The sequence below is a fragment of the Spirulina sp. CCNP1310 genome, from assembly GCF_034932185.1.
Classification (GTDB): Bacteria; Cyanobacteriota; Cyanobacteriia; order Cyanobacteriales; family Spirulinaceae; genus Spirulina.
This window is the reverse complement of record NZ_JAYGHW010000095.1, coordinates 1-57671: the sequence shown is the minus strand read 5'-3', so window position 1 is coordinate 57671 and position 57671 is coordinate 1. Positions and strand designations below refer to the sequence as shown.

The 57671-nt window shown below is 51.4% G+C and carries 50 protein-coding genes, 1 pseudogene and 2 CRISPR repeat arrays (1 of these 53 running past the window's edge); of the genes and pseudogenes, 25 read left to right on the top strand and 26 right to left on the bottom strand.

Annotation, left to right across the window (positions count from 1 at the left end):
• The 4 genes in view from VB712_RS18035 to rpsP are tightly spaced (each overlapping or abutting the next) and all read right to left on the bottom strand, a layout consistent with a single transcriptional unit that may run on beyond the window.
• On the bottom strand, positions 1 to 446 hold the 5' portion of the coding sequence (locus tag VB712_RS18035; protein ID WP_323257280.1) for an FkbM family methyltransferase. It extends 406 nt beyond the left edge of the window; 446 of the gene's 852 nt are visible here — the first part of the coding sequence; it begins with the start codon at positions 444 to 446; the stop codon falls past the left edge of the window.
• Positions 446 to 1402 carry a PhoH family protein gene (locus VB712_RS18030; RefSeq protein ID WP_323257278.1) on the bottom strand — a complete coding sequence of 319 codons (957 nt, stop codon included), beginning with the start codon at positions 1400 to 1402 and terminating at the stop codon, positions 446 to 448. Before VB712_RS18030 ends, VB712_RS18035 begins: the two co-directional genes overlap by 1 nt.
• Positions 1399 to 1803: a KH domain-containing protein gene (locus VB712_RS18025; protein ID WP_323257276.1), complete on the bottom strand. Its 405-nt coding sequence runs from the start codon at positions 1801 to 1803 to the stop codon at positions 1399 to 1401. Before VB712_RS18025 ends, VB712_RS18030 begins: the two co-directional genes overlap by 4 nt.
• Positions 1803 to 2054: a 30S ribosomal protein S16 gene (gene rpsP / locus VB712_RS18020; RefSeq protein ID WP_323257274.1), complete on the bottom strand. Its 252-nt coding sequence runs from the start codon at positions 2052 to 2054 to the stop codon at positions 1803 to 1805. Before rpsP ends, VB712_RS18025 begins: the two co-directional genes overlap by 1 nt.
• 232 nt (positions 2055 to 2286) lie before the next feature.
• Between rpsP and VB712_RS18015 the strand changes: the two genes are divergently transcribed.
• The 5 genes from VB712_RS18015 to VB712_RS17995 all read left to right on the top strand — a co-directional run bounded on the left by VB712_RS18015 (position 2287) and on the right by VB712_RS17995 (position 6219).
• Entirely contained in the window at positions 2287 to 2904 is a 618-nt protein-coding gene (locus VB712_RS18015; protein WP_323257272.1) for a TVP38/TMEM64 family protein, read from the top strand.
• An 89-nt stretch (positions 2905 to 2993) separates the two neighbouring features.
• Complete coding sequence (locus VB712_RS18010; protein ID WP_323257270.1) at positions 2994 to 3398, top strand: response regulator; 405 nt, start codon at positions 2994 to 2996, stop codon at positions 3396 to 3398.
• Positions 3388 to 4626 (top strand): sensor histidine kinase, encoded by a 1239-nt coding sequence (locus VB712_RS18005; RefSeq protein ID WP_323257268.1) that lies wholly within the window; start codon positions 3388 to 3390, stop codon positions 4624 to 4626. The genes VB712_RS18010 and VB712_RS18005 overlap by 11 nt, the downstream gene beginning before the upstream one ends.
• Before the next feature lie 82 nt (positions 4627 to 4708).
• Positions 4709 to 5344, top strand: a complete 636-nt coding sequence (locus VB712_RS18000) for a DedA family protein (RefSeq protein ID WP_323257266.1) — start codon at positions 4709 to 4711, stop codon at positions 5342 to 5344.
• A 74-nt stretch (positions 5345 to 5418) separates the two neighbouring features.
• Positions 5419 to 6219 (top strand): choice-of-anchor K domain-containing protein, encoded by an 801-nt coding sequence (locus VB712_RS17995; protein ID WP_323257264.1) that lies wholly within the window; start codon positions 5419 to 5421, stop codon positions 6217 to 6219.
• Here VB712_RS17995 and VB712_RS17990 read toward each other — a convergent pair.
• On the bottom strand, positions 6195 to 7151 hold the full coding sequence (locus tag VB712_RS17990; protein ID WP_323257262.1) for a glycosyltransferase family 2 protein: 957 nt from the start codon (positions 7149 to 7151) through the stop codon (positions 6195 to 6197). The genes VB712_RS17995 and VB712_RS17990 overlap by 25 nt on opposite strands.
• Positions 7152 to 7161: 10 nt before the next feature.
• Positions 7162 to 8181 (bottom strand): ligand-binding sensor domain-containing protein, encoded by a 1020-nt coding sequence (locus VB712_RS17985; RefSeq protein WP_323257260.1) that lies wholly within the window; start codon positions 8179 to 8181, stop codon positions 7162 to 7164.
• A 176-nt stretch (positions 8182 to 8357) separates the two neighbouring features.
• Here VB712_RS17985 and recF point away from each other — a divergent pair, with 176 nt between their 5' ends.
• The 5 genes from recF to VB712_RS17960 all read left to right on the top strand — a co-directional run bounded on the left by recF (position 8358) and on the right by VB712_RS17960 (position 16773).
• Positions 8358 to 9470, top strand: a complete 1113-nt coding sequence (gene recF / locus VB712_RS17980; RefSeq protein ID WP_416236392.1) for a DNA replication/repair protein RecF — start codon at positions 8358 to 8360, stop codon at positions 9468 to 9470.
• A 366-nt stretch (positions 9471 to 9836) separates the two neighbouring features.
• The gene (locus VB712_RS17975) at positions 9837 to 12242 is read left to right on the top strand and encodes an ATP-binding protein (RefSeq protein ID WP_323257256.1); all 2406 of its coding nucleotides are present in this window, start codon (positions 9837 to 9839) and stop codon (positions 12240 to 12242) included.
• Between the two features lie 36 nt (positions 12243 to 12278).
• Complete coding sequence (locus VB712_RS17970) at positions 12279 to 13763, top strand: CheR family methyltransferase (RefSeq protein ID WP_323257255.1); 1485 nt, start codon at positions 12279 to 12281, stop codon at positions 13761 to 13763.
• A 273-nt stretch (positions 13764 to 14036) separates the two neighbouring features.
• The gene (locus tag VB712_RS17965; RefSeq protein ID WP_323257254.1) at positions 14037 to 15164 is read left to right on the top strand and encodes a chemotaxis protein CheW; all 1128 of its coding nucleotides are present in this window, start codon (positions 14037 to 14039) and stop codon (positions 15162 to 15164) included.
• A gap of 100 nt (positions 15165 to 15264) precedes the next feature.
• Entirely contained in the window at positions 15265 to 16773 is a 1509-nt protein-coding gene (locus tag VB712_RS17960; protein WP_323257252.1) for a methyl-accepting chemotaxis protein, read from the top strand.
• A gap of 63 nt (positions 16774 to 16836) precedes the next feature.
• On the opposite strand, the gene VB712_RS17955 is transcribed toward VB712_RS17960, so the two are convergent.
• Complete coding sequence (locus VB712_RS17955) at positions 16837 to 17559, bottom strand: 16S rRNA (uracil(1498)-N(3))-methyltransferase (RefSeq protein WP_323257249.1); 723 nt, start codon at positions 17557 to 17559, stop codon at positions 16837 to 16839.
• Positions 17560 to 17649: 90 nt separating this feature from the next.
• The gene (gene fabG, locus VB712_RS17950; protein WP_323257247.1) at positions 17650 to 18414 is read right to left on the bottom strand and encodes a 3-oxoacyl-[acyl-carrier-protein] reductase; all 765 of its coding nucleotides are present in this window, start codon (positions 18412 to 18414) and stop codon (positions 17650 to 17652) included.
• A 90-nt stretch (positions 18415 to 18504) separates the two neighbouring features.
• Between fabG and VB712_RS17945 the strand changes: the two genes are divergently transcribed.
• The 13 genes from VB712_RS17945 (at position 18505) to VB712_RS17885 (ending at position 30955) form a co-directional block, all read left to right on the top strand.
• Positions 18505 to 19890 (top strand): IctB family putative bicarbonate transporter, encoded by a 1386-nt coding sequence (locus VB712_RS17945; protein ID WP_416236391.1) that lies wholly within the window; start codon positions 18505 to 18507, stop codon positions 19888 to 19890.
• A 25-nt stretch (positions 19891 to 19915) separates the two neighbouring features.
• Positions 19916 to 21094, top strand: a complete 1179-nt coding sequence (locus tag VB712_RS17940; RefSeq protein WP_323257243.1) for a class I SAM-dependent methyltransferase — start codon at positions 19916 to 19918, stop codon at positions 21092 to 21094.
• Between the two features lie 481 nt (positions 21095 to 21575).
• The gene (locus VB712_RS17935; protein WP_323257240.1) at positions 21576 to 21932 is read left to right on the top strand and encodes an ATP synthase subunit I; all 357 of its coding nucleotides are present in this window, start codon (positions 21576 to 21578) and stop codon (positions 21930 to 21932) included.
• Positions 21933 to 22000: 68 nt separating this feature from the next.
• Positions 22001 to 22759 (top strand): F0F1 ATP synthase subunit A, encoded by a 759-nt coding sequence (gene atpB, locus VB712_RS17930; RefSeq protein WP_323257238.1) that lies wholly within the window; start codon positions 22001 to 22003, stop codon positions 22757 to 22759.
• Between the two features lie 113 nt (positions 22760 to 22872).
• Entirely contained in the window at positions 22873 to 23118 is a 246-nt protein-coding gene (gene atpE, locus VB712_RS17925) for an ATP synthase F0 subunit C (protein ID WP_137906356.1), read from the top strand.
• 80 nt (positions 23119 to 23198) lie between these two features.
• A complete protein-coding gene (locus VB712_RS17920) occupies positions 23199 to 23678 on the top strand; it encodes a F0F1 ATP synthase subunit B' (protein WP_323257235.1) in 480 nt (159 codons plus the stop codon).
• Positions 23679 to 23727: 49 nt separating this feature from the next.
• A complete protein-coding gene (locus VB712_RS17915; protein ID WP_323257233.1) occupies positions 23728 to 24249 on the top strand; it encodes a F0F1 ATP synthase subunit B in 522 nt (173 codons plus the stop codon).
• Positions 24250 to 24251: 2 nt separating this feature from the next.
• Positions 24252 to 24800, top strand: coding sequence for an ATP synthase F1 subunit delta (gene atpH, locus VB712_RS17910; protein ID WP_323257231.1), 549 nt, complete (start codon positions 24252 to 24254; stop codon positions 24798 to 24800).
• A gap of 41 nt (positions 24801 to 24841) precedes the next feature.
• Positions 24842 to 26359, top strand: a complete 1518-nt coding sequence (gene atpA, locus VB712_RS17905) for a F0F1 ATP synthase subunit alpha (RefSeq protein ID WP_323257229.1) — start codon at positions 24842 to 24844, stop codon at positions 26357 to 26359.
• A gap of 71 nt (positions 26360 to 26430) precedes the next feature.
• Positions 26431 to 27375, top strand: coding sequence for a F0F1 ATP synthase subunit gamma (locus VB712_RS17900; RefSeq protein ID WP_323257227.1), 945 nt, complete (start codon positions 26431 to 26433; stop codon positions 27373 to 27375).
• A gap of 72 nt (positions 27376 to 27447) precedes the next feature.
• A complete protein-coding gene (locus VB712_RS17895) occupies positions 27448 to 27918 on the top strand; it encodes a phosphate-starvation-inducible PsiE family protein (protein WP_323257225.1) in 471 nt (156 codons plus the stop codon).
• A 61-nt stretch (positions 27919 to 27979) separates the two neighbouring features.
• Positions 27980 to 28300 carry a 2Fe-2S iron-sulfur cluster-binding protein gene (locus tag VB712_RS17890; RefSeq protein ID WP_323257223.1) on the top strand — a complete coding sequence of 107 codons (321 nt, stop codon included), beginning with the start codon at positions 27980 to 27982 and terminating at the stop codon, positions 28298 to 28300.
• 186 nt (positions 28301 to 28486) lie between these two features.
• The gene (locus tag VB712_RS17885; protein WP_323257221.1) at positions 28487 to 30955 is read left to right on the top strand and encodes a glycosyltransferase family 39 protein; all 2469 of its coding nucleotides are present in this window, start codon (positions 28487 to 28489) and stop codon (positions 30953 to 30955) included.
• Between the two features lie 202 nt (positions 30956 to 31157).
• Here VB712_RS17885 and VB712_RS17880 read toward each other — a convergent pair whose 3' ends face one another.
• The 12 genes from VB712_RS17880 to VB712_RS17825 form a co-directional block, all read right to left on the bottom strand.
• A complete protein-coding gene (locus VB712_RS17880) occupies positions 31158 to 31709 on the bottom strand; it encodes a type IV pilin-like G/H family protein (RefSeq protein ID WP_323257219.1) in 552 nt (183 codons plus the stop codon).
• Positions 31710 to 31939: 230 nt separating this feature from the next.
• Positions 31940 to 35997: direct repeats of the CRISPR family, unit length 36 nt; unit sequence GTTTCCAATCAATTAGGGTCTCCAGCGAGTGGAGAC.
• A gap of 177 nt (positions 35998 to 36174) precedes the next feature.
• Positions 36175 to 36453 (bottom strand): CRISPR-associated endonuclease Cas2, encoded by a 279-nt coding sequence (gene cas2, locus VB712_RS17875; protein ID WP_323257217.1) that lies wholly within the window; start codon positions 36451 to 36453, stop codon positions 36175 to 36177.
• Positions 36453 to 37427 (bottom strand): CRISPR-associated endonuclease Cas1, encoded by a 975-nt coding sequence (gene cas1, locus VB712_RS17870; RefSeq protein WP_323257215.1) that lies wholly within the window; start codon positions 37425 to 37427, stop codon positions 36453 to 36455. Before cas1 ends, cas2 begins: the two co-directional genes overlap by 1 nt.
• A 2-nt stretch (positions 37428 to 37429) precedes the next feature.
• Entirely contained in the window at positions 37430 to 37696 is a 267-nt protein-coding gene (gene csx18 / locus VB712_RS17865) for a CRISPR-associated protein Csx18 (RefSeq protein WP_323257213.1), read from the bottom strand.
• A 137-nt stretch (positions 37697 to 37833) separates the two neighbouring features.
• Positions 37834 to 38955: a WYL domain-containing protein gene (locus tag VB712_RS17860; RefSeq protein ID WP_323257211.1), complete on the bottom strand. Its 1122-nt coding sequence runs from the start codon at positions 38953 to 38955 to the stop codon at positions 37834 to 37836.
• 43 nt (positions 38956 to 38998) lie between these two features.
• Entirely contained in the window at positions 38999 to 40252 is a 1254-nt protein-coding gene (locus tag VB712_RS17855; protein WP_323257209.1) for a hypothetical protein, read from the bottom strand.
• A gap of 23 nt (positions 40253 to 40275) precedes the next feature.
• A complete protein-coding gene (locus VB712_RS17850) occupies positions 40276 to 42195 on the bottom strand; it encodes an RAMP superfamily CRISPR-associated protein (RefSeq protein WP_323257207.1) in 1920 nt (639 codons plus the stop codon).
• Positions 42196 to 42243: 48 nt separating this feature from the next.
• Positions 42244 to 42702 (bottom strand): hypothetical protein, encoded by a 459-nt coding sequence (locus tag VB712_RS17845; protein ID WP_323257205.1) that lies wholly within the window; start codon positions 42700 to 42702, stop codon positions 42244 to 42246.
• Positions 42703 to 42726: 24 nt separating this feature from the next.
• Positions 42727 to 43542: a type III-B CRISPR module RAMP protein Cmr4 gene (gene cmr4, locus VB712_RS17840; protein ID WP_323257203.1), complete on the bottom strand. Its 816-nt coding sequence runs from the start codon at positions 43540 to 43542 to the stop codon at positions 42727 to 42729.
• Between the two features lie 44 nt (positions 43543 to 43586).
• A complete protein-coding gene (locus VB712_RS17835; protein WP_323257201.1) occupies positions 43587 to 44729 on the bottom strand; it encodes a type III-B CRISPR module-associated Cmr3 family protein in 1143 nt (380 codons plus the stop codon).
• 69 nt (positions 44730 to 44798) lie between these two features.
• Positions 44799 to 47942, bottom strand: coding sequence for a type III-B CRISPR-associated protein Cas10/Cmr2 (gene cas10, locus VB712_RS17830; RefSeq protein WP_323257199.1), 3144 nt, complete (start codon positions 47940 to 47942; stop codon positions 44799 to 44801).
• Between the two features lie 61 nt (positions 47943 to 48003).
• A complete protein-coding gene (locus tag VB712_RS17825) occupies positions 48004 to 48498 on the bottom strand; it encodes a hypothetical protein (protein ID WP_323257197.1) in 495 nt (164 codons plus the stop codon).
• A 586-nt stretch (positions 48499 to 49084) separates the two neighbouring features.
• Positions 49085 to 51489: direct repeats of the CRISPR family, unit length 36 nt; unit sequence GTCTCCACTCGCTGGAGACCCTAATTGATTGGAAAC.
• 412 nt (positions 51490 to 51901) lie between these two features.
• On the opposite strand from VB712_RS17825, the gene VB712_RS17820 reads away from it, so the two are divergent.
• Positions 51902 to 52372 (top strand): hypothetical protein, encoded by a 471-nt coding sequence (locus VB712_RS17820; protein ID WP_323257195.1) that lies wholly within the window; start codon positions 51902 to 51904, stop codon positions 52370 to 52372.
• Between the two features lie 467 nt (positions 52373 to 52839).
• Here VB712_RS17820 and VB712_RS17815 read toward each other — a convergent pair whose 3' ends face one another.
• Positions 52840 to 54228, bottom strand: a complete 1389-nt coding sequence (locus VB712_RS17815; RefSeq protein WP_323257193.1) for a flavin monoamine oxidase family protein — start codon at positions 54226 to 54228, stop codon at positions 52840 to 52842.
• A gap of 233 nt (positions 54229 to 54461) precedes the next feature.
• The gene (locus tag VB712_RS17810) at positions 54462 to 55397 is read right to left on the bottom strand and encodes a histone deacetylase (RefSeq protein ID WP_323257190.1); all 936 of its coding nucleotides are present in this window, start codon (positions 55395 to 55397) and stop codon (positions 54462 to 54464) included.
• A gap of 115 nt (positions 55398 to 55512) precedes the next feature.
• Here VB712_RS17810 and VB712_RS17805 point away from each other — a divergent pair, with 115 nt between their 5' ends.
• Positions 55513 to 55761, top strand: coding sequence for a hypothetical protein (locus tag VB712_RS17805; protein ID WP_323257188.1), 249 nt, complete (start codon positions 55513 to 55515; stop codon positions 55759 to 55761).
• 6 nt (positions 55762 to 55767) lie between these two features.
• On the opposite strand, the gene VB712_RS17800 is transcribed toward VB712_RS17805, so the two are convergent.
• From VB712_RS17800 to VB712_RS17785, 4 genes and pseudogenes are all read right to left on the bottom strand, one after another.
• On the bottom strand, positions 55768 to 56196 hold the full coding sequence (locus VB712_RS17800; protein WP_323257186.1) for a hypothetical protein: 429 nt from the start codon (positions 56194 to 56196) through the stop codon (positions 55768 to 55770).
• 128 nt (positions 56197 to 56324) lie between these two features.
• Positions 56325 to 56753: a type II toxin-antitoxin system VapC family toxin gene (locus VB712_RS17795; RefSeq protein WP_323257184.1), complete on the bottom strand. Its 429-nt coding sequence runs from the start codon at positions 56751 to 56753 to the stop codon at positions 56325 to 56327.
• Complete coding sequence (locus VB712_RS17790) at positions 56746 to 56952, bottom strand: hypothetical protein (protein ID WP_323257182.1); 207 nt, start codon at positions 56950 to 56952, stop codon at positions 56746 to 56748. Before VB712_RS17790 ends, VB712_RS17795 begins: the two co-directional genes overlap by 8 nt.
• A gap of 96 nt (positions 56953 to 57048) precedes the next feature.
• A pseudogene (locus VB712_RS17785) lies at positions 57049 to 57546 on the bottom strand (CHAT domain-containing protein); the annotation flags it as partial.
• Positions 57547 to 57671: the final 125 nt, after the last annotated feature.

Genomic DNA, 57671 nt, shown 5'->3' with positions numbered 1-57671 from the left:
TTAGCGCGGTTGATTAAGAATTCCAAAGTTTCTGTCTGATTACTAGCAGCGATATTAATCGCCTGGCAATTGGTGATGTGATTTAAAGCCAGATTCATCGTCAATAAACCATAGGTCGCGGGATTTGCCTCAACAGCCACCACCTCAGCCACCTGATGGGCAATGGGGATAACCAATGTGCCAATATGAGCGCCAACGATTAAGACTCGGCTTTGGGGCATTAAATAAGGTTTGAGGGTTTCAACTTCGGTTTGACCGTATCGCCCTTTTTTCCGCAACGCTTTGCCAATCTCATAGTCATCTGGGGCAATGGCAAACTGGCCATTCTCAGTTTTAACCACTAAGGCAGTGACATGAGGCCCCAGCATTTTTTGAAGCAATCGCCCCATCCAGACCTGATTGAGGAGAACTAACTTTAACTTCAAGGCCGCCAAGAGTTTACGCATTATTTCCCACGGGTTTCGTGCTGTTCATAGGCGGCGACAATGCGCTGCACCAAAGGATGACGCACCACGTCCGCTGCTGAGAGTTGGCAAAAGGCAATGCCTTCTACAGATTTTAAAATCCTTTGGGCCACGACTAAACCGGAATCCTGTTGTTGGGGGAGGTCGGTTTGGGTAACATCCCCCGTCACCACCATGCGCGAACTTTGCCCCAAACGGGTTAACACCATTTTCAACTGGGCGGGGGTGGTGTTTTGGGCCTCATCGACAATGACAAAGGCATTTTTGAGCGTCCGCCCCCGCATATAGGCCAGGGGAGCCACTTCGATTTTGCCCCGCTCCATCAGATCGGGGATCTTTTCGGGATCGATAAATTCATACAGGGCATCATAAAGGGGACGTAAAAACGGGTCTACCTTTTGTTGCAAATCCCCCGGTAAAAACCCCAACCGTTCCCCCGCTTCCACAGCGGGCCGGGTGAGGATAATTCGCTCACATTCATCCTTGAGGAGAGCTTGCACCGCTAACACGGCAGCGAGAAAGGTTTTGCCCGTTCCCGCCGGGCCGATGCAAAACACCACATCATGACTGCGGATCGCTTGGATATATTGCCGCTGACGAAAGGTTTTCGCACGAATGGGAATCCCTCGCCGGGTGGTGGCGAGGATATTTTTTTGTAAATCTTGATAGTCTTCCTCGCGGCCCGTATCGACGGCGTGGAAGGCGGTGAGAATATCCGGCTCCCCTAGGGTTTGGCCCGTTTCCCACAGGGGTTGGAGCGATCGCACCACCGCCGCACAACGGGCGATCGCCTTCGGTTGCCCCGTCATCACCAAATCCTGACCCCGCAACACCAAGTTCACCCCGGTATGGCGGGCCAAGAGTTTTAAATGGCTTTCCCCAATCCCAGCAAAGGCGATCGCACTTTCAGGACTGGGGAACGAAATCATCTCGCTCATTGTGATTCGGCATCGAGGCGGCGAGGTTTGGTGGGCCGCTCCGTTAAGGGCCGTTTAACCTGGATTTCGCGATCTGGTGAATTTCCATCGGGGCGATGGTGATGGTCTCGGTCTTCCCTTTCCGGTCGGGGACTGCCAAACACCTCCAGGCGAGCCGTTTGACCAGCATTTTCAGCGGTTGCCGTTAAAACCGTGCGCACCGCTTCGATATTCCGGCCGCCCCGTCCCAGCACCCGACCCTGATCCGCTTCTCCAAAGGCAACCCTCACCAACACCGCCGTTTTGCCCCGGACATATTCACAGTTAATCCGTAGGGTATCGGGGCTATCCAGGAGGGGAGCAATCAGAAACTCCACCAATGCCGCATAATCTGGTAATTCTGTTGTGAGCCGATCCGTCATTATGCGGTTTTTAATTGTTCAAACACCTGAGCCTTGGTGAGAATGTCACGGACGGTTTCCGTGGGTTGGGCCCCTTGCTTGAGGCGCTCCACGATCGCCGGCACATTCAAACGAGTTTCATCGGTGCGGGGGTTATAAAAGCCCAACTCTTCCAGGGGGCGGCCATCCCGGCGGACGCGGCTGTCCATGGCCACAATCCGATAGCTGACTTCCCGTTTCTTGCCGTACCGCTTCAGTCGAATCTTGATCATTGCAGGGTAATGAGTTTGTATAAACAGTTTTGCCTTACGATTGTACGGGATTTTGCCCGGAAAAGAAAACTCACAGGGACAAGATCGGGGGCTGTGTTGATCCAGGGGCCCTGTTTCGCTACAACAGGGGGGATTCCATCGGTGGCTAGAAGGATTGGGGTTATCGTGATTTTTGAGGATAGAGAGCATGGGGCGATCGCCAAGGCGGTGGAAATGGATCGGGTTGATAGTCATGGCCATGGGGTTGATCACCTTCTGGGGTTCTCCCTTGCGCCCTTGGCTGACGGATCATCAACGGTGGGTTCATCTCATTGAAGAGGGGGGCATGGGGGCTTTTTTGGCGGCCCATGTGACGTTAACGGTGATGGGCATTCCCGGCACAGTGTTGGCGGTGACGGGGGGATTGGTATTTGGAGCGGCTTGGGGGACGGTGCTGTCGGTGGTGGGGGGAACCCTGGGGGCGATCGCCGCCTTTTCCCTCGCCCGCTACTATGGCCATAGTTGGGCAGAACGTCGTTTTGGTCAGCACAAACGTCTCCATTGGTTCCGTCGTTCCGTAGAGCAACGGCCCCTCTCCTTCGTGTTGGCGGTGCGCTTTTTTCCCATTTCCCCCTTTACGATCGTTAATTTTCTCTTTGGCCTCACCCCCATTGCTTTAAAGCCCTATGCCATCGGTACGGCGGTAGGGATTTTACCCGGTACGATCTTGTATGCCAGCTTGGGAGCCGCTGGCAAAACCGCCCTAGCCACGGGCCAGATGAAGCCCTTTTTCCTCGCCGTGTTCCTGCTGAGTTTGCTGGCGATCGCCCCCCTCATTTACGAACCCCTACGACAACGCTTCAAGCCCTAACCCCATCAGCTTTCAACTTCCCACCCGCTGCAAGGAAGCCCACCATTTGGGCTAGGATAGTGGGGAAGCCGTGCAGAATACCAATGCCTATGAGTCCCCATACCGCGATTCTTTGTGTGGATGATGAAGTCACAATTCTCAAAAGCTTAGAGATTGAATTACGCTCAACATTAGCATCTCAGTATCTCTGCGAGTTTGCAGAAAGTGCTGATGAAGCCTTTGAAATTATCGACGAATTACGTCAAGAAGGCATCATGATCGTGCTCATTGTTTCTGATTGGTTAATGCCTGGGATGAATGGCGATGAGTTTTTAATCCGGATTCACAAAATTTATCCAGAAATTACCACGATCCTGTTGACAGGCCAGGCCAATGAGCAGGCCATTCAGCGCACCTACACCGAAGCAAAGCTCTTTTATTGTCTCCAAAAACCTTGGCAAGCCTTAGAACTACAGACGTTGATTTCTACCGCCCTCTCTCAGCATGACTCATAAACTGGCGATTATTTGCGTTGATGATGAACCCAGTATTTTACGCAGTATTCAAACGGAACTGGAGAATGCCCTTGGGCCAGATTTTATCATTGAATTAGCCCAGGATGGGGAAGAAGCACTGGAAGTGATCGCAGAATTAACAGCGGATAAGCATCGGGTGGCGGTGGTGATTGCAGATTATATTATGCCCGGCTTAAAAGGGGATGATTTGCTGATCAAAATCCATGCCCAAAACCCGCGCATTTTTAAAATCATGTTAACGGGCCAAGCCAATGCCGATGCCGTCGGGAATGTGGTTAACGCGGCCAATCTCTACCGCTACATCACCAAGCCTTGGAATAAAGAGGACTTGATCACGACGGTTCAGGAAGCCCTCCACAGTTTTAATCATGATTTAAAGTTAGAAGAAAAAAATACTGTACTCACAGAACTTAATCAATATTTAGAGCACAAAGTCGCAGAGCGCACCACCGCTTTACGACAGGCTAATCGTAAACTGAAAACCCTCAATCATGAATTAACTCGCTCCAACGAAGCCCTGGAGCAATTTGCCTTTACCATTGCCCATGATCTTCGCCAACCGCTTCAGAGTATTATGGGTTTTGCCAAGTTATTACGGGTGCAATTTGGCGATCGCCTCGACCCCCCGGCCGTGATTTATGTGGAAAAAATTATCGCAGGAAGCGATCGCCTCCAACAGATGATCGAAGGATTACTCGCCTATGCTCAAGTGGGGGTTGAATCCCATCGGATTGTAGCCACTGATTGTAATGGTGTGATGCGGGAAGTGTTAGCCAACTTACAATTTAGTATCCAAAATAGTCAAGCTCAAATCACCGTAGAGCCACTGCCTACCCTTGTGGTTAATGCCACGCAAATTTTACAACTTTTGCAAAATCTTCTCAGTAATGCCCTCAAGTTTGCCCGTCCCCATCTGCCTCCTGATGTGCGCGTTTGGGTAGAAGCAGACGGCGAATATTGGCGGTTTGGGATCCGTGATAATGGTCGGGGGATCCCTTCGGAGGAATGCGATCGCATTTTTAAGCTGTTCCATCGGGTACAGTTAGAGGAATCCCCCCCCGGTTCCGGGATTGGTTTAGCCACCTGCCAGAAAATTGTCGAGCGCTACGGCGGTAAAATTTGGGCAGAATCGCAACTTGGAGCCGGAACAACGATCTATTTCACCCTACCCCATCAATCCGATTGCTCCGATTGTTCCCCAACCTAAAGGCAAAGCACTGATTTTGACATTGACAGCCTAGCCTGGATCGCGTCAAGATGAGAAAGATATTGAACTTTTGTAAATAGGGATGTCCGTGGAAATCTTATCCCTCGATCGCTTGGAAGACCTAGCCCAACTCTACGGCTATTGGGTGATCTTTATCGGTATTGCTTTAGAAAATACGGGCATTCCCCTGCCCGGTGAGACGATTACCCTCGTCGGGGGGTTTTTAGCGGGCAGTGGCGATCTGAGCTACTGGGGCGTGCTGGCCAGTGCCATCTCCGGGGCGGTGCTGGGGGATAACTGTGGCTATTGGTTGGGGAAATGGGGCGGCTGGCCGCTCCTGGTGCGGGTGGGGGGGTGGTTCCGCATTTCCGAAGCACAACTGCGGGTTGCCCGCCAACAGTTCAGCCTCAATGCGGGGCGAGCGGTATTTTTTGGCCGGTTTGTGGCGCTGTTGCGGATTTTCGCCGGGCCAATGGCGGGGATTGCCCAAATGCCCTACCGTCAGTTTTTGCTCTGTAATTTAGGCGGGGCGACGGTGTGGGCGGTGTTGATGGTGACGTTGGCCTTTTTTGTGGGGCGGTTGATCCCTCTAGCCCAATTGGTGGGGTGGGTGGCACAGTTTGGCGTTCTCGCCTTGGTGGGGGTAGTGGGGGCGATCGCCTTGACGATTTGGCTCGAATCCCGCAAAAAACCGGAAATTTCCGGCAGCGATTCCTAGATCAAGTTAAAGCTCTAATGTCATTCCCTCAAACGGGGGTTAGGGTGAAGTTAATTGTTCTAGAAGAAAAACCCATGATTTTTTCAAGATGGCGATCGCACTGTACCTCCTTCCTCGCGGGGACAGTCACTCTGTTGATGTCACTGCCAGCAATGGCAGTCACTTTTAACATCACCGATATTAGCGGCACTTGGACAGGCATTAACGGCGATTCTTGGTACTATTCCGGCGTGGGAACCAGTAGCATCCGCTGGGGCGAAGCCGCCACCTATTCCGGCCAAAGTGGCTTTAACTTTGGAGCCGCTAGCGATACCACGATTAGCAGTGGCAATAACTTCATCCTCGGTCAACTGACCCATCTCAACTTCCCGATCTATGGTGGGACTGGGGCCAATGGGGCATCTTTGCAACTGGCGATGACCATTGATGGCATGGTGCAAAACTTTAACTACGGTTTCACCATTGATGAAACCCCCAATACCTGGAGTTTGGCTAATTGTCCGGTGTTTCAGATCAGCACCGTTCCCTGTGACGACAAGATCGACTTCACCAGCCCCTTTAGCTTGGCCAGCTTCACCAAAGACAATAACAACTACACCTTAGAACTTCTGGGCTTTAGTCGCACCGTTGAGACCTTTAACCCCGTTACCTCGTTTATCACGGAAGAATATAAAGCCTCCTCGGCCTTTTTGGTGGGGCGGCTCGTGGTTGATCCACAATCGGTGGCGATCGCTGATCCCGAACCCCAACCCAGTCCCGAACCCGATCCCGAACCCCAAGCCGTTCCCGAACCTACTTCCATCCTCGCGTTACTGTTGACAGGCTTTGGGGGGATCGGTTTAAAACGTCGTCAGGCGGCCCGCCGTTCCCGATAGGCGGCATAGACCCCTTGGACGTTGTACCAATTGAGGAAAATCCGGGCCACCTCCAACGCGAGACGGGGGCGGCCCTGATCGATTAACCATTGCAATAGGGGGGCCATGCGTCGCTCATTGAGCCAGCCGCCGAGGGAAAGCAGGCCCCAGAGGACGCGATGGAGACTGGTCATTTGGATCATCATCCGCACATCCCAAGTGGGATGTTTTTGGTAAAACAAGACCCCCATGCGGCCCCGCTGGATTTCCTGATCAATCATTTGGGGAATTTGGGCCAGCGTAAAGGCGGGATGCCAATGGTAGCCGACGGCGGCGGGGCATTTAATCAGCTTTAAACCCAACTTTTTCAGCCGTACCCCCAATTCCAAATCCTCCCAACCGTAGAGTTGAAATTGCGGGTCAAATAAACCGGCGGTGTGGAGCCAATGCTTGGCGATCGCCACATTCCCCGTCGCAAAATAAGCCGCCGAAAAATCCGTCAGCTTATAGGGTTCCGCTGTGGGATTCTCAAAATTGGCCGTATTGATCACCGCGCCATAGGTAAAGCAGCGATCCGCGATCGCGTACCCATCGCCCCCCGTTGCTCGCTGCCCCTGGGTTAACCCCTCACAATGAGCCGCTAAAAAGCTAGGGGTCACAACCAAATCACTATCAATAAAAATAATCCAATCCCCTTGGGCTTGATGAACCCCCAAGTTCCGAGCCAAGGCCGGGCCGCCATGATCCTGCTCCAAAAGGACAAGATGGGGAAATTCCTGATCATGAGCCTGTAACCAAGCCACGGTTTGATCCGTCGAACCATCATCGACGACAACCACTTCATAGCCGGTAATCGGACTATGAGGGGGAATGACCTGTGCCTCCAAAGCCCGTAGGCATTTGGTAAGGATGGGGAGGCGGTTATAGGTGGGGATGACGATGGAAAAAAACATAAATATTCCCCTAAAACGGAGCCGGAGGATTGGCCACAAAGCCCCCATGGGGTCGCACTAAACCGTTCGTTTGACTAATCCAAGCCAAACCTTCCCCTGTGCCGATCCAGATTTTATTGCCGGTATCGGGGGCAATGGAGAGGATTTGTGCCGAAGGGAGGCCGGCGATTTCGGCCAAAATTGCGCCGGTTTCGGGTTGGATTTGGAATAGTCCGGTTTCAGTGCCGACCCAGAGGGTGCGATCGCCCGCAAAGGCAAGGGAGGTGACGTTTTTGCCGCGAAAGGGGGTGACGGAACGGGTGATCCGTCGTTCAAGGGGGTCAATCACCAGCAGGGCGTTGGGGGTTCCCGCCCAAATTAGGCCATTGGGGGCAGTGGCCAGGGCCTGCACCATGCCGCCGGGCAAATTATTCATCATTGCCAAGGGAAACGCGCTGGCGGTATCCACCTGGACTAAGCCCTCTAAGGTTCCCACCCACAACTGACCCTGATCATCGAGGGTGAGGGCATTGGCACTCACGCCGCTGAGGGCTTGGAGGGTGGTCATCATTAAGCCCTGATCGGGGCTGATTAAACTCAAACCGCGATCGCCCCCCGCCCAGAGAAAACCCCGCCGATCCACCAACAAAGAAAGAATCCGATTTGAGGGCAACGTCAGGTTATAGGCGGTTACGTCATCGGTTTGGGGATCGACCCGCATGAGGCCGCTACTGGTTCCCACCCAAACCCGCCCCACCTGATCCAGGGCGAGGGCCTGAAGGCGGGAATTGGCTAAACCGACGCGGGCGAGGATCTGGCCAGTGTGGGGATTGATCCGGGCCAGGCCCAACCAGGAAGCAATCCACAGGGAATCGAGGGCATCGGGCTGGAGGGCAGTGACGCGGAAATCACGGGCGAAGGCATCGGGGGGGAGGGGGTCGCTGGGAATGGGGGGAAGGCCGGGGGGCGGCGCATTGGGGGTAATGGGGGGAATGCGTCGCTCTGGTTCAGGGAGCCATTGGGCCGCAGTGGGTAATGGGGCAACGCCCACAGCCCGGAGGGGAAGCAAAAACACGCACAGAGGGGCCAACCGCCGGATCATGGTTTTGGATTGCGAAGGGCCCATCAAGTTTAACCCAAGCTCGGACTTGTGGCATGGGGGGATCGGCCAGAGGGTATGCTGAAGCAATGCCCCCGACCTGTGAATCCCGACGGCGATCGCCCCCGATGTATCTCCAACACCTCCATCTGCGCAACTTTCGGAACTACCGCGATCAAGCCCTGACGTTTACCGCCCCGAAAACGATTATTCTCGGTGACAATGCCCAAGGGAAATCTAACCTGCTCGAAGCCATCGAACTCCTGGCAACGTTGAAAAGCCACCGCAGCAGCCGCGATCGCGACCTGATCCACCACAGCACCGACAGCAGCCAGATCAACGCCACCATTGCCCAACGCTATAGCACCGTCGAACTGGGTTGCACCTTGCGCCATCCGGGCCGCCGTACCCTCAGCCGCAACCACGAACCCCTCAAACGTCAACTCGATGCCCTCGGAACCCTCAACGCCGTCCAATTTTCCAGTCTTGATCTCGATTTGGTGCGGGGAACGCCGGAAGATCGCCGTCGTTGGTTGGATAATCTCGTTGTCCAGCTAGAACCCGTCTATGCCCATATTTTGCAGGAATATACCCATGTGCTCCGTCAACGCAATGCACTGTTGCGCCAGCATCGCGGCGAAAAGACCCTCTCCCCCCAACAGCTTGCCCTCTGGGATGCCCAACTGGCGGCCCATGGTGGGCGCGTCACCCGTCGCCGCGCCCGCGTCCTCGCTCGCCTTGCCCCCCTCGCCCAAGCTTGGCACAGCCAAATCAGCGGTCAACCGGAAATTTTAACCCTCACCTACAGTCCCAATGTGCCTTGGCAAACGGACGATCCCCAACAGGTACAACAGGCCTTTTTGGCGTGCATCCAACAACGGCAAACCGTGGAAACCCAGCGCGGCACAACGATGGTCGGCCCCCACCGGGATGATCTTGAACTGTTAATCAATGACATTCCCGCCCGAAGCTACGCTTCCCAAGGACAACAGCGTACCCTTGTTCTCGCCATTAAGCTGGCGGAGTTACATTTAATCGAGGCGGTAACGGGAGAGCCGCCCCTGCTGCTCCTGGATGATGTCCTAGCCGAGTTGGATTTACAGCGTCAAAATCACCTCCTGGCAGCGATTCAAGACCGCTTCCAAACAGTGATCACCACCACCCACCTTGCCGGGTTTGATGGGGCTTGGCAGCAAGCCGCTCAACAGTTGACCGTTGAAGCGGGCCAAATTACCCCGTGAGGAGGAGAGAGAGAACTTTCTCCCACAATGCTCACGCCTCTCCTCTCACTCCTCAGTTTGTTGTTTTCCTAACAATTCATTAAGGAATTGAATAAGATATCCTGAAAATCCCCGTAGCGGTGCAGATAGCACGGATAATTAGGCTAAGGCAGAGTAGGCAATTCTAGGTGCAGGGCTACGCCAGCCAGGGTCAGGGTTTTCTTGTGTTAAAAATTGTTTCCAGGGAAACAAAATAATTCTCCCGTTGGAAACTTTTCCCCTCGGTCAGAACTGTTAAAATGACGAACTTATGATTTTTCCCGGTAGCGTTGAACTGCTTAAGCCAAAGTTACACCCGATTGTTCATTGCTGGGTAGGAGTCCAAGAGTGATTGTCAGTGTTATGGATGGGACTGTGTTTGAAAATACTTCTGATGCTGTTTTTCGCTTAGATGAACAGTGGCGATTTGTTATGCTCAATGGGGCGGCGACGGTCTTATTTGGCCGGTCACAGGCAGATTTACTCCACCATAACCTCTGGGAAGAGTTCCCCCAACTCCTTGCCACCAGCTTTGAATCGGAATATCGGCGGATTATGACTCAAGGGGGGATGTCCCACTTTGAGGCGTTTTCTGTGTTGGGCCATTGTTGGCTCCATGTACAAATTCAACGGGAAAATGGCGGGATTTTGGTCTTTTTGCGGGATATTTCCGATCGCAAGCAGGTGGAAGCGGATGTGATGGAGCAGTCTCGCTTGGGGCATCTGATGGGGCGGGTGAGCCGGTTTTTAGTCCATGCCCATGGTTTAGCGGAAAGTTTACAATATTGCACCGACGCGATTATTGATGAATTGGATGGGGCGATCGCCGCCATTTGGGTCTATAACAGCCAAGCCCAGTATTTAGAGCGTCAGGGGTTCAGCTACAACGGCGAAACCAGTGAGCCGCTGCTGAGTTCACTGCTGTTTCAATCGCCGGTTTTAACCCTAGAGCATTCGATCATTGGCATGATCGCCCAAACCCAAAAGCCCGTTGTTGACTTGGTGTTTCCCGCCTTTGGGGATCCCCTCCAATCGGGGGCCGTGGCGGTGCATCGCCCACTCCAAGACAACGATAGTGTTTTTTGCAACCTTGAACCCGCACCGGGAAAACTCCCCACCAAACTCCATTTTGTCGGCTATCCGATGGTATTGGATGAGCGTCTGATCGGCGTGTTGGCCCTCTGGAGTTATCAAGCCCTCCGGCCCTTGGTTTATGAGGGGTTAGGCTCCCTCGCCGATAGTTTGGCCATTGATATTGATCGCTGCTGGGCCCGCACCGCCTTACTCTCTCGCCGGGAGGCCTTGCTCTTTCGTCTTGCCAACCAGATCCGCAATTCCCTCGACCTCAATACGATCCTCGATACTGCCGTCCATGAGATCCGCCAATTGTTGAATGTGGATTGCTGCACCTATCTTTGGTGTTGGACGGAGGGGGAAATGGTTAGTTTAATGGTCAGCCATGAGGCGGGGGTGGAAACCAACTGTGGCCAGGCGATCGCCACCTGCCCCCCGGAAAGGCTCACGTTTCTCGCTGAACAAATTGGTCAGCAACGATTGTTACGAATTGATGATATTCAACACCCGCCGCCGTTGCCCTTCCTCAACAGTAAAGATGCCCAAGGGTTAATGGATTTGTTGCGGGATTTAGAAATTCAGTCTCTGCTGTTGCTGCCCTTAAAAACCCGGTCGGATCATTTAGGGGCGATCGCCTGTAGCCAGCGGCGGGGCGTGCGCCATTGGAGCGAACAGGAAATAGAACTGCTCCAAGCGGTGGTGGATCAACTCGCCCTCGCCATTGATCAAGCGGAACTCTTCGCCCAAACCCGAGCCGCCGCCCTCGCCGCCCAAACCCAAGCCCAACAAATCGAACTGACGCTTCAGGAACTCAAACGCACCCAAGCCCAACTGATCCAAACCGAAAAAATGTCCAGCTTGGGGCAAATGATTGCCGGTATTGCCCATGAAATTAACAATCCCGTTAATTTTATTTCCGGTAACTTGAGCTATACCAGTGAATACGTCAATGATCTGGTGCGTTTGGTGGAAACCTATCGCCAATATCTCCCCGACAACGAAAAATTAAGTGAGTTAGAAGATGAAATTGATTTGGATTTTATTATTGAAGACCTCCCCAAAACCTTGGCTTCGATGCAAATTGGCGCGGAGCGCATCCGGCAAATTGTCCTATCCCTCCGTAATTTCTCCCGATTAGATCAGGCGGAAATGAAGCCGGTGGATATTCACGAAGGCTTAGATAACACCCTCCTGATTTTGCACAATCGCCTCAAAGCCAAAGGCAATCGTGCCGAAATTGAAATCATTAAAAACTATGGTGATCTTCCCCCCGTAGATTGCTATGCCGGCCAACTCAATCAAGTGTTTATGAATATCCTTGCCAATGCCATTGATGCGATGGAGGATGAACCTGAACCTCGACAAATTACGATCTCAACGGAATTTATGCCTGATCCAGAGCATCCCGAAAACGGAGATGGTGAACCCCTAGGGGATGCCTTAATTCGGCTTCAGGATAATGGCTCAGGGATGTCTCCGGAAACCGTGAGTCATATTTTTGATCCCTTCTTTACCACCAAGCCAGTGGGGAAAGGTACGGGACTGGGGCTAGCGATTAGTTATCAAATTATTGTGGAAAAGCACCATGGTCGGATCACCTGCGATTCTGTACCAGGAAGCGGAACGATCTTTACGATTCAAATTCCGGTTCAACCTGCGGCGGATTTCCGTAAAAGCTAAATTTTTGATTTTTATCGTCTTTTTTTGATCTTTACTATGCTTTTTTTCTCTGCGGCCATGGCATTTTCACAGCTTATCCTTCCGGAGCATTGGCTTTATCCCTTTATTGAATTGGTCAATGAACGGACAGGCATTCGGATTCGAGAACAGGACTATAGTGAGTTTGCTCGCAAAATTGGTCAGCGGATGACTAAGCTGCGGATGCCACGACCTGAGGATTATTATGCTCATTTAACGGGTTTGGGGGAGCAAAGCCATCAAGAATGGCAGGAATTAACGGTGATTCTTACCAATATTGAAAGCTATTTTTTCCGAGATCATGGCCAATTTCAACTCCTTGAGCAGGTGTTGTTGCCCCGGCTGATTGCGGCGAAACGACGGGAACGACAGTTGCGGATTTGGAGTGCGGGCTGTTCGACGGGGGAGGAACCCTATTCTTTGGCGATTTTGCTGCGGCAGTTGTTGGCCCATGAGCCGGGTTGGCAATATGAGGTGTTGGGGACGGATATTAATCCCATGGTGTTGGAGCGGGCCCGACAGGGTTATTACCCTCAATGGTCGTTGCGATCGCTCTCCCCCGTGATTCAACAGCGGTATTTTCAACCCTGCGGGGAGGGGTTCCAACTGGATCAGCAGATTCGCGCCATGGTTCAGTTTGAGTCTTTTAATCTGGCTAAACCGATGGCTCGGCAAATGGCGATCGCCGACATTGATTTAATTGTCTGTCGCAATGTGTTTATCTATTTTTCCCTCGATGCGATTACCACCGCCTTGGGGACGTTTGCCCAGGCTTTAGGCCCCCATGGTTATTTAGTTACGGGTCATGCGGAGTTATATGGTCAGGATTTAAGCGCCTTCCAAAGTCACCTTTTCCCGGAATCGGTGATCTATCAACGGCGGGATCATCATCCTGTCCATTCCCCTATCCCTTTACCGATGCCGGTGATCCCAGAACCCAGAACCCGCCCTGCCCCTCGCGTTGTGCTCCCGGTGGCAACCGCCTCCCCAATGCCCCCGCCGACGGTGGCGGATTTACTCACCGAAGCGGAATTTTGTCTGCAACAGAAGAATTACCAGCGATCGCGCCAAAAAATTGAAGCGGTGTTAGCCCAGGATGGCCGTAATTTTGCGGCCCATTTGCTGAAGGCGCAATTGGAGGCCAATGCGGGGCAATACGAGGCGGCGATCGCCACCTGTCAAACCGCCCTCAAACTCGAACCCCTTTCGATTGCAATTTATTACCTGATGGCGCAAATTGCCGAAGAACAAGGAGATAATGAAGGAGCCAAGCAATTATTCAAAAAAATTATTTATCTCGAACCCACTGCCATTTTGGCCTATTACGAACTCAGTCAACTCTATGAACAAGAAGGCAATCCCAGCCGAGGCCAAAAAATGCGCCAAACTGCCCTGGCTTTATTGCAGCAGTTGCCCCCTCAAAGTCGCGTCGATGGGCGCTTAGACTTGACTGTTCAGGATTTAATCGAACAAATTGATCCCGCCAATTTATTAAGCGAATGATATTTAGGATTCGGTGCGTCAGGGGAAATTCAACAACTCCGAGCATCATTTTTTCGTCTGACGCACCCTACTACAGAAAAATGCAGGTTATGGGGACGAAATAAAATTTTGCCCCCTTTAAAAAGATACAAATCTATAGCAATCTCAACCCCCTTGAGATTTTGCGATAGAATAAATTTAGGGTGTTGAAGTAATCAAATAAAGCAAAGTAAATTAACATTATTTGATTAAAGTTTGTATTTTGTCATGATTGAAATAATGTGGTGATTGACGATGGCTGATTCTCTGATGGCCGATACCCTGATCACAGGGCAAACCACCTACTTGATTTTTGGTATTAACCAAACCTACTACGGTTTAGATAGCTTGGTGGTGGATGAAATTTTCTTTTTACCGGAACTGACCCCGGTGCCAGAAGCACCCCGCTATATTGTTGGGGTTTTAAATCTCCGGGGGGAAGTGATTCCGGTGATGGATGTGAATTTACGCTTGGGCTATCAACCCCAGCCCTACCACCTCAGCGATCGCATTATTGTCCTCCAAGATGAGGCCCAGCGCTTTGGGATTTTGGTTAATCAGGTGCAGGATGTGCGATCGCTCAGTAGTCGCGACATTACCACCAAGGCCCGCTATCGCTGGGAACAGGAGCAGCAGCCGGTACAGACCGGCATTGCCCACAGTGGTGATGACTTGATCGTGTTGCTCAGTCCCCAGGTGTTGCTCCATCCTCCGGAGCGGGCCCGCCATGGGGTAGAAGATCTGTTTTCCCTCACCGCTGAAGGGGTGGATCATCTCCGCCAAACCTTGGGGGATTTAGAAAGCCAACTGCAAAGCCAGCGGCAGTTTTTCCCCCATGCCACCCCAGAGGAGCGGCAGATCCTGCGCGATCGCGCCGACCATCTGCGCCAAGTGCCGGACAACCAAGACCATCGCGGCCGGGCTTCCTTAGCCGTGATTCGCCTCGGCTCTGAGTTATTTGGCATTGATTTAGGGATTGTGCGGGAATTTACGGAAATTAAACGGATCACGCCAATTCCCTGCGCTCCTTCCCATATCATTGGTAATGTCAATCTTCGGGGGGAAATTGTCACATTAATTGATATTTCCACCGTGCTGAACCTGCCGCCAGTCATTGCCAACCGTACCTTTTTACAAAACAGCAACAATTTACAACAGGCGATGATCGTTGATTGTGAAGATTTGGTGGTGGGGGTGGTAATTACGGAAATTCTCGATGTGGTGCTGCTCAACCCAGAAGAAATTTGCCCCGTTCCCACGGCGATCCATGGCATTAGTGATGAATACCTAGACGGTGAAACCCCCTACCAAGGCCGGATGATGAGCATTTTAGCCTTGCCTAAATTGCTCAATCAAGGCCAGCTTGTGGTGGATGAATCTTAATTGTCCAATTCATGATCCAACTTCAGGCTTGACTCAATATTTTTCTTCAGGACATCACTAGCTCATTGCTCATTTTCATCCCTTTTCTATTAAGGTCATTATGAATAAACTTTCCTCAGTCTCCGACCATCCCCGCACTAACATCTTGCTAGAAAAACAGTTGCAAGGGTTTAAAGTCCGCACTTGGATTATTGGCGGCTATGCCATTCCCATTGTCCTTTCGCTCCTGTCTGCGGTGGCTGTCTTTTTTAATGTTCAGATGGTGCGTTCCGGAGAGCAATCGATTACCCGTCGCGTCCAGGTTTCTGAACAAATTGGTGATCTGGCGGTGAATGTCCAGGTCATGTCCCGAACGGTTCGGGGCGGGATTCTAGATGCAGATGACGAATCCCGCCGTGCCTACGAAGAAGCCTTTCAGCATGTCGATAACATTTTAGATGAATTAGAGATCCTCCTGATTGATGCAGAGCAACAGGATAATCTGGTGAGACTACGGCAGCAGATGGATGAGTACAAGCAGGTGAATGCACGACTCTGGGCGGTGATTAATCAAAATCAGCAGGATGCATCAATCACCTTTTGGCAACAAAACCGAGGCCGAGAGCAGATTACCAATTTAACGGAAGCAATTGAAATCGTCCAAGATCGTGAAACTGAGTTAGTTGAAGAGACGCTTCAGGATCAACGGGATACCCTCAATACATTGGTAACGGTGGTGATTGGTTCGGCGGCACTTTCCATTGCCATTGCCATTGCTGCTTCGATCTGGATTATTCGCAATATTACTCAACGCCTCAACGAAACCGCCAACACCCTAGCGGCCTCCACCACCGAAATTGCCGCCACCGTTGAACAACAGGAGCGCACCGCGAGCCAGCAGGCCGCCTCGGTGAGCGAAACCACCACCACCATGGATGAATTGGGGGCTTCTTCGCGGCAATCTTCCCAACAGGCGGAAGCGGCCACCAGCGCCGCCCAACAGGCCCTCAACCTCACCGATGGGGGGACGGCTGCGGTGGGCAAAACCCTGGAAGGGATTACGGTATTGCGGGATAAGGTGAGTGCGATCGCCGAGCAAATTTTGCACCTCAGTGAGCAAACGGGGCAGATCGGCAATATTTCCCAATTGGTTTCGGATTTGGCGAATCAAACCAATATGTTGGCGCTGAATGCAGCGGTGGAAGCGGTGCGGGCTGGGGAGCATGGCAAAGGCTTCTCGGTGGTGGCGACGGAAATTCGCAAGCTGGCGGATCAAAGTAAGCAGTCGGCGCAGAAAATTAATGATTTGGTAACAGATATTCAGCACGCGATTAATTCAACGGTAATGGTCACGGATGAAGGGACAAAAACCGTAGAAATTAGCGTTCAAAGTACGCAACAAACAGCCTCTGCTTTTGCCGGAGTTGCCGATGCTGTTAACAATGTGGTGATTAATAATCAGCAAATTTCCTTGAATATTAAGCAGCAGGTGACGGCCATTGAGCAGGTGGTGCAGGCGATGAATAGTATTAACCAAGGGGCAAAGGAAACCGCTAACGGCATTCGCCAAACCCGGATGGGAACGCAGCAACTCCAACAGGCCTCGGAAATTTTGAAGGATATGGTTTAAGAGGAGAAAAGAGGATAGAGAAGAGAGGAAAGAGGAACGTTGAGTGTTCTCAATTCTCAATTCTCAATTCTCAATTCTTCCCCCCTCTTGCCAGGACGCGATGATGGCGGCGGCGGCGATGGGGGCGGTGACGGCTCGTAAAATGCGCGGCCCTAAATGAATGGGTTGGAAGCCAGCGGCGATCGCCCCCTCCACCTCTTTACTTGTCCAACCCCCCTCGGGCCCGGTGGCCAGGCTGATGTGATCCGGTTTGCCCTTGAGGGATTGGAGGAGGGCAGGGCGATTCCCCCGTGCCGTTGCCAGCAGTTTCAACCCCTGAGCTTGGGTTAAGGCTTCAGCCCAAGGTTGAGGGGGCGCAATCGTGGGAACAATCGCCCGTTCACATTGCTCCGTCGCCTCCTGAGCAATGCGCTGCCAACGAGTCAGCTTTTGGGGGCTGGGTTTGAGGAGGGTGCGATCGCTGATCACCGGCACAAACCCGCTTACCCCCAATTCTGTTCCGGCTCTGATAATCTCTTCAAAGCCGCTGCCCTTAGGGAGGGCGACGAGTAACATGAGAGGAATGGGTAACTCGTTAGTGAGCGTCAGGGATTCGAGCAATTGCGCTTGCTCCCCTGCTAATTGGGCGATCCAGCCCTGGCCCTGGCCATTGAGGAGAACGCAGCGATCGCCTTCTCGCAACCGCACCACCCGATAGAGATAATGGTGCTGAGGAGCCAAAAGTGTTACCGTTTCCCCCTGACATTGGGCAGGGTCAATGGTGAGACGGTAAAGATGGGGCCTCATGGGTCACGGGGGCTGTGGGACGATGGACAAGGCTGAATCGCAATCCTGATTGATTGTACTCCTGCGGGTTCTCTCCCCTCAACTTCCGTCCTAAGCCATCACCATGCCACCATCGACGTTAAACACTTGGCCGGTAATATAGGCCGCCGCCGGATCAGCGGCTAAAAACCGCACCATTCCGGCAATTTCATCGGGTTGGCCATAGCGACCCAGAGGAATGAATTTCAAAATTTCATCACTATTGAGGCCGTGGGTCATATCCGTTTCAATAAAACCAGGGGCGACGGCATTCACCGTTACGCCCCGGCTGGCCAGTTCCTTGGCCACGGTTTTCGTAAAGCCAATTACCCCCGCTTTAGCGGCACTGTAGTTGGCTTGGCCGGGGTTGCCCATCTGGCCGGCAACGCTGGCAATATTAATGATCCGGCCGCTGCGCTGTTTGAGCATGATTTTACTCACGGCGCGGGTGGTGAGGAATACGCCCGTGAGGTTGAGATCGATCACCGCTTGCCAATCTTCAGGCTTCATACGCAGCAGGAGCGTGTCGCGGGTGATCCCGGCATTGTTTACCAATACATCCACACTGCCCCATGTTTTTTTGGTGCTGTCGATCAAGTCCTCCACCTGATCCCCTTGGGCAATGTCCGCCTGTTTGGCCACCGCTTCCCCCCCAGCGGCAACAATTTCGGCGACAACGGCCTCGGCGGCGGGGCTGGATTGGGCATAGTTGACGACCACTTTCGCACCGGATGCCGCTAAATGGAGGGCGATCGCCTTCCCGATTCCCCTTGATGCGCCGGTCACGATCGCCACTTTACCCGCCAAATATTGCAATGATTCCGGGAGCCGTTCCATAGGGTTAATGTCCAAGTTCAAGCAGTGCATTCTTTACATTCCTCGAATTTGGCGCGAAAATCAATCCAGCAATTTCAAGGGGAAATGCCGATGCTGACGGCTTGGCAAGGATTCACGTTACAAACCTTACCCCTGGCCCGTTGGCAGGCCGGCAGTTTGGCCTATCGCCTTATTGGTTTATGGGGGAATTGGCGGGCCGGGAGTTGGCTGCTGCAATGGGCGGAACCTTTGGGGGTACTGCTGATCGCTTTGGTGCTAGGCTTCGCCCCCTTTTTTGATACGGGTTTGATCGGGGTGCTACTGATCGCCACCGGGGCCTATTGGTTATTGCTCACTCTCACCGATGATCAGCGCCAGAGCGTTACGCCCATCCATTGGGGCCTGCTCTTGTATTTCGCCATGATGGTGCTTTCGACGGCCTTTTCCCCAGAGAAAAAGCTGGCATTAACGGGATTGATCCGGTTTAGCCTCTATTTGGGCTTTTTCCTGTTAGCGGCCCAGGTGTTGCGATCGCCCCGCTGGCGGAACTGGCTCCTCACGAGCTACCTTCATCTTGCCCTCGTCGTCACCGTCTACGGCCTCCGCCAACAAATCCACGGCGTTGATCAATTAGCCACCTGGAATGATCCCACCTCCCCCCTAGCCAATGCGACGCGAGTCTATAGCTATCTCGGCAACCCCAATGTACTCTCCAGCTATCTCCTCCCCGCCATCACCCTCAGTATTGCCGCCCTTCTGCTGTGGCAGGGTTGGCTCCCTAAGCTCCTCGCCGGGATGATGGTGGTGTTAAATACGGCCTGCCTTTATTTCACTGGCAGCCGGGGGGGATGGTTGGGCTTAATGGTCGCCCTCGTGGTTTTATTCCTCCTCGCCCGCTATTGGTACGCTGCCGCCCTGCCCCAATTTTGGCGACGGTGGTTGTTACCCTTGGTGTTTGGCTCCTTTGGGGCGGCGGTGTTGGGGGCAATTTTGACAGTGGAGGCGGTGCGGTTGCGGGTGATGAGTATTTTTGCCGGCCGGGGCGATAGCAGCAATAACTACCGGATTAATGTCTGGGAATCGGTGTTTAAGATGATTGGCGATTTTCCCATTTTGGGCATTGGCCCCGGTAATGGCGTATTTAAAAAGGTTTATCCCCTCTATGCCCGCACCGGCTTTGAAAATGCTCTAGGGGCCTATTCAGTATTTTTAGAGCATATTCTCGAAATCGGCTGGTTCGGTTTTGCCAGTTTCCTCTGGTTGCTGATATTGACCCTGAGCCAAGGATTAAATCAGCTTGGCCGGTTGCGCCGGTTGGGGGATGATCAGGGGTTATGGTTGATGGGGGCGATCGCTGGCGGTGCAGCCCTGCTCACCCAAGGCTGTTTTGATACGGTGTGGTATCGCCCGGTGATTAATACCCTTTGGTGGCTGATGGTGGCGATCGTGGCCGGGTTTGCCGTCCCGACCCCTGAACCCGATCCCGCTGAATCTTAACTGTTACTCAATCTCCTCAAAACCGATGTCTGATCTCCGTGCCGCTGTTGCCCAACTTTACAACACCTACCCTTTCCCCCCTGATCCCCTCTCCGATGCGCCCCCCCCTGGCTATAACTGGCGGTGGAGTTGGACGGCGGCCCATAGTTTTTGTACCGGCCGCGCTCCCGATCGCGACAATATTCGCATTCTTGACGCGGGCTGTGGCACGGGAAACACCACCGATTATTTAGTGCATTTAAACCCCCAAGCCCAAGTTACTGCCATTGATTTAAGCGAGGGCGCTTTAGCCGTGGCGCGGGAACGGTGTCGGCGATCGGGGGCAACGCGGGTGGAGTTTCGGCAAATGTTCCTTGAGGAAGTTGCCACCCAATTGCCGGGGGAATTTGACCTGATTAATTCTGTGGGGGTGCTGCACCATTTGCCCAACCCCATTGTTGGCATTCAATCCCTCGCGCAAAAGCTGGCCCCTGGGGGCTTGATGCACATTTTTGTTTATGGGGCCTTGGGGCGTTGGGAGATTCAACGGATGCAGGGGGCGATCGCCCTTCTCCAAGGTGAGCAACGGGGCGATTACCGCGACGGCGTAGCCCTGGGGCGCGAACTCTTCGCCACATTGCCCCCCGATAACCCCCTAGTGCAACGGGAACAGGAACGGTGGGCAGGGGAAAATCAGCGGGATGAATGTTTTGCGGATATGTACGTTCACCCCTGCGAGGTGGACTACACGATCCCGACGCTGTTTGAATTCATTGATGCTTCTGGGTTGGAGTTTGTGGGCTTTTCTAACCCCCAATTTTGGCAACTGGAGCGGTTACTGGGAAATTCGCCCCAATTGATGGAGCGGGCTAAAGGGTTGGGGGAGCGCGATCGCTACCAACTGATCGAAAACCTCGACCCCAAAGCCGTCACCCATTATGAATTTTTCCTGGCCCGTCCTCCCCTGGAGCGATGGGATTGGTCTGAGGATGCTGTTTTGTTGCCAGCAATCCCCCGCCTCCACCCCTGCCTCCATGGTTGGCCCAGCCATAGCCTCTTTAACCATGATTATGAGTTAGTGCAGTTAAGCGATCCTGAATTTGCCACGTTATCCGCCTGCGATGGGGTGAGCACAGTGGGGGCGATCGTCGCCCAAACCGGCGTAGACCTGGCCACGATCCGCCACCTCTGGCAACGGCAATTGATTATTCTGGCTACTTCCTAGGCTCACGATCCCCCCGGCTACGCCGACCCCCTTAATAAGGGGGTTAAATTCAGAACCCCCCTTTTTAAGGGGGGCAGGGGGGATCTTGCTTCCTTTTAAGGCTCACGATCCCCCCGGCTACGCCGACCCCCTTAATAAGGGGGTTAAATTCAGAACCCCCCTTTTTAAGGGGGGCAGGGGGGATCAACAAATTTTCAGGAATTGATCCCCCACCATGATAAGATTTCACTTGGCTCGAAATATCCGGGCCATCACATGAAAATCGGCACATACAGCCCGCCTTTCACCCGCTGTTAATGGCTCAATCCATCGGATCGCTCCCTCTCGGATCGAACCCCCAGGATTTTAACCATTCCCCCGCGCTGTGGTTGCGGCTGTAAACCCATGACAGAGCCAAATGGTGAACGAGTCGAACCTAAATGCACCGCCCGAAGCTCCACTGGCTGCTTCTGAGTCGCCAAGCCAAGCGTCTATTGCTACTATGCAAGACTATTACCAGCTTAAGCAGGCTCTGCTGCTGGTGACGATCGCCATTACCCTAATTGCGTTTGTCTCAACTTGGATCGCCTATTCCCTCAATATAGCTCTCAATTATTTAATTGGGGCCTGTGTGGGAGTTGTTTATCTCAGAATGCTCGCCCGTGATGTGGAGCGGATGGGTGTCCAGCAAAAGCGCATCGGCTCCGGTCGGTTAGCCCCCTTTATCGGGTTAATCGTCATCGCCACCCAATGGCATCAACTGCATCTTGTGCCCATATTTCTAGGATTTATCACCTACAAAGCCGCCATTATTATCTATACAGTGCAGTCAACCTTCGCGTCGGCTTCATCTCGATAAGTGTGGTACTGGTTAGGGGATAAGCTCATCCTAGGTTGTCCTTAAAAAGTTGGGGAAATTAACGCCCAATGGAAATTCTCACTGGTTTGAAGGGTCTCACCTTCTTCCCTTTAGCTGAACTCGAAGTTGGTAAACACTTTTACTGGGAAATTGGCAGCCTCAAGGTTCATGGTCAGGTTTTCTTGGCCTCTTGGTTTGTCATTGCCGTCTTGGTGCTCATCTCGATCGCCGCAACTCGCAGCATTCAAAGGGTACCCAGTGGGGCACAGAACCTCATGGAATACGCGCTCGAATTCTTGCGGGATCTGGTGAAAAACCAGATTGGCGAGAAAGAGTATCGGCCCTGGGTTCCCTTTGTGGGTACGCTCTTTTTGTTCATTTTCGTGTCCAACTGGTCTGGCGCATTAATGCCCTGGAAGGTGCTCCATTTGCCCGCTGGTGAACTGGCTGCGCCCACCAACGACATCAACACCACTGTTGCTCTGGCGTTGCTGACCTCGCTGGCTTACTTCTACGCAGGATTCAAAAAGCGTGGGCTGGGGTACTTAACCAAGTATATTGAACCTACCCCGATCTTACTGCCGATCAATATCCTCGAAGACTTTACCAAACCTCTTTCCCTGAGTTTCCGTTTATTCGGGAATATTCTCGCGGATGAATTGGTGGTTGCCGTGCTGGTCTTGCTGGTTCCCTTGTTTATTCCCCTGCCGGTAATGGCCTTGGGGCTGTTCACAAGTGCGATCCAAGCCTTGATCTTTGCTACCTTGGCGGCTGCCTACATTGGTGAGGCGATCGAAGGCCACGGCGGTGAAGAGCACCACGATTAGTCGCCTTTAAAAGTGGGTTGATCTGTGGATTTTGCATCCCCGCTGGCCCGGCGGTTATTGTGGGTACGTTGTTAATTTTTGTCGTTGTTTCAATTAGGCAAAGGAAGAAAATCATGGATAGTTTAGTTGCTGCTGCCTCCGTTATCGCTGCTGCTTTAGCTGTTGGTCTCGCTGCCATCGGCCCTGGGATTGGTCAAGGTAATGCTGCGGGTCAAGCCGTTGAAGGGATTGCTCGTCAGCCGGAAGCTGAAGGTAAAATCCGGGGTACATTGCTGCTCAGTTTGGCGTTCATGGAAGCCCTGACCATTTACGGTTTGGTGGTAGCTTTGGTGCTGCTGTTTGCTAACCCCTTCGCATAATTGAGCGGGTGACAGGGTGGGGGAGAACTTCCCCTGCCCTTTCCCCCTCTGAACCCTAGTTTCAGCAAGAGAGCAGAACAATGATACAGTGGACAATTTTGCTGGCAGAGGCGGCGGAAGAAGGCGGCGGGCTATTTGATTTTGATGCGACGTTGCCCCTGATGGCGATTCAATTCTTAATCTTGGTCGTGATCCTCAATGTGCTGTTTTATAAACCCATTGGTCAGGCGATCGACGATCGCGCCGAATATATTCGGTCTACGAGCCAAGGGGCCAAGGAGCGGCTGGCGAAAACCAAAGCCCTTGCGCAACAGTATGAACAGGAATTAGTTTCTGTCCGCCGGGAAGCCCAAGCGGTGATTGCCTCGGCTCAAGCCGAGGGGCAACAACTCGTCACCGCCGAAATTCAAGCGGCCCAGCAACAGGTGCAACAGGAACGGGAAGCCGCTGCTCAAGAAATTGAGGCTCAAAAAGCCCAAGCGTTCCAAAGCCTTGAAGCCGAAGCTGATGGCCTCACCCGTCAAATTCTCGAAAAACTCTTAGGTCGAGAGTTGGTGTAACCATCACCAGATCATCGCCCAGCGCGTCAAGAAAGGTCAAATAAAGATCATGGGGATTTGCTTATACCTAGCCTCCACTGAAGGGGGTATTGGGTTTAATTTAGATATTCTCGAAACGAACGTACTCAACCTCGCGATTATTTTGGGGGTTTTGTTCTATTTCGGTCGGTCTGTGCTTGGCAAAATGTTGAGCGATCGCCGCAGTGGGATCGAATCTGCCATTACGGAAGCGGAGCAAGCGGCGGCAAAAGCCTCTGCTGCTCTCGCGGAAGCCCAACAAAAACTAGCCCAAGCCCAAGCGGAAGCAGAACGGATTCGCGCCGAATCCCAAACCAACGCCCAACGGGCCAAGGAAGAGGTTCTCGCCAAAGGCAAGGCGGATGTGGAGAAAATCAAAGCCGCTGCCGCTGCCGATGTTAGCTCCGAACAGGAGCGAGCCATTGCGCAATTGCGGAAACGGGTGGTGGCGATCGCCCTCGAACGGGCAGAAGCCCAACTGCAAGACCGCCTTCAAGACCACAATATGCAGGAACGCTTTGTCGATCGCTGCATTGCTCAATTGGGAGGATAGCCATGACGGGAACCTTAGTGAGCAGCCAAATTGCTGAACCCTATGCCCAAGCCTTAATGTCTTTAGCCCAAGACCGGAACCTCACCGACTATTTTGGCGATGAGTTACGGGCCTTGGCGAATTTGATGGCCCAATCTTCAGAATTGTCTGGTTTAATCACCAACCCGGTGGTGGCCGACGCGCAAAAGAAAGGGGTATTGCAGCAGATCATGGGAGACTGTGATCCCGCTTTGCGTCATTTCCTGATGCTGTTGGTGGATAAGCGTCGCATTATCTTTTTAGCGGCCATTATTGAAGAATATCTCAACCTGTTGCGGGCCCTCAAACAGATCGCCTTAGCCGAAGTCACGGTTTGCCAAGCACCCACCGGCAGCCAACGGGAAGCCATTGAAAACAAGGTGCGTAGCTTCACCAATGCCCAAGGGGTTGAATTGAAAATCACCATTGACCCCAGCATTTTGGGCGGTGTGATTATCCGCGTTGGCTCCCAGGTTTTAGATGCCAGTTTACAGGGTCAACTGCGCCGCATTGGCATTCAGTTGAACGCCTAATTTCACCCCTTTGTTCACATACACGATCTACAACAAACGCTATGGTTAGTATCAGACCCGACGAAATTAGCAACATTATTCGTCAGCAGATTGAATCCTATGACCAAGATGTCCAAGTCTCTAATGTCGGGACTGTACTTCAGGTTGGGGATGGCATTGCCCGGGTTTATGGCCTGCAAACGGCCATGTCGGGGGAATTGGTTGAATTTGAAGACGGCACCGTAGGCATCGCCCTGAACCTCGAAGAAGATAACGTTGGGGTGGTGTTGATGGGTGCTGGTTTGGGCATTCAAGAGGGCAGTACCGTGAAAGCGACGGGTAAAATTGCTCAGGTTCCCGTTGGGGACGCGATGATTGGCCGGGTGGTGGATGCCCTCGCCCAACCCATCGATGGCAAAGGGGATATCCACACCACCGAAAGCCGCCTGATTGAATCCATGGCACCGGGGATCATTGACCGCCGCTCGGTCTATGAGCCGATGCAAACGGGGATTACCGCCATTGACGCGATGATTCCGGTGGGTCGGGGTCAACGGGAGTTGATCATTGGCGATCGCCAAACCGGCAAAACCGCCGTAGCCGTAGACACGATCCTCAACCAACAGGGCGAAGATGTGGTCTGCGTCTACGTCGCCATCGGTCAAAAAGCCTCCACCGTTGCCCAGGTGGTGGGTGAACTGCAAGAACGGGGCGCAATGGACTACACGATTGTTGTAGCCGCTAACGCCAGTGACCCCGCCACACTGCAATATTTGGCCCCCTACACTGGCGCAGCTTTGGCGGAATACTTTATGTATAAAGGCAAGGCGACGCTGGTGATCTACGATGACCTTTCCAAGCAAGCCCAAGCCTACCGGCAAATGTCCCTGCTGCTGCGTCGGCCGCCCGGTCGGGAAGCCTATCCTGGGGATGTGTTCTATCTCCACTCCCGCTTATTGGAGCGGGCTGCAAAACTCAGCGATGCCCTCGGTGGCGGTAGCATGACCGCGTTGCCGATTATCGAAACCCAAGCCGGGGACGTTTCCGCCTACATTCCCACCAACGTGATCTCGATCACCGATGGGCAAATCTTCCTCTCCTCTGACCTGTTTAACTCCGGTTTCCGTCCGGCGATCAACGCTGGGATCTCCGTGTCCCGGGTGGGTTCGGCAGCGCAAATTAAAGCGATGAAACAGGTGGCGGGTAAATTGAAACTGGAATTGGCGCAGTTCGCTGAACTGGAAGCCTTCTCTCAATTTGCCTCTGACTTGGATGCTGCCACCCAAGCCCAACTCCAACGGGGTCAACGGTTGCGGGAAATGCTCAAACAGCCCCAATATTCTCCCCTGTCGGTGACGGAACAGGTGGCGTTGGTCTATGCCGGGATTAATGGCTATCTGGATGATATCCCCGCTGAAAAGGTGGCGGAATTTACCCAAGCTTTCCGGGAATATCTGAAGACGAACAAGGCAGAATTCATGAGCAAGGTCAAAGCCGAGAAGAAACTCGCCGATGACACCGAAGCGATGCTTAAGGATGCCATTAAAGAATGCAAGCAAACCTTTATGGTTTCTGCATAAACGCTGGCGATCGCAAGAGTCAGGGGTTTTCCCCTGGCTCTCCCTCTTTTGCAATCTTGAGATGAATTCCTATGCCTAACCTAAAATCGATTCGCGATCGCATTCAGTCGGTCAAAAATACGCGAAAAATCACCGAAGCGATGCGCCTTGTGGCCGCCGCCAAAGTGCGCCGCGCTCAGGAGCAGGTGAACGCCACCCGCCCCTTTGCCAAATGCCTGGCTCAGGTACTTTACGGCTTACAAAATCGCTTGAAATTTGAAGATGTGGATTTGCCCCTGCTCAAGCAGCGGGAAGTGAAAACCGTGGGGTTATTGGTGATCTCCGGCGATCGCGGCCTCTGCGGTGGCTATAACGCCAACATTATCAAACAAGCAGAAACCCGGATCAAGGAACTCAAAGCCGACGGCTATGATTACAAGCTGATCCTCGCCGGCCGGAAAGTATCCCAATATTACGAACGGCGCAAAGCCCCCATCGCCCAAACCTACATCGGTTTAAACCAAATCCCCACCGCTGACGAAGCCTCCGGGATTGCCGATTATCTCCTTTCCCTGTTCCTCTCGGAAACGGTGGATCGGGTGGAATTGATCTACACCAAATTTGTGTCGTTGATCAGTTCCCGGCCAGTGGTGCAAACGCTTTTGCCCCTTTCCCCCCAAGGGTTAGAGCGCCGGGATGATGAAATTTTTCATCTCACCTCTAAGGGCGGTCATTTTGAGGTGGAGCGCCAAGCTGTTGCGGATCAATCGGAGGATTTCCCCCGGGATATGATCTTCGAGCAAGATCCCACCCAAATCCTTGAAGCCCTCTTGCCCCTGTACCTCAATAACCAATTATTACGAGGTTTGCAAGAATCCGCCGCCAGTGAATTGGCTTCCCGGATGACAGCGATGAACAACGCCAGCGACAACGCCAGTGATCTGGTGAAATCCCTCACGTTGTCCTATAACAAAGCCCGTCAAGCGGCCATTACCCAAGAACTTTCGGAAGTGGTGGCAGGGGCCAACGCCCTTTAAGGCGATGGTCAAAATATGATCATGTTGTAGGGGCGAAAAATCTTTCGCCCCTATCATTTAGGTGGAATATCGATGACTTTTTTGCGGCACATTGGCAATTGGATTTTTAAATTATTTCGCAATAACACGGAGTTTTTAGTGTTGTTGAAATTTGTGGAAAGCTTAGTTTCTAAGATTCTTTCCCTCTATATGATCGCGTTGATCTTTTTTGCCCTGTATGATATTGCTGTTTTTTTATGGCAAGAACTATTTTTTCATTCCCCAGATCCACTGCGATCGCGCCTCTTTGATGCCTTTGGTTTATTTTTAAATGTACTCATTGCCCTAGAGTTACTGGAAAACATCACCGCTTATTTAAAAAATCATGTGATCCAGTTGGAATTGGTGATTGTGACGGCGATTATTGCCATTGCCCGGAAAGTGATTATTTTTGACATTGAGAAATACCCCGCGAATAATTTAGTGGCGATCGCCATCACGGTTGTATTGCTCTCCTTCAGCTATTTCTTGATTACAATCCCCAATCGCAGTCGCAAATCTTGAGGATCCCGGCCAATTCCTTGGTATCATGGCAAACTGTGGCAATCTTTAACCCCCAAAACCCATGGCTAATACCTACACCGTTGAAATTCACTATGAAGGCAACATTACAACGCTACAAGTTGCCGAAGACCAAAATATTCTCCAAGCGGCCCTTGATGCCAATGTTGATCTTCCCCACTCCTGCCTAGCGGGGGTCTGCACCACCTGCGCCGGTAAGCTGATCAGTGGGACGGTTGAGCAACCCGATGCCATGGGGGTTTCCAGTGAACTCCAGGGAGAAGGCTATCTGTTGCTCTGTAGCGCCTATCCTCGTTCGGATATCAAGGTGGAAGCGGGGAAAGAAGAGGAGATCTATCAACGCCAATTTGGCCAACCGGCTTAGGGGAGGATCCCCCCTGCCCCCCTTGAAAAGGGGGGTTCAAGAATAACCCCCTTAATAAGGGGGTCGGCGTAGCCGGGGGGATCATGCACCTCGAAACGAAGCAGAATCCCCCCTGCCCCCCTTAAAAAGGGGGGTTCTGGGTTCAACCCCCTTGTTAACGGGGAGTATTATTGTTCCCGGCTGTTTATGTCCCACCGTAAAGATTACCAGGCCCTTGGGCTGATTTGGCTGCTCACCACCCTCCATGATCTGATCTGGTTGAGCCTCGATCGCACTATCCCGGCTTGGGATCAGAGTAATCACCTCACTGGCTCCCTGAATCATCTCCATGCTTTGCAAAATGCCCGTTTTCTTGATGGGGATTGGTGGGTGCAGTTTTGGCAACTTTCCGGCAAATATCCCCCCCTCACCTATATCCTCACGGCCCCCTGGCAATGGCTGTTCGGGGTGGGGCCGGAGCAGGCAACGTTGGTCAATTTGCTTTATTTAGCCCTGTTGATGATCTCGGTCTATGGGTTGGGGCGTAGGTTATTTAATGGCCGGGTGGGGGTTTGGGCGGCGGGTCTTTGTACGCTGTTTCCGATTTTTTATGTTTACCGTTTAGATTATCTCCTCGATACAGGGGCGACGGCGTTAACGGCGGCCTGTTTTACGAGCTTGACGATTTGGTGGGGGGAAGCGGGGCGATGGGTGCGCGATCGCGGATCGCAGCAATGGCGGTGGGCGATTATTTTTGGCTTGTGTGTTGGGTTCGCCCTGATGACGAAACAAAATAGCCTCTTTTTCCTCTTTTTCCCCTTGGTGTGGATAGTGGGGCGGAGTCTATGGCGAGGGCATTGGGGGAGAATCGCGCAACTGTTCCTCAGTGGATTGGTGTCTGTGCCAATTTGGGGGCCTTGGTATCGCACGAATTGGATTTTTTTGTTTAGTACGGCGGAAACGGCCAATACGGCGGCGGCGGTGATTGAGGGCGATCCTCCCCTGAATACCTGGGCGGCTTGGACTTATTACGGGGAAGTGTTGCCGCTGTTGGTGTCCTGGGTGTTGATTATTTTGCCCTCGTTGGGATTGTTGATCTATTGCCGCCAATGGTGGCGAGATCTGCCGACGCGCCAGGGGTTGGCTTGGTTAGGGTTTTTCTTGGGGAGCAATTATCTGGTTTGCTCTGCCATTGTTAATAAAGATCTGCGGTATCCCATGCCCGCTTTGCCGGTGTTGGCGGTGGTGTTGGCGGTGGGTTTGCTTAAGTGGCGGGCTTGGTTGAAGGGGGTGCGGTGGGTGGCGGTGGGGTTGGCGATCGCCCTCCTGTTTACCAGTCTTTACCCCATCCCAGGGGCGGCGCAGTTGATGGCCCCATTACCCCCCATTTTGACGAAATCGCTCAATTTTTCTCCCTCAGCCCCGATTCCGGCAATTATTGACCGGGTTGCCGAAACCACTCCCTATCTACGCTCTACGTTGGGGGTGATTCCCAATACTGGCCAGGTGAATCACAACACGGTTAATTACTACGGCAATCGCGCTGGTTTTCAGGTCTATGGTCGGGAGTTGGGGGGCAGTGAGGCCCATCTTCAGCAGGATTATCGTTCCCATGGGTGGTTTCTCACCCAAAACCAAAATTTAGGCAATGCCAGCCCGGAGCAGGGGGCGTTGGGGGAGGTGATCCGCAATGACCCGGATTTTCAAACCCGTGGGGAATGGCGGCTGAAGGATGGCACGGTGATCCAACTCCATCAGCGGCGCAATCCCCCGGTGCGGGTGATTGATCAGGGGATTGGGCGCGATCGCATCACGTTACAGCGGGTGACTGTTCCGGCGGTGGTTCCCCCTGGTGTGCCGGTTCCCATTCAGTATGAATGGACGGGGCCTTGGGTGCAGTTACAGGAGGGGGTGGCGATCGTCACTTGGCAGGGGAGTGGGGGGGCGATGTGGACTCATGATCACGGTATTGGTTTGGGGAATCTCCACAGTGCCAATCCTCCGGCGGCCAATCGTGGTTTTCGGGTGGTGGAAAATTTAGCGATGTTGCCTCCGGCGGATCTGCCGCCGGATACCTATCGGTTAACGGTAACGTATCTCAATCGCAGGACGGGCCAAGCTCATATTCTCACCTCCCCGGAGACAGTGATTACGCTTGATCCTACGGCTGCTCCGATTCCTGCCCCTGAGTTGGATTATGTGACGCAATTGCACCATTTGGCCCAAGGTTTACCTTTGGGTTGGCGGGGTTTGGAGCCGTTGTTTTTGATGATTGGTCGGATTAATCAATACGATCCGATTCAGGATTATTTGGGTCAAACGGTGGCGGCGAATACCTATCGTCTTCGTCAAGATCCTGAGAATTTAACGTATCTTTATCCCCTGGCTTTAGCGCGGGCGTTGCAGGAGAATGCTCCGGCGACGTTGGCGGTGATGGAGCGGGCGGTGGCGATCGCTCCTCAAACCCCCATGCACCATGCCTATGTAGCGTTTCTCCATCTTTATTTGTTCCAACCGGGTCGGGGGGAGGAGGCGATCGCCCCTGCTCTGGCTCTTGCGCCTGATCAACCGATTTTCCAGGCCCTTGATGGGTTAGCGGCATTATTCCAGGGGAATGTGGTCAAGGCTTGGCGGGTGTTGATGCCGTTGCGGGGGGTGGATTTGTTGGCGGGTTAATGGGGGTCTCCAGGGATGGGAGATCTAAAAAAACAGGTTGCGCCCCCTGGCTTTTATTCTTTTTCTCGCAAGCCTAGAAACTGGGTTTCTTGCATCTCCTCGTTTGGCGCGAATATGCTCACAGAAACCCGGTTTCTTTTCTCCCGCAATCAATTAGGGTCTCCAGCGAGGGGGGATGTTGCGGCTTTCGACCCAACAACGGCTACCATTTCGATTCTTGAGTGTCCGGAGCACAGGTGAGCGATAGCATATCAATCACTGGGGTGCTAGGGGGAGCTTTAGACGGCCCTACTGTTTCACAAATGCGGCGATCTGATGTCGAAGTAACATAGGTTTTACCATCGACAGGGGAGGGAGTTTCATCAACAGTGGCGTAAACATGAACCATTCCAATGATGCTTGGTAGATCCTCCCCTTTGGGAATCGCTGTCATTGTGAAAGCTTTTCCATCCTCAGATTCGGCAGTGCTATAGGTGTAATTTTCACTTTCTGTGATGAAATCGATTTTTTGCTCGACTAGCAAGGCTTTGAGATCTGAGGAATATTCTGCGTGACTCTTGTGATATTCCTGCTGGGCGAGAGTTACTTTGCCAACATAGATTCGACCTTCGTTGGCCCGCTTTTGTAATGCCGCTGCCGCCGCTTCTGCTTCGGGATTGGGCTTGGGGGCGGTACTGCAACTGGCTGCTAGCAGCAACGCGAACCCTAAACCTAGGGAAATGTGCCATTTAGCGAAATGGGTTTTGCTGATCATAGTGGGGTTCATGATGGATCGAGATCGCTCCGAGTAGTTTTATACCAGTCATTAAGTCATAAGTCATATTCTACAGAAGCAGGCAGACACCACCTGCGTTTCCAATCAATTAGGGAGATTTAAAGGCAGAAGGCGGAAGGCAGAAGGCAGAAAGGGGAGGTTCATTTCCCAATTCATCCTGCTACGCACGGGCAAAGCCCTACATCCTTCTGCCTTCATCCTTTAGAGGTGTTTCCAATCAATTAGGGTCTCCAGCGAGTGGAGACGCAGACAATCTGGAAAACTGTAGGTGTTTTAGGATTTAGTTTCCAATCAATTAGGGTCTCCAGCGAGTGGAGACTAGTAATGGTGTGGTTACTATTGATGGAATTGAAAATCTTCCAACGGTTTCCAATCAATTAGGGTCTCCAGCGAGTGGAGACCTGCAAAAGCCGCTCTTCTGGACAAGAATTGTCAGCGTCCATTGAATGAGTTTCCAATCAATTAGGGTCTCCAGCGAGTGGAGACAGGATTTTCTTGGGGTGAATATTAGCTGATTCTGGTTGTTTCCAATCAATTAGGGTCTCCAGCGAGTGGAGACAGGCCACGGAAAAGGCATTCGTTGCCTCGTCCAAACAGTTTCCAATCAATTAGGGTCTCCAGCGAGTGGAGACGGGTTAAAGTGGGAATGTCCAGAGTTGGACATTCGTCTGGAAGTTTCCAATCAATTAGGGTCTCCAGCGAGTGGAGACTACGCCTCCGTGGGCGGGACAACTGCCCGTCTCGATTTCCCCGTGTTTCCAATCAATTAGGGTCTCCAGCGAGTGGAGACACTCTGGACATTCGTCTGGAGAAGGACGTGTTATTTGTGTTTCCAATCAATTAGGGTCTCCAGCGAGTGGAGACTCCGCCGGGTTTGATGTTCCCTTGGTAGTCAATCCCAAGTTTCCAATCAATTAGGGTCTCCAGCGAGTGGAGACTCTGCCAACGGGAGCATGGAGCATCTCCGTTCCCCCGTTTCCAATCAATTAGGGTCTCCAGCGAGTGGAGACCCAAGGCTGGTTAGGCTGAATGCAACAGTTTGTGCTGCCATGTTTCCAATCAATTAGGGTCTCCAGCGAGTGGAGACTCGCAACTTCCCAAGGGTGGCAAGTTCAAGTGGGGGCAACGTTTCCAATCAATTAGGGTCTCCAGCGAGTGGAGACGGGTGAGTCAAGACCCTGAATGGCATCCTGAAGGGGGTTTCCAATCAATTAGGGTCTCCAGCGAGTGGAGACCCACGACCCATTCGAGACCCAGGTGGGTCGAAAGTTCTAGTTTCCAATCAATTAGGGTCTCCAGCGAGTGGAGACCGGCTGAAAAGGTATCCCTTGAGAGCAGGCTCAAAGAGGTTTCCAATCAATTAGGGTCTCCAGCGAGTGGAGACGGGTTGCCTCCATGGCTGCACCGCAATGGTCAAGGCAGGGCGTTTCCAATCAATTAGGGTCTCCAGCGAGTGGAGACAAGCTACCTATCGACGATCCTGACTATCCGGATCAGTTTCCAATCAATTAGGGTCTCCAGCGAGTGGAGACTCCGAGAACGGTGAGTACCGCCTCCGCGTTCTTGTTTCCAATCAATTAGGGTCTCCAGCGAGTGGAGACAAGGAAAAACAAGACAATGACTAAGATTATCTTTGAAATCGGTTTCCAATCAATTAGGGTCTCCAGCGAGTGGAGACGTACAGGGAACTAAGTTTACCTATTTAGAACCCATTTCATGGGTTTCCAATCAATTAGGGTCTCCAGCGAGTGGAGACCATGAGTTTAGAAAGTATTCTAGCCAGGATATTCGAGTTTCCAATCAATTAGGGTCTCCAGCGAGTGGAGACCGCGCTATCTTAACACAATTCATCACAAACTTAAAAGTTTCCAATCAATTAGGGTCTCCAGCGAGTGGAGACCCGGTACTCCCGGCGCGATTGTCTTCGGTTTGCTGAGTTTCCAATCAATTAGGGTCTCCAGCGAGTGGAGACGGATTCATTGGTTGAAATCCTGCAAATGGGGATACGTTTCCAATCAATTAGGGTCTCCAGCGAGTGGAGACGCTTTCTTTAATAAGCCCCATTCACCATCCTTCCCAGTTTCCAATCAATTAGGGTCTCCAGCGAGTGGAGACAAAACAATGAAAATCCAATTTCCCGCGATCTACTCAGGCGTTTCCAATCAATTAGGGTCTCCAGCGAGTGGAGACAAGGATGTATTAGTCGTACCTAGTAGCATTGAACGATTAGTTTCCAATCAATTAGGGTCTCCAGCGAGTGGAGACTCTACCAATTCGATAATATGGCAGGGGTTGAATTTATGTTTCCAATCAATTAGGGTCTCCAGCGAGTGGAGACCTCCCTGTTCTGGCAGCGCAAAGCCCAGGAGGGCAAATGATGTTTCCAATCAATTAGGGTCTCCAGCGAGTGGAGACGAAGAAAAAGTATGGATTGCAACTGAACCTCGGCGGGTTTCCAATCAATTAGGGTCTCCAGCGAGTGGAGACTTACAAAGAGGAATTGATGAATAAAGCCACTGAGCGTCGTTTCCAATCAATTAGGGTCTCCAGCGAGTGGAGACTTAGAGTTTATTTTCTCAGACTTGGGATATCCTGTAGTTTCCAATCAATTAGGGTCTCCAGCGAGTGGAGACTCGAAATATTCTTCATCTTCATCCTCGTAATATATATGTTTCCAATCAATTAGGGTCTCCAGCGAGTGGAGACTCAAGAGCAATTGACGATTCAGCCTACAACGGGATTGTTTCCAATCAATTAGGGTCTCCAGCGAGTGGAGACCTAGTAACCAGAAACGGGGCATACCCGTACAAAGTGTTTCCAATCAATTAGGGTCTCCAGCGAGTGGAGACCGTAGATGTGGTCTCCGTCATCTTCGGAGTCCTTTCAGTGGGTTTCCAATCAATTAGGGTCTCCAGCGAGTGGAGACATCAGGCGGGATTTAAGCAATAAGCAAAAATACTCTATGTTTCCAATCAATTAGGGTCTCCAGCGAGTGGAGACACATGTCATAAAAGTTGCCGATGGAAAACCAATCATGTTTCCAATCAATTAGGGTCTCCAGCGAGTGGAGACTGTAATATCAATCCCCGCTTGGGGTCATCCCAACGTTGTTTCCAATCAATTAGGGTCTCCAGCGAGTGGAGACGAAACGTATTCCCACTGTGATTATTGGGGCATATAAAGTTTCCAATCAATTAGGGTCTCCAGCGAGTGGAGACTGCTTAAACAGGCTATTGGTAGAGGATTGCGTAAATGTTTCCAATCAATTAGGGTCTCCAGCGAGTGGAGACAAGATAGAAAATGAAAATTGTAGTCTCTCATTCCCAGTTTCCAATCAATTAGGGTCTCCAGCGAGTGGAGACTTGCAAAGCGATTAAATGGCAATCCATGATTGATTAGTGTAAGTTTCCAATCAATTAGGGTCTCCAGCGAGTGGAGACGGAGGATTTGCATGCAGTACAGGACGAGGCTGGGCTGTTTCCAATCAATTAGGGTCTCCAGCGAGTGGAGACACACGATCCGAGCTGTGCATTTTCCCCCGTGCCACCGGTTTCCAATCAATTAGGGTCTCCAGCGAGTGGAGACCCGGCTATCCACTTCAGCCGCCACAATCCGGCTGGAATTGCGAAGTTTCCAATCAATTAGGGTCTCCAGCGAGTGGAGACCGGGAGCGTGAGGCGGAAGACGCGGCGGAAAATTGCTGGTTTCCAATCAATTAGGGTCTCCAGCGAGTGGAGACCGAAGAGCGCGAAGTCATCGTCGAGCCGGTGGGCGGCTGGTGGGTTTCCAATCAATTAGGGTCTCCAGCGAGTGGAGACCGCCTCCCAGCGGTACAGGCCGGGAGGCGATCGCAAGTTTCCAATCAATTAGGGTCTCCAGCGAGTGGAGACTGTTTGCCTTGGGGGAAGATGCCGATCTGGAGGATGATTGTTTCCAATCAATTAGGGTCTCCAGCGAGTGGAGACTTTGAGCAGGAGTGCGATCGCGCCCGCGAGGATGGGGTGTTTCCAATCAATTAGGGTCTCCAGCGAGTGGAGACTGTCAGGATGATGCTCAATGGAATCAGTACATGGATCGTTTCCAATCAATTAGGGTCTCCAGCGAGTGGAGACAGGGACAAGGCTCCCCACTGTTGCGTATTCGGTGGATTCGTTTCCAATCAATTAGGGTCTCCAGCGAGTGGAGACTGGGGAGTGACTTCATGTTGGCGGGGGCTGAACCCTAACCATTCGTTTCCAATCAATTAGGGTCTCCAGCGAGTGGAGACCCCTCCATTTTAAGGGCAGTGGGGACAAGGTTTACAACCCCCTAGATCGACGCTCACTGAAAAATGTCTGATCTCACTCCAAAACATGGGGATGAAAAAGGCTGAAACCCTTTCCCCATAAGGCATCGACCCACAGAACGAAATAATCAGTAATTCAGCCATTTTCCGTTAACGTCGCTAAACAATCGTTGAACCCGGCAACTCCGTCACCGGAACCCCGCCCCATACCTCCACCTGGCCAATCGTATGCCCTGACACCACATAGAACCGAATCGAATCCTCCTCCAGATTAACCCGCCCTTTCAGCCGCTTTTTTAATTCAGTGAATAAATGGGACGGCAAGACACATTCAAACACCGACCACTGCACCCGCCGCCCATACCCCTCCAACAAATTCGCCACCCGCCGCCGCCGCCGATCCGAGGGAATATCGTAGGTGACGATATAAAGCAACATCAGCGAATTAGGTAGGGTTGGTAGCCCTGGTCAGGATGGTAGACAAACTGCTTAAACCGTCGCACCTGGGCCATCAACAACGCCCACCGAGGTTCGCCATCCGTGAGCCGCTCCTCCATCCGCTGGAGGAACGATCGCAAAAACTGCCGTCGCCCCGTTTCCCCCAAAAAACAGCCCCCATCCCGATAGTCAAAATCTGCTGGGGTGATCATCCGACGATTGATCAACTGCAACACCAACGAATCCACCATCGGAGCGCGAAACTCCTCAATCAGATCGCTGGCCAAAGCCGCATGGCGATCGCCCCCTGCATGGAGACAGCCGGAATAGGGATCAAGATCCTGAAGCTCAATCAGTGTCAACAAATGATTCCAGACTACCATATAGCCAAAACTGAGGAGGGCATTAATGGGGTTGCGGGGGGGACGGCGCGATCGCGCCATAAACGCAAAATCCGCTGACCGGAAACACCGCCCCAATGCCTCAAAATAAGACCCCGCCGCTGCCCCTTCATAACCCATGATCTGGGGAATGGTCGTGGCCTCGCTGACCTGAGTCCCTAGATAGGCAAGGGTTTGAATCGCCAACGTCAGATCTAAGTCGTGATTGCGCTGCTGACGCAATAGCAGCGTGCGACCATTGGCCAGCTTCGCCTGGACGATCGCCTTTGCCACTTGTAACCGTTCCCCATCCGTGAGGGCTTGTTGAGCGCGGGCGAGGGCGCGATAGCCCCGCTGGAGGGCGAGGGTGCGGCCATAACAGTAGCCCAAGCGGGAGAGGTAGAGAATCGGAATATCCCGCGCTAGACAGGCACGGATCGCTTGGGTCGTGACTTGGGACTGACCAAAGATCAACACCTGCTCCAAGAGGGGTAACTGAACAGTGGCGATCGCTTTCCCTTGGCTGGAGACGATTAGGTTTTCCTGGTCGAGGGTGACGGTGCAACCCTGTTGAGAAACATAGAGCGATCGCATCGTTAATCGGGAGAACGATAGGGCGATCGCTCTAGGTCAGATTGAGATTGTGGGGGAATATAGCCCGGCCGTGAGAGGGGACTCAGCCAGCGCACCACGCCATCAGCGGCAATCCCGACCACAAACGTTGATGCTGTGATTAACGCCGTATTCGTGATCACAGCGGCTAACCCCAAGGGAGCAATTAACAACAGGGTCAGTGTGATTGCGCCATTCACGCCAGCGACAACACCGTTACGGACAAGCGCCCCTCGTGTCGATAAAGTCATGGGTATTGATGATTAAAAGATTCTGTTTTGAGGATATCGAACCCTTGCCGCCGAAAGCGACAAAAAGCGAAGATTTTGTTAATCGTGAAATTGCTTGCAGGACGGGCAATCGCGCCCATTTTAAAATAGAAGCTTTTTTAAAAATGGCCGTAGCGTTTCGCCAAATCATAGGCCATTTGAGAATGACGCTTCACCAATAGATCCGGCTCCAAAACTTGGGCATGGCTCGCATACCGCTGCACCCAAATGCCAAACTCATCGAGGGAACGGGGCGGTAACATTACCTCATAATCCAAATACTGCTTTTCCTGGCCCCACCGCATCACCTGGCGGGGATGGCGCTTTTCCCCTTCGGCAATGAACACCGCTACGGGGGCGAAAAAGCGCACTTTCGCCCGCACGAATGCCAAAGATCCGGTTAATTCGGCTTGCTGCTGATGGCGATCGCCCAACTTCAACCCCCAACCCTGATCCAACAGTTGACCCACTTCCCGGAGGCTTTGTTCTTGGGCCGCAATGCCGCGCCCGTGGAGGGTCAGCACCCGGCAATAGTTACCCAAGCGATCCATGCGGGTGATGCCAAAACAGCCATCCTGACAGGCTTCATGGACAAGATACCAAGCAATATCGTAGTAGAGCAGTTGCAGGGGCCAAACGGTCATCATCCCGATATTCTGACCTTGGTAATGATCAACCCGTTGGGAGATTTCGATCGCTTGACCTTGGGCGATCGCCTCCTCTAACACCGTAAGCTGATGAAACAGTGTTTCCCGTCTCTCGCCCCGCTCCATCATCAGCGTCGGGTCTGTCCAATGGATCGCCCGGTTAAAAATTTGCCGCACCGGATAGGAAAGGGGCAAATCCTGGCCCCACTGAAACCCCCGCAACCGTCGTTCTAGGGTGACGTAAATTTCGCGGATCGTGGGATCGCCTTGGTTGTGGGCCTGGGAACGCAGGGCATCGAGAGCCACCTTCAGTTCCGGTTTGGTCATCACCCCCGTGCCGAGATAATAGCCCCAACGATACATCCGCCGCTCCAAAATCCCCCACTGGCGCAAATAGCTCAGGTCTTTATTGAGGGTGGCAATGGCGGGATAGGCATCGGGCCAGGGGTAGCCATGGGCGGCGGCGACTTGGCGGAGTTGGTGACGGAGGGGGGCGATCGCTTGGTGGTGATAGGTGCGATCGCTCCTCTCCCCTAGGGGCTGTTCCGGTTGACCTACGCCCGGATAATCTAACAATGTGCGGATCAAGAGCATGATCCGTGTGAAGGCTTTTGGATGGGCGTAGGGATGGGACAAATCAGGGGGTGAGTGCTTTGAGCAGATGGTGATGAATGACGGGTAACAGAGCGCCATTCATGAATTTATCAAATTTCTGCTCTGTGAGTAAATTCAAGCAGGCCAAAAGCCGCGCTTCCCACTGTTCGGCATTCTTAACCCGCCAAGCACCATACAGTTCTTGTTCAGAAATCCCCCCTAGATGATGGGATAGTTCATTACGGTCGTCGTTTGCATTACACCACCCCTGAAAATCAGGATTGTTGCAAGCTGTCGTGTCGAAAGCTTTGAAAATTTTAATCATCATCCAACGATTCAGCTTTTTTTCATCCTCGCCATCAAAATCGTCCCTTAACGATGGATATTTTTGGCTGATAGAAATCTTCACCAGCTTATAATCTGAAGCTTTTTTCTCATTTTGAAGATGCTGAGAAAAATGCTCAAGCACCCATTGATAAAGCAACCCTTCCACGGCTCGAAAGCTGTGAAGCATAGCTTCGGTGCTGTTCCCTTGTTTCAAACGAACCACGGCGGTATAGCCTTGCTCGTAGGCTTGCCACCAATAGGTTTTGGTTTGATTTTTTTGGGCATTATCGAGCTTGAATTTTGCTTTTTCATAGAAAGCGTCAAACTGGCCTTGATTCCAGATTTTGCCTGCTTTGAGGAGGGCGATCGCACTTTCATCAATCAACAGATCGCTCTGTTCAACCAAGTCCAACGCGCCGCTGTAGTTATATTCTTCGACCAATTGCCGCAATTTTTGCCGATCAAATTCCTGCCGCAAGACCGTCACATCGGTTTCATAAACTCGCTCCTGTCCGGGCTGCATTTCTTTGGGGTTACGAACTTGCCAGACGCGCCCTTGGGTGGCATAGCCTGCGGCTTGCAACATACTGAGGGCAGCTTTCATGGCGGGCGTACCCGATGAGGCGTTAAATTCGATAAAATCGCCCCTCTTTAACTGTGCTTTGACAATCTCCAACCCCCGCCGCGCCTCTAGGGCTGCGGCCAATAAATCCGTCGGATCTTCTGAAAGTGCGGCACTGGTGGGGATTAACTCAACTTCAAACTGTTTCAGATCTGCTTCTGATGCAATCCAATCGAGGGTCTCCTTGGCTCCTTTTTGGGTTCCTGTAGTGTACAGTAAAACCACTTTTTTAATCTCAATTTGTCGCGCCACTAATTCCCGCAACAAAGTCACGATTGATCCTAGTTTCTCCGTTGTCCCAGAGAACGGATCTTGATTACCCACAAACGATAATAAAATACTAGCCATGGTTTTTAGAGTTTTTTTAAAGATTAGGTGAAAGGGAAAACTTGAATACAGTTTTCAGACTGACTCAATTTTTCACAAAAATCAGTGCGCGGATTATTTGGATCATTATCAACTCCAAAAACTGTAACGACATGGTAGAGTTTATGATTTGCGATCCAAATCGGTGATGGTGTTGCACCCCGCGATACACCGTGGGTAACATCAGATTCTGTGAAACCACATAAATTTTTGATATCCCCAATTAACTCATTTTTCCGAAATTGAAGCTCCTTTTTTTCATCAAAGTCTACACGCTTCACACCTTTTTTGATGTCTTTCAAGTCCTTTTGAATTTCCTTGAGTTGCTTATCAAGACTGTGAAATTGATTGTGCAAAATCTTTAAGGTTTTTGGCTTTTCTCCTAATTTAATTTCTTGAGAATGAGAAAGAACAAAAATTCTTGCATGAGCATCTAAAGATTCTCGCCATTGATACACACTTGGTATGAATTGTAATGGGGCAGCAGCATTTAAACTTAGTGAGTTTAATGCCTTATAAAATGATTTGATTTGTTTTGTGAGTCGAATTTCAAACTGCTCTGCATTTCGAGGAAGACTCCAAATACGCTTCAGAGTTTCATCTTTGTTAAAGAGACTCACAGAACTGCCCCGATACCAGGGGGCGTTATCCCGTTTGTACATCGGTCGCCTCGCGCCTTGACCCACTCCACCAAGACGAAATGCAATCCAGATCAGAGATTGAAAAAGTTGTTCTATGGTTTTTTGAGTTTTTTCTTGACAGGGAACAGACTCACTAAAAGCAAGATGAAGGATACCAAATTGCCGACCATTTTTTTGTCCTTGTCCACTTCTGCCTAACGGGGGTGAAGGTTCATATTTGTCTTTGTTTTCAATGGCAGAAAAACGAACCCAGCCTAATGTAGCTTTAGGTTGAATTCCACCAAATAAATTTAATTCAAGACGCTTTATTTCCTGAATGTCAATTTTGCCCAAGGCTAAAACCCTGAACCAATATCGCAACATTGATTTAAATGCAATTGCCCTCACTTCATCCTGACTAACTGGCCTTTGAGAAGTATTATCGATATCATCAAATTCTTGTGCTCCATGAATCAACTGACCTTTTAAGTCAAAATTAACAGTCAAGAAGCTAGGATTCAAGATATTTTTTTCAGATATCACCAATTGACCATAGCCTGAATTCACTTGTGAGCCAATACCAGACTCCAGCCCGGCGATTAGCCACGTCTTAACTTGCTCTAAGATCTCTATTTTTCCTTTATGATTAGATGTTAAGCATAATCCAATCATAAATTTAGTGCATTTTAAAGACAGAAATGTATTGGGATTTGGCTTGTAGTTCAGTTGGTTGTTTGTCCAACTCCAAATATTATTGGCTATATCCATGGCTAATGTACATTCTTCAGCAACTGGGTAAGCATCTAAAAAGATAACCTTCCCCGCTTGATCGGCCGCATCTGCTTGTAATGCGCCAAAATGTTTAACCACAAGTGGATCTTCTGACGCTGTTTTCCAGTCACAAGCTTTTTCTCGCATTACTTGACGGACGGCCTGATTCCGAGCCACCCCCCGCAACGTCGCTGAAGGAATATAGGGCATTCCCAACGCATCAAAGGCCGGTAACAGCGTACTTTCCGGGCCACGATGCCCCCCAACCCGAATCCGCCAAGGACAAGAGACTTCAAAAACTTCCCCTTGGCCAGATGTAGCGATTGAGCGTGTTCTGTTGTTACGACGCTCTAGATGATCTGCATAGTTCGCATTTTCTACCGCAAGCTGTAGAATTTGATTTTTTGTAGTGGGATCTGTTCGATCATCAGGATTAGGTTCACGCATCCAGCGCAAATACTCCACAAAACTCGCGGACGGATCGGGATTATTCGGTGGGTTATTTGGATTTAACCAAGGTGATGGTTCAGGCATGATGATTAGAGGAAGTAAAGTGAATAGATGTCAAGGTGCGATCGCGCCTTAATTCTCGTCAATATGTCCGCTGATATCGGGATAGATCGCATTAGCCCAAAAAGCAAACTCATTTGCTAATTCAATGGCTAACCCCGTTAACCCTAGATACTCATTCGCATCAACATATTGAGAGCATAAATACTCAATGGTATTGTGAGCAGTTAACTTATCACGATGAGCCTCACCTGCAATGGCTTCAAGCTTCTTAAAAAATTGCTTGATGACCTCAAATTTCTGTTTCTTATCTAATTTTTTTTCATGAGCCATTGCTTGTTCTTCTGCCTTGAGGCGCATCAACCCCCAAGTAGAGACATAGGTATAGAGTTCCTGGGCTTGACTTTTTTGATATTTTAAGCCTTTTTTAGCTTCCTCTTCAGTCTTGCCATTTTCATAGGTTTTGCGTAAATGGCTCAATGCTTGAAAAGCGTGTGTGTTCAGGGTGCGGGGGTCAAAATTTACGGGCATAGTGTCTCCAGGTGAATTAAAAAATTATGCGAAACTCTGTACAAAACCACGGCCTAAACTTTCCTGACCGCCAATTTGTAAAATGGGGTCTTTGGAGAGCATGGCTTGCAATGCCTTTTCAGACGCTTCAGAATTTTTGGCTTGAGAAGTGAGACCCCAAGGGAAATACATCAGAGTATCGGGGGGAATCGCCTCCTCATAGCGGAACCCACCATCGACAGTTTTATTAGAGTCGAGCTTGATTTTCACCTGTCGCCATAGCCCCATTTGAATGATTGTGCCACAGTGCTGATCCGGTAACACTAAAACGTGATCAATCCCTTGGGTAGCCGCACCAGGAACAGCCTCTTTCCAGTTTGGCCATTCCTTCAAATCTGAACCCTTAAAAATGGCATCCTTGAGATAAATTTGCGTTTTGTCGTTCTTGAACTTACACAAATATTCCTCAATTTTGAATGTTTTTTCTGCCAATCGGGCGTAGCGGTGTAATAACAACGGGCAACTAACCCAGACCACGCCATGACTCAAAGACGGAATCGGCAACCACAAAATGGAACCATCCCCGATCCAAATATCCCCTTGGGTGAGTTGTGCGTTATCGTTATCATCCGGTTTCCCGTGATTTGTGGGTTTTCCGTCTTTTAATTCATTACCAAAGAGTTGTTCGCGTAGAGCGTCGTCCGACTGACTAGAGCGCAATTTGCCGCGAATGGTGCTGGAGGGGATATAGGGAAAGTTGGTGTGGGATTCGCGGGCAATGCCGAGGAGGTTGCCCTCTTGGGTTGTGCCGCCCGTGTGGAGCGGTGCAATCAGATAGAGATGTTGGAGGTTAATGTTCATGGATGGTTTAGGGATAAGGTGCGTCAATCAATGAGGCGCTCTGTTTAGAGCGCAGTATGGGGAAGCCAAAGCATTTCCGTGTAGCCGAGTTTGCGCCAGCGGTGGGGGTCGGCTTTGGCTTGGGGGTTGGGCGTGTTTTGGTGGAGGGGTTGGGGATGATTGAGGTAGTATTGCGTGCCAGCAGGAGCAGCGAAAACTTGGGGGGCGGGGATGCTGTTGCCAGGGTTGCGACAACGATCGCGCAATCTCCCACTAATCGCAGTCGGTTGGCCCGTCGCCACACTCACCAGGGGGCCATCACTGTGGGTGAGTTTCCATTCCCAGGGCCAGGCGCGACAGGTGGCGCGGATTTTACCGTTGGGCTGCTTTTGGGGATATTCAAACACGCCAGGGGTGATGAGATAGGCGATCGCCCTCCCCCCTTTCTGCTCCAACATCGTGAAATTTCGATCCGATTGGGTTTGAATCTCCTGCCAAGGTTCATCAAGGGCCGGACAGCGTTCCAAAAGGGCGCGGTGGCCTTCTCCCCCAAGCCGGAGGGATAGGGGGGTGGGGAGTTGTTGGGTAAGGGCGATCGCCAAACTCCACCCCGCTCGTAGCCGCACCGCTTTTTCAACAAAATAGCCATCGGCGGTTTCCACTTGGCGGCCCCCGGCTTGGATTTTGTTATGGGAGCGGATTTCCACATCCCACGCTTGTTCGGGTTCGTCTTCGGGACATTGCAAATGTTCTGAGGTGAGATGGTGGGTTTTGAGGTAATGCAAGAGGATCTCCTGGGGGAGATAGCGGCGATATTTGGGGGGAGGGTCTACGGGGCAATCTTCTTCCTCCAGGGGGCGATCGCCTCCAAAAATCAGGGGGCTGGGTTGGTCTCGTTTATAGATGGAGTGATGGACGGGGCTGGATGGATGCCAAGACAGGGGAACGAGGGGTGAACCGTTGGCAAAACCAAGGGGGCCAGGAAAATAGAATCTTTTTTCATCTTTGCAAAGAAATGGGCCGGTGATTTGCATCGATGCAGTAGATTTTTGATCCTCAAGGGCGGCCCGAATTGCACCCATGATTGTATAGCCGTGGGGCGGAAAGACACCCTGCGCCCAAGCTCGTTCGCCAGGGCTGAAGGGTTTGGCATCCCGAAACAGCAGGACATCAAAGGGGGTGATCGTGTACCAGTAGAGGGGAAGCATAGTTAAAGGATGAAGGATGAAGGCAGAAGGATGAAGGTAGAAGCAATGGGGGCATTGCCCACCCATGAACTAGGGGGATTTGAGGTAGTGGATCCCTCGGTTGCGTTTTATGAAGGCGGCAAGTTTGCAGCCGTTGCGGAGTTCCTCTAGGGCGTTTACTTCAGGGTTGGTGCGAAAGGTTTCATCAATCCAGGTTTGGAAGGCTTCGATAAACTCTTTTTGTTGCTCAGGGTTGAGGGCCTTCACCTGTTCACGGCGATCGCAGAATCCATTCACCCAAGGGGCGATCGCCTCCTTTGTGGGGATGGGGTGCTGTTCGAGGGTTTGGGCGGCCTGTTCAAAGAGGGAAGGCTCTAGGTTGAATTTCAGCAGGGCTTGCCATTGCTTAAAGGTGTCAAACTTGCTCGTTGCAATCAGGCTGTTACCGTTGCCATAGAGAACGCGGGTTTGAATCGCATCTTTGCAACATCGTTCATTTTTCTCTGGGTTATGATAGGCGTGACCTTTTGCCCCTTCCTCAGCGGCCCAAAGGTTTTCGAGGGCGATCGCCAACGGTACAGACTGATGAGCAATCACCACACCAAAACTAATCGTTGCTCTCCCCCCCAACGTAAACAGGGGCCGCTCGGCAATCCCCTCCGGAGGTTTAGCACCTTGCCAATGCCAATAATCCCCAGCGTTATCAAACTCTTCACCAGGATCAAGCTCACCCCGAAAACATTGCCGCACATCCCACAGCCAAGCATCCCACTCCCACAAATTCGTATAGGCCAGGACATCATCACCCCCGCCATAGATGAGGCGGCCCGCGTAGCGGCTTTCTGTCAGGTAGGGGAGAAGTCGGTTAGAAAAATCCAACAGAGCGCGGGAGAGGGCCGCATGGGTAGCGGGGCCCATTCGTTTGTTTTCTTTGCTGAACTGGTTGAAGGGTTCTTTGAGTTTTTCCGGCAGGTTTTCAACTCTAGACAGGAGCACTTCGGGAAAATACTCTGCATAGGGTTTCATCTCTTTGCCCTTGAGCCAACTGTTCATGCTATCCCCATCCCCAGCGGCGAGAACATACCAATCGGTAGGATTTTGGCCAGCGGGAAAGGTGGCCTGAATCGTGGTGCGGAGTTTTTGGAGTTCTTCAGCTTTCTCCTCCAGATCGCTGCTGGGAAAGTCTTCAATCAACCAGCCTGCATTGATGAAACGAGGCTCAGGTAAATCGGGGTAATGTTTATACACCCAGGGAATGCCCCAAGTTGAATCGTTGGTTTCTGAAGTGGGATCGTTGGGTTGGTTTTGAGTCCAGGGAAATTCAGCACGAATGCGATCGCAAGCCTGCTGATACACATCCATATATTCAGGATGTTCCTCAAGATTGGCTTTCAACCATCCCACCACGCCAGCATTCAGGTCAGGGTAATAGAGTTTAGCCTTAAATTCAGCCTGATCAGCCTTTTTCTCTGGCTTCATCTTCCCCTGATCAAGATTGCGGGGTAACACATCTTTCAGGATGCGACTCAGGCCGCGCTTAACCACTTCCGTTGCGTTGAGTTCTTCAATCCCGTCGAAGAGGCCAAAATTGCGCTGCTTCCAAACGTTTCCCGTTTCTCCCTCTGTCACCCAATCATTGCCCTCATGCCCCATCGGGCCCACCACCGGCCCAATCCCGGAAATCGTCGATCGCGGCCCGAATGCCGTAGGGATTGTCCAATTGCGGGCATTTTTCACCGCTGCCAATTGGGCCCGCAATTGGTCGAAAATGTAGGCCCACCAAGAGCCAACATTGAGGTTGGGGCGTTTCTCGAAGCTGGCCTTATGCTCTCGGTTCGCAGCTTGATAATCTTCTAACGTGGTTTGATAGGTGGCTTCGAGGAATGCCTGCTCAGTGGGGACAAGGAGATCATTTTTGGGCTTGGCGATCGCATTTTGCCGATCACACCAAGTTTTGTAGGGGGTGGGGTTCTGCTTAGAAGCTTTTTGGATGGGGGATTGATGAAGTTCCGCCGCTGGATCACCGATGGGCGTAGCAATCCAATAGATTTGCCATTGGGCCTTGAGCCAACCCTCCCAAGTATTGGGGTTGAGGTCTTTGATCCAGGATTCGTTTTTACCTTGGAGATCCTCAAGAATGCGATCGCCCAAATCCTGCCACGTCTCTTTTAAGGCACTTTCCGCCTGTTGCATCGCAGCGCGTACCGGGTTTTTACCCTGGGGTGTGCCATTGTCCGGCAGGATACAGGTGATCACATTGGGAAAACCAGCGGTGAGGAGGGCGCGATTTTGCGGTTCCTCAATCCAATCTTTAAAATCTGGGTATTTTTCCAACAGCCACGCATCAATCAAGGGCTGCTCATACAAACAGGGATAGACAAAAATATCCGGCCCATATTTCCAGGCTAATTCCCAACAGACCCGCGCTGATAGGAAATGGAGCAGCCAAGACCCTGCCCAAAAATCCCGCATTTTCCGGCTGGCTTTAATCAACTCCTGGACGGGGGAAAAGGTGAACGCCACTAAATGGGGGTAGGATTTGGGATATTTGGCATCGGGTTGACGCTCCACACGACGAGCATTAGCAGGGGGATACTGTTCCGGGTCGCGGTGATAGCCCGCTAAGGCTCCGGCGATCGCGCTGGTGGTACTGGTGTGGCTCCAGAGGGAGGCATCGGGGAGCCGGGTTTCTGCCGGGAGTAGGGGCAGGATTGTTTCGGGGTTGGTTTCGCCCAAGGCATTGGCCAAAGCGACGGGATAGCACCGCCACAACCACCAATAAACCTGACGCGGATCAGCCCAACCTTTCACCGTGTCTAAAACCTTCGCTTCTTGCGCCTTGAGCCATTGGACGCGATTATCCCCCTGTTTAATAATTTCCTCATGCCATTGGCTGAGTTTAATCCGTTGCGGCTCACCGGAGAGGAGGTGACGGATTTCGAGGCCGTCCTGGTCGTAATCGATCGCCGTCCCACTGGGGAGGCGGCCAATGGTGGCGCGATCGCTCGCTGAGGCAATCAAATCACACAGCCCGACGTGATTGAGCCATTGACGGGATTGATTCGTAGTGATTGAATTTCGATCTTTCGGGGAATGCCAGCCCGCCATACAGGTTAAGGTTTGCCACTGTCCTTCGCCGCCGCGTCCGGTGTTGTTGTGGAGTCCTTTGAGGGCGGGATCATGGAGTAATCCCCAGATTTTGGCTTGCCAGTAGCGCAAATACGGTGTCGTCATTGGGTTTAGGGGGCTGATGGGGTTGAGTGATGGGGTGAAGGGGGCAAAGGGTGATCAAGGTTTAGCTCTGCCGGGTTTTTTGAAGTCTGGGGGGTGAATCTTGGTGTTTGGGGGGTGATTCTTGGCGTTTGGGTGGGGGTGTGGGGGGCATCCGTTGGGGTTTGGCCATCAGGGATTGGGCAAAGGTACGGATTTGGCTCATTTGATTTTCTTTGAAGAAGAGGATTACGGTTTGGCGACCGGAATAGACGATCAGCCAGCGTTGTTTAATCAGGAAAAACGCGATGATGAACGCAAAGCCAATCCCGAGGAACCAGAACGTTGCGATACCAAGCCACAGCAGCCACCAGATCCGCCCTTCGGTGACTTGGATCGATTCGATGCGATCGCACTTAATTAAAATTTCTTGGGTTTCGAGTCCCCAAGCGAGTTTGGTCTGGGCGCGGAGGTGGTCGTCGATGACGCGCAGGGTGATCCGTCCTCGTATGGGGGTCACAAATATGCCTGCGATTTTACCGGGTTGTCCAATGATTTCGAGGCCTGTACGCTGTGCCATTCGCTGCTCTGGTGTGGGAATGGTTTCAGTATAGGGAGGAAGTTTAGGAAAATGCTTTAAAAAGATTCTATTTCTTAAGATTTGGCGGGATGGGGTGAATCCCAAGGGGGATGGGGTGTCTGTGGGGAGGATGGAGTGTGGGGGGCGCGATCGCCTTTTTTTGGGGTGTTGGTTTGGGGGGATCGGGTTCATCAGGTTGGGGGGGCGATCGGCCTGGATTGTGGAAATTCTCAACCCATAATCTATAAGCTGATCCTTGCTGATCCTAGAAGGGGGGCGATCGGTTTGGACTGTGGAGCTTCTCAAGGGTTGCCCCGTGGGGGGTTGGGTTGTTGGGGTTAACCGGATGAATCATCAAGGATAAGATGATGGAGGGCTAAGTTGAGCCTGAGTTTTGGGGGAAATTTGCGACGGAGAGGGGAAATGGCTGAAAGGCTGATTTTTGCGTTACAAGGGTCGATGGTAGATGGGGCAAGGGTTTCAGCCCTGTTGAAGGAGGCTTTTGGGGGGGCGATCGGGTCAATTTTTGTTACCCGTCGATCTTGGGGGTTGAAACATTGGCCCCGCTTGGGCTTAAAATGGAGGGGTCTCCACTCGCTGGAGACCCTAATTGATTGGAAACGTCACTAAGGGTTTCTGTTCATTGAGGGCAGAAACCGTCTCCACTCGCTGGAGACCCTAATTGATTGGAAACTAGCCCGGTATGGGGTATTCGGTCGCAGGATTGCCACCTGATGTCTCCACTCGCTGGAGACCCTAATTGATTGGAAACACTCATCCCCCTCCTCGACGGCAACGACCTCAATCCCGATGTCTCCACTCGCTGGAGACCCTAATTGATTGGAAACCTGATAATAATTGCAATCCTTGGGGAGTTGCGAGGTCTCCACTCGCTGGAGACCCTAATTGATTGGAAACTTGATGTTATTCATGATTCATGATTCTCCTATTAATTGTCTCCACTCGCTGGAGACCCTAATTGATTGGAAACGGATTGATAATCCCGTAGTATAATGCTCATATCACCGTCTCCACTCGCTGGAGACCCTAATTGATTGGAAACTTCTAACTGCCTTCATCGCTAAGTACGGGGCCGAACCCGATCAGTCTCCACTCGCTGGAGACCCTAATTGATTGGAAACTATGCAAGACCGTTTGAATCAATGTTAACGGTTAGGTTAGGTCTCCACTCGCTGGAGACCCTAATTGATTGGAAACGGTTTTGATGATTTGTTGCCATTTTGGTTTTTTCATGTCTCCACTCGCTGGAGACCCTAATTGATTGGAAACTAAAGATATGGAGGGACAGCAAGTGCCATTTCCACGTCTCCACTCGCTGGAGACCCTAATTGATTGGAAACTGTGGCGGGTCTGCTCCGACATTTCGAGCGTTGCAGTCTCCACTCGCTGGAGACCCTAATTGATTGGAAACTATTCATCTGCCATGATTTGCATGGTAGAACCTTCGTCTCCACTCGCTGGAGACCCTAATTGATTGGAAACTCAGCGTAAAGGGCTGAGATAAATACACTGTCGGGCATGGTCTCCACTCGCTGGAGACCCTAATTGATTGGAAACACTACGATGTAAACGCCGCGCCCTTCTTTGATCCAAGGTCTCCACTCGCTGGAGACCCTAATTGATTGGAAACAGTAGCTTGGGCATTGTCTAACGTATCCCGTTGACAGGTCTCCACTCGCTGGAGACCCTAATTGATTGGAAACTCTACCATTTGCCCTCCTGGGCGGCTTTGCGCCGCGTCTCCACTCGCTGGAGACCCTAATTGATTGGAAACTCCGTTATCCGTGGGCGATCGCGCTTTACAACCAAAGTCTCCACTCGCTGGAGACCCTAATTGATTGGAAACAAAGCAGTCCACAAACGGGTTGTATGTCAGGTAGTACGTCTCCACTCGCTGGAGACCCTAATTGATTGGAAACTCGGAGCATCGGAATGTTTTAGAGAACCATTTCTGGTCTCCACTCGCTGGAGACCCTAATTGATTGGAAACTCACTAACTAAAAACTCGTAAATTTGCACCCATTTTGAGTCTCCACTCGCTGGAGACCCTAATTGATTGGAAACATCTCAACTCCGAATGTTCCACAATGACTCCAGAGGTCTCCACTCGCTGGAGACCCTAATTGATTGGAAACCCTGATACGGATGTAGATACAGGATGAGAAATTAAATCCTGGTCTCCACTCGCTGGAGACCCTAATTGATTGGAAACTAGTAACTTATCGGGGAAATTAGGATTAAATGCTACCACCACGTCTCCACTCGCTGGAGACCCTAATTGATTGGAAACTCAGGATCAGCGGTTCCCACGGTTCCCACCCAAATGCCATGTCTCCACTCGCTGGAGACCCTAATTGATTGGAAACATTGAAGACGTTTTGAGGATGAGCTATTTTCATAACTGTCTCCACTCGCTGGAGACCCTAATTGATTGGAAACTGAGAATGCCCATCAATCCCTGATCCTTGGCCGTCTGTCTCCACTCGCTGGAGACCCTAATTGATTGGAAACTTGGGAGAGCAAAAGATTGGGCCCGTAAAAAATGAACCCCAGGTCTCCACTCGCTGGAGACCCTAATTGATTGGAAACTCTAACCGGATAAACCCGCTAATTCAATGGGGATTGTTTACCGTCTCCACTCGCTGGAGACCCTAATTGATTGGAAACCCATTTAACTTCGGGATCGCTCATGTACGCTGCGGCGAGTCTCCACTCGCTGGAGACCCTAATTGATTGGAAACTGGTGGATATCTTGCAATATCCATATTTGGGGTTTTCCGCTATGTCTCCACTCGCTGGAGACCCTAATTGATTGGAAACTTAATAGGATCAGCTTTTAATGCTTTCACATAGTTAGTCTCCACTCGCTGGAGACCCTAATTGATTGGAAACATAGCGTGAGCGCGATGATTCCCATCTTGGGGGATAAGTTCAGTCTCCACTCGCTGGAGACCCTAATTGATTGGAAACACTTCTAAAGGATGAAGGCAGAAGGATGAAGGATGAATTGGGAAATTAACCTCCCCTTTCTGCCTTTTGATTTCTGCCTTCTGCCTTTAAATTTCCCTAATTGATTGGAAACACTTCTAAAGGATGAAGGCAGAAGGATGAAGGATGAATTGGGAAATGAACTTCCCCTTTCTGCCTTCTGATTTCTGATTTCTGATTTCTGCCTTCTGCCTTGAAATCTGCCTTCTGCCCTCCTCCTTCATCCTTTACCCCCCCTCCCTGGAGACCCTAATTAATTAGAAACTAGGAAGGGGGGGCTTCCTGCTCACTGGTATCCTGGTCTCCATCGCTGGAGACCCTAATTGATTGGAAATAGACAACCGTCACAAGCTACAACCACAGCAGTAATATCAAGAGATGAGATTTTTAATCCATGAAAAATTCACAAATTAACTACAAGAAAATCGTTGAATTCTTGATGGGTAAAACAAGGGGATTCCCTAATTGGTTGATCGTGATTTTGACGTTTCTGTTTTTTGTGGGTTGGGTGAGTAGTCCAAGTTCACAACCTAGCCCACCCAGAACATCCGTTAAACCGATTCAAACCCCAAGCACGGCTATTCCCAGCCCATCCCCTAGCCCCATAGAGCCAAAAATTACGCCTAAAATGTATGATTCCAATGTGAGAGCTATTTGCAAGACACTGGCAGAATTAGAATTGGTCAGCCCTCGAACCGCGAAACACCAGTTAGTCCTGCCAACTTTTGACCCTGAAACTCAGGTATGGACAATGAGAGCATGGGTTGATAGCCAAAATCAGCTAGGGGCAATGGTACGCAATCAGTATATTTGTACAGTTGTAGATTCCAGTCAGCAGGGGATTCTAGAATGGGTTGGTAGGTGATTATCAGGTAATAATTCAAGGGATTCTATGAGTCTCCACTCGCTGGAGACCCTAATTGATTACGGGGGAAAAGAAACCGGGTTTCTGTGAGCAGGTTCGCCCAAAACGAGCCGATGCAAGAAACCCGGTTTCTAGGCTTGCGAGGAAAAAGCATAAAAACCGGGAGTCGCAACCTGTTTTTTAGATCTCCCGTCCCTGGAGACCCTAATTGATGCGGGGGAAAAGAAACCGGGTTTCTGTGAGCAGGTTCGCCCAAAACGAGCCGATGCAAGAAACCCGGTTTCTAGGCTTGCGAGGAAAAAGCATTAAAACCGTGAGTCGCAACCTGTTTTTTAGATCTCCCATCGCTGGAAACCCTAATTGATTTGCGGGGGAAAAGAAACCGGGTTTCTGTGAGCAGGTTCGCCCAAAACGAGCCAATGCAAGAAACCCGGTTTCTAGGCTTGCGGGAAAAACGCCCCCACAGCTTAATCTGCCCAAACCTTAAGCAACTCCTTGGCAGCACGTTCCCCCGATAAATAGGCCCCGTGAACCGTGCCGCGATACTTAGCAATGGTATGCTCACCCGCAAAAAACAGCACATCCCGCACCGATGCCCCCAACGCATTAAAATCCTGCGGCCTTGAACCCACCGCCGCATAGGAATAGGCCCCCCGCGCCCAAGGATCCGCCGTCCAACGAGATACCAACACCTGCTCCGGTTCAGGAATATTCCCGCCAAAAATGCGCTTTAAGGTTTGTTGCACATCAGCAGCAATAACCTCATCCCCTTGGCTCTCCAGCTTTAACCCATAATTCCCCAAACCAAACGTCATCAACGCATTCGCAGGGCTGAACGTGCGGGCATTGAGAAAATAACTATACTTGCCCCGCTCCGGATCGGTATAACCCCAATATTGCAAAGACTCATCCCAAAAAACGCGGGGATAAGTCAGCGCTACCTTATTCACCATCCCCATTTTGAGGCGACCCATGGCTTGGCGCATCCCATTGGGTAAACCCGGATCAAACGCCACCGTTCCCCCCTGTAAAACCCCCAAAGGCAACGTAATCACCGCCGCACTGGCCGTAAATTCCCCTTGATTCGTCGTAATCGTTACACCCGATTGATCATAGCTAATCCTTTCCACCCCCTGCTCCAAATAAATCGGCAAATCCCGCGCCAAATAATTAATCACCGCATCATAACCATCGGGAAATAACACATCTTTGCCCGGAAATGCTTCATCCTGATCCCAATACCAAGTTGAAAGCTGATCAAGGGGGCCACCCGCATCAAATTCTAAAAATGAGGTGAGATGATAACGTTGCAGTGGATCATTTAAAGCACTTGGCTCAACCCGCTGGAGCGCCGCCACAAGACTCAGATCCCGCTCCTGCCGCTCACCATAGGCCGCTACCCGCTCTAAAAGCTCCTCGTATTCCTCCTCACTGGCCACCAAATCATCATCGCTAATCGGTTGCCCCTCCGTATTGTAGAGAATCACACTGTCATCATCGGTGACAAATAACTTCGCCCCCACCGCCTTCGCCAAAGGCGTAATCGGGTTCTGGCCATCGGGGCCATGAATCCAACTCGCCCCCATATCCATGGGAACCCCTAAACTGCGATCCGTCCAAATCCGACCCCCTAGGCGATCGCGCCCCTCCAATACCAAAACCGCCAGCCCCGCATCCTGCAACTGCCTCGCAGCAGTCAACCCCGCCATCCCCGCCCCGACCACAATCACATCGGCCTCCCCCCCACTCACAGCAGTCTCGATTTGGGGGCCACGGGCTTGGCTACAACTGGCGAGGGTAGACCAAAAAGCAAGGGTGGCGAGGGTCGTGTTTTTGAGGAAGTGACGGCGGATCATGGCAGGATTGGGAAGTAGGAAGTAGGAAGTGGGAAGAATTTGTAGGGGCGAAAAATTTTTCGCCCTCCACGGGAGTAGGGGCGAAAAATTTTTCGCCCTCCATAAATTTAAGACAAAACTATTTTGCCGTCCATCAATTTAAGGCAAAACTATTTCGCCATCTATCAATTTAAGACAAAAACCGAAGGCGAAAACTCTTTCGTTTCTCCATCAACCTAATCTGCCATCCCATTTTAGGAAATGTTGTGATTTGAAACTCTAGCGTTAAATTCGCTGTGGGCAGCACGGTGGAGCAGGGCGTGGCGAGCGACGAGGGCGTGAATATCCGGGGCATAGCCGCCGCCGATCACCGTAGCGATGGGGTAGCCCCCTTGGCGGCAATGGTGAAGGACGAGGCGATCGCGCTGATAAATGCCGCTATCCGTGAGGGCCAATTTTCCGAGGCGATCGCCCCCATGGACATCCACCCCCGCATCATAGAGGACTAAATCCGGTTGCACCTGAGCCAAAAGGGGGGGGAATTCTCTCTTGAGAATGTGTAAATAGTCCTGATCTCCTAAACCGATGGGCAGGGGAATATCGCGATCGCTCACCTGTTTTTTCCCCGGAAAATTCGCCTCACAATGCATCGAAAACGTGAATACCCTCGGCTCATCGCGAAAAATCCAGGCCGTCCCATCCCCCTGATGGACATCAAGATCGAGAATGAGAACTTTTTGAACAGTGCCACCATTGAGGAGTGTGCGGGCGGCGATCGCCAAATCATTAAAAATGCAAAACCCCGAACCATAATCCGGGAAAGCATGGTGGGTTCCGCCAGCGGTATTGCAGGCAATGCCATACTTCAGCGCCAATTGTGCCGTTAACACCGTCCCCCCCACAGCGGTACAGGTGCGCGTCACTAACCCCGGACTCCAGGGCAGACCAATGCGCCGCTGGGCCTTCGGGTCAAGGGTTCCGGTAAGATAGGCCCTCACATAATCGGGGCTGTGAACCTGTTGGAGGAGGGCAGGATCAGCCGGTTCAGGCCTAAACGTGGCGGCGGGTTGGGCAATGCCCCGCTGTTGGAGATATGCGTAGAGGAGCCGAAATTTCGGCATCGGGAAACGGTGCTGATCCGGCAAAGGCGTGACGTAATCGGGATGGTAAACAATGGGCAGGGGGGGCATAGAGGGCAGCAACAAAATTCCCCTTTATTGTCGGGGGATGGGGGAATTTTTGGGGTTATCGATGCAGGGGGGAGGCGATCGCTATACAGTGGGGAAAGATCTATAGCATCAACCGATGGAAGCCTTCGATCCCATTCCCCCGGCTTGGACGAAAACCGCCATCCATGCCCTCCAATTCCATTGTCCCCGCTGTCATGCCTCCTCCCATCAAGCCCAGCGGGTCTGGATCAATCGCCGCGCTCCGGTGATCAGTGAGGATTATCAGCGCAAATGGCAGGAGTTTTATCAATGCGAATGTGAACAGGTGTGGTGGGCCTGGAGTAGCGATCGCCCCCCCTCCCCCTATGCCGAAAGGGAAGCCTAAGCCGCTCTAAATCGTCGGCTCCGTTGTCCAGCCGAATCGCCCCCGGCCCTTATGAGACCATTCACTGTGATAGGGAACCCAATGTCCCACTGCATTTTGGCGTAAAAAGATCCGGGTGCGTTTTTCCCAAATGCTGTCATCTTGGGCATTGGGATCATAAAACTCAACGCGCATTTCATCCTTACCGAGGGATTTTGTCGTGATGCGAATGCGCGGAGGCAGTTCGTCTTGATAGTCTGTACCAAAATAGGCATAGGCCTGGGCGGCTGCGACGGGGGAAAGGGGGGTCTGGGTTTGCAGATGGGCCAAATGGCTCAAAGCCGAAGAACGCAGTTCAGTTTCCCGATATTGCCAAGGAATCGTCAGTTTGAGGGCCACAACCCCCACCCCAGCGCATAAAACCAGCCCGATTACAATCCCTGTAATATCTTTCATGAGAACGCTACTTCCCCCTTTTTAAGGGGGATTGAGGGGGATCTTTGTACCGCATGGCTCTAGAAATTGCTATACAATCAATAAAACAGTTTAGATTAACGATAATGCTGAACTAAATTTCAGTAAAATTACGGTTCTAACTGAAACCCAAGACCAACGTGCTGAAAATGCTCATCTTCAGTCAGTACCCGAATAATATCATATTGTTGCATGATGACCATAGATGTTAAATCTGTGAAAGAGATTTTTGGTTTATCCAGATATTTTAAGCGTAAATTTTGAGCTTGCTCGAAGCAAAAACGATCAACGTCAATAAGTTGAAATGATTCTTGAGTAAATGCATTGGAAAGTTGCAGCATTGCACTCTGGGCTTGAAAGGTATTTAATCGCTTGAAAAATAAAGTAAAGACCTCATCTAAAACAAAATTACTGGTATAGAGGATGGTTTGCTCTTGTCGAAGATGTCTGTAAAAATTTTTTACCTCTTGGTGTCTCCGTTCCCCTGCATCATTTAAGGTTAACCATCCCCATGTATCGATAAAAATTGTATTAGGCATATAATTCTTCATCAATGGCAGTGGCTAAATTTCCATAATGGTTTGCACCAATAAAGTTTTCTAGAGGATCATGGTGGTGAGAATCATTCATGGTTTTAGGTTGGAGGCTTTGGATGAATTGGAGAACCACTTGTAGTTGCTGTTCACTGAGCAGGGGGATGGTATCGAGTATTTTTTGTTGGGTGTTATTTGAATACATGGCTTTTGCTTTGAGGAAATAGTTTTGATTATATCGTAATTTTAGCGGTGATCAAGGGTCTAGATTTGCAACGGTCAGAATAAAACCTGCCTAATCCTAGGGGGTGGCATAGGGAGTGTGTTGGGGTGGGTATTTTTCCGGGTAGCGAGGAATGTTGCGAATTCGACTTTGGATCCGCATCCTATCGCTAATATCATCGGGTTTATTTCCGGAATACCATTGGGCGTGGTGGCAGGCGGTGATGGGGTCGTGGTGTTGTTGGTAGTGGCGGAAGAATTCGATGATGAAGATCATGCTGCTTTCTTCGCTGATTGTCCAGAGGGTGCTGAATAGGAAGCGGCTACCTTTTTTGGGACTGACAAATTCGTTGATGAATTCGCCGGTTGCGGTGATACCAGTTTCGCTGGCGGCGAGGCTGACGAGGCGGATGTTGAGGTTGGGGAGGTTGTCGAGGTCTTTGAGGGTGAAGGGGTATTCATGAGCAAGATAGAGGGCGGATGCGTTGGGGTTTTCGGTGTTATGTTCGCCGTGGCCGGTGAAGTGGAACGCGGGGACGGGGGTTTGGAGGGCTTGGGTGAATGCGTCGGGGGTGACGGCAGTTTCGGTGAGGGGCTAGGCGGTGGGGTGGTGGAGTAGGATGGCTACAATAGAAACACCAATTCAATGCAATCCCCATGGCCCTCACCCTAGAACAGATCCAAGCCGAAATTAATGCCCTC

Bases quoted from the DNA above. Each gene is read 5' to 3' on its own strand.
- atpH (WP_323257231.1), top strand. From the start codon at position 24,252: ATGACGGGAACCTTAGTGAGCAGCCAAATTGCTGAACCCTATGCCCAA.
- atpE (WP_137906356.1), top strand. From the start codon at position 22,873: ATGGATAGTTTAGTTGCTGCTGCCTCCGTTATCGCTGCTGCTTTAGCT.
- VB712_RS18025 (WP_323257276.1), bottom strand. From the start codon at position 1,803: ATGACGGATCGGCTCACAACAGAATTACCAGATTATGCGGCATTGGTG.
- VB712_RS18005 (WP_323257268.1), top strand. From the start codon at position 3,388: ATGACTCATAAACTGGCGATTATTTGCGTTGATGATGAACCCAGTATT.
- VB712_RS17900 (WP_323257227.1), top strand. From the start codon at position 26,431: ATGCCTAACCTAAAATCGATTCGCGATCGCATTCAGTCGGTCAAAAAT.
- cmr4 (WP_323257203.1), bottom strand. From the start codon at position 43,542: ATGAACATTAACCTCCAACATCTCTATCTGATTGCACCGCTCCACACG.
- VB712_RS17845 (WP_323257205.1), bottom strand. From the start codon at position 42,702: ATGCCCGTAAATTTTGACCCCCGCACCCTGAACACACACGCTTTTCAA.
- VB712_RS17825 (WP_323257197.1), bottom strand. From the start codon at position 48,498: ATGGCACAGCGTACAGGCCTCGAAATCATTGGACAACCCGGTAAAATC.
- VB712_RS17800 (WP_323257186.1), bottom strand. From the start codon at position 56,196: ATGAAAGATATTACAGGGATTGTAATCGGGCTGGTTTTATGCGCTGGG.
- VB712_RS18015 (WP_323257272.1), top strand. From the start codon at position 2,287: ATGGCCATGGGGTTGATCACCTTCTGGGGTTCTCCCTTGCGCCCTTGG.
- VB712_RS17945 (WP_416236391.1), top strand. From the start codon at position 18,505: ATGCTGACGGCTTGGCAAGGATTCACGTTACAAACCTTACCCCTGGCC.
- VB712_RS17885 (WP_323257221.1), top strand. From the start codon at position 28,487: ATGTCCCACCGTAAAGATTACCAGGCCCTTGGGCTGATTTGGCTGCTC.
- VB712_RS17940 (WP_323257243.1), top strand. From the start codon at position 19,916: ATGTCTGATCTCCGTGCCGCTGTTGCCCAACTTTACAACACCTACCCT.
- cas1 (WP_323257215.1), bottom strand. From the start codon at position 37,427: ATGCGATCGCTCTATGTTTCTCAACAGGGTTGCACCGTCACCCTCGAC.
- VB712_RS17810 (WP_323257190.1), bottom strand. From the start codon at position 55,397: ATGCCCCCCCTGCCCATTGTTTACCATCCCGATTACGTCACGCCTTTG.
- fabG (WP_323257247.1), bottom strand. From the start codon at position 18,414: ATGGAACGGCTCCCGGAATCATTGCAATATTTGGCGGGTAAAGTGGCG.
- VB712_RS17990 (WP_323257262.1), bottom strand. From the start codon at position 7,151: ATGTTTTTTTCCATCGTCATCCCCACCTATAACCGCCTCCCCATCCTT.
- VB712_RS17815 (WP_323257193.1), bottom strand. From the start codon at position 54,228: ATGATCCGCCGTCACTTCCTCAAAAACACGACCCTCGCCACCCTTGCT.
- cas10 (WP_323257199.1), bottom strand. From the start codon at position 47,942: ATGACGACACCGTATTTGCGCTACTGGCAAGCCAAAATCTGGGGATTA.
- VB712_RS17835 (WP_323257201.1), bottom strand. From the start codon at position 44,729: ATGCTTCCCCTCTACTGGTACACGATCACCCCCTTTGATGTCCTGCTG.
- VB712_RS17965 (WP_323257254.1), top strand. From the start codon at position 14,037: ATGGCTGATTCTCTGATGGCCGATACCCTGATCACAGGGCAAACCACC.
- VB712_RS18000 (WP_323257266.1), top strand. From the start codon at position 4,709: ATGTCCGTGGAAATCTTATCCCTCGATCGCTTGGAAGACCTAGCCCAA.
- VB712_RS17995 (WP_323257264.1), top strand. From the start codon at position 5,419: ATGATTTTTTCAAGATGGCGATCGCACTGTACCTCCTTCCTCGCGGGG.
- VB712_RS18010 (WP_323257270.1), top strand. From the start codon at position 2,994: ATGAGTCCCCATACCGCGATTCTTTGTGTGGATGATGAAGTCACAATT.
- VB712_RS17935 (WP_323257240.1), top strand. From the start codon at position 21,576: ATGCAAGACTATTACCAGCTTAAGCAGGCTCTGCTGCTGGTGACGATC.
- VB712_RS17795 (WP_323257184.1), bottom strand. From the start codon at position 56,753: ATGCCTAATACAATTTTTATCGATACATGGGGATGGTTAACCTTAAAT.
- VB712_RS17790 (WP_323257182.1), bottom strand. From the start codon at position 56,952: ATGTATTCAAATAACACCCAACAAAAAATACTCGATACCATCCCCCTG.
- VB712_RS17805 (WP_323257188.1), top strand. From the start codon at position 55,513: ATGGAAGCCTTCGATCCCATTCCCCCGGCTTGGACGAAAACCGCCATC.
- VB712_RS18030 (WP_323257278.1), bottom strand. From the start codon at position 1,402: ATGAGCGAGATGATTTCGTTCCCCAGTCCTGAAAGTGCGATCGCCTTT.
- cas2 (WP_323257217.1), bottom strand. From the start codon at position 36,453: ATGTTGCTTTATATCGTCACCTACGATATTCCCTCGGATCGGCGGCGG.
- VB712_RS17890 (WP_323257223.1), top strand. From the start codon at position 27,980: ATGGCTAATACCTACACCGTTGAAATTCACTATGAAGGCAACATTACA.
- rpsP (WP_323257274.1), bottom strand. From the start codon at position 2,054: ATGATCAAGATTCGACTGAAGCGGTACGGCAAGAAACGGGAAGTCAGC.
- VB712_RS17915 (WP_323257233.1), top strand. From the start codon at position 23,728: ATGGGGATTTGCTTATACCTAGCCTCCACTGAAGGGGGTATTGGGTTT.
- recF (WP_416236392.1), top strand. From the start codon at position 8,358: ATGTATCTCCAACACCTCCATCTGCGCAACTTTCGGAACTACCGCGAT.
- VB712_RS17855 (WP_323257209.1), bottom strand. From the start codon at position 40,252: ATGGCTAGTATTTTATTATCGTTTGTGGGTAATCAAGATCCGTTCTCT.
- VB712_RS17850 (WP_323257207.1), bottom strand. From the start codon at position 42,195: ATGCCTGAACCATCACCTTGGTTAAATCCAAATAACCCACCGAATAAT.
- VB712_RS17895 (WP_323257225.1), top strand. From the start codon at position 27,448: ATGACTTTTTTGCGGCACATTGGCAATTGGATTTTTAAATTATTTCGC.
- atpB (WP_323257238.1), top strand. From the start codon at position 22,001: ATGGAAATTCTCACTGGTTTGAAGGGTCTCACCTTCTTCCCTTTAGCT.
- VB712_RS17970 (WP_323257255.1), top strand. From the start codon at position 12,279: ATGCTTTTTTTCTCTGCGGCCATGGCATTTTCACAGCTTATCCTTCCG.
- VB712_RS17860 (WP_323257211.1), bottom strand. From the start codon at position 38,955: ATGCTCTTGATCCGCACATTGTTAGATTATCCGGGCGTAGGTCAACCG.
- VB712_RS17920 (WP_323257235.1), top strand. From the start codon at position 23,199: ATGATACAGTGGACAATTTTGCTGGCAGAGGCGGCGGAAGAAGGCGGC.
- VB712_RS17955 (WP_323257249.1), bottom strand. From the start codon at position 17,559: ATGAGGCCCCATCTTTACCGTCTCACCATTGACCCTGCCCAATGTCAG.
- VB712_RS17960 (WP_323257252.1), top strand. From the start codon at position 15,265: ATGAATAAACTTTCCTCAGTCTCCGACCATCCCCGCACTAACATCTTG.
- VB712_RS17880 (WP_323257219.1), bottom strand. From the start codon at position 31,709: ATGATCAGCAAAACCCATTTCGCTAAATGGCACATTTCCCTAGGTTTA.
- atpA (WP_323257229.1), top strand. From the start codon at position 24,842: ATGGTTAGTATCAGACCCGACGAAATTAGCAACATTATTCGTCAGCAG.
- csx18 (WP_323257213.1), bottom strand. From the start codon at position 37,696: ATGACTTTATCGACACGAGGGGCGCTTGTCCGTAACGGTGTTGTCGCT.
- VB712_RS17820 (WP_323257195.1), top strand. From the start codon at position 51,902: ATGAAAAATTCACAAATTAACTACAAGAAAATCGTTGAATTCTTGATG.